The organism is Arthrobacter sp. FW306-1B-G06A (genome assembly GCF_058781765.1).
Genome location: NZ_JBYSXB010000043.1, coordinates 1 through 45,256, shown reverse-complemented (window position 1 = coordinate 45,256; position 45,256 = coordinate 1). Strand labels below are relative to the sequence as shown.

The 45,256-nt window shown below is 63.1% G+C and carries 36 protein-coding genes; 23 read left to right on the top strand and 13 right to left on the bottom strand.

Annotated elements, in window-relative coordinates; all coding sequences use genetic code 11:
* Window positions 1-495: 495 nt before the first annotated feature.
* Both AC3WJM_RS19150 and AC3WJM_RS19145 read right to left on the bottom strand, forming a co-directional pair.
* The gene (locus AC3WJM_RS19150) at window positions 496-1,662 is read right to left on the bottom strand and encodes a M24 family metallopeptidase (protein ID WP_492272682.1); all 1,167 of its coding nucleotides are present in this window, start codon (window positions 1,660-1,662) and stop codon (window positions 496-498) included.
* A gap of 231 nt (window positions 1,663-1,893) precedes the next feature.
* Window positions 1,894-3,210: an MFS transporter gene (locus AC3WJM_RS19145; protein WP_492272681.1), complete on the bottom strand. Its 1,317-nt coding sequence runs from the start codon at window positions 3,208-3,210 to the stop codon at window positions 1,894-1,896.
* Window positions 3,211-3,787: 577 nt separating this feature from the next.
* Between AC3WJM_RS19145 and AC3WJM_RS19140 the strand changes: the two genes are divergently transcribed.
* The 3 genes from AC3WJM_RS19140 (at window position 3,788) to AC3WJM_RS19130 (ending at window position 10,041) form a co-directional block, all read left to right on the top strand.
* Window positions 3,788-6,667, top strand: a complete 2,880-nt coding sequence (locus AC3WJM_RS19140; protein ID WP_492272680.1) for an FAD-binding and (Fe-S)-binding domain-containing protein — start codon at window positions 3,788-3,790, stop codon at window positions 6,665-6,667.
* A 298-nt stretch (window positions 6,668-6,965) separates the two neighbouring features.
* A complete protein-coding gene (locus tag AC3WJM_RS19135; RefSeq protein ID WP_492272679.1) occupies window positions 6,966-8,372 on the top strand; it encodes a GntR family transcriptional regulator in 1,407 nt (468 codons plus the stop codon).
* A gap of 526 nt (window positions 8,373-8,898) precedes the next feature.
* On the top strand, window positions 8,899-10,041 hold the full coding sequence (locus tag AC3WJM_RS19130; protein ID WP_492272678.1) for a glycerate kinase: 1,143 nt from the start codon (window positions 8,899-8,901) through the stop codon (window positions 10,039-10,041).
* 650 nt (window positions 10,042-10,691) lie between these two features.
* Here AC3WJM_RS19130 and AC3WJM_RS19125 read toward each other — a convergent pair.
* The 3 genes from AC3WJM_RS19125 to AC3WJM_RS19115 form a co-directional block, all read right to left on the bottom strand.
* Window positions 10,692-11,837: an MFS transporter gene (locus AC3WJM_RS19125; protein WP_492272677.1), complete on the bottom strand. Its 1,146-nt coding sequence runs from the start codon at window positions 11,835-11,837 to the stop codon at window positions 10,692-10,694.
* A 136-nt stretch (window positions 11,838-11,973) separates the two neighbouring features.
* Entirely contained in the window at window positions 11,974-13,098 is a 1,125-nt protein-coding gene (locus tag AC3WJM_RS19120) for an alpha-D-ribose 1-methylphosphonate 5-triphosphate diphosphatase (protein WP_492272676.1), read from the bottom strand.
* Complete coding sequence (locus AC3WJM_RS19115) at window positions 13,095-13,886, bottom strand: GntR family transcriptional regulator (RefSeq protein ID WP_492272675.1); 792 nt, start codon at window positions 13,884-13,886, stop codon at window positions 13,095-13,097. Before AC3WJM_RS19115 ends, AC3WJM_RS19120 begins: the two co-directional genes overlap by 4 nt.
* Before the next feature lie 227 nt (window positions 13,887-14,113).
* Here AC3WJM_RS19115 and AC3WJM_RS19110 point away from each other — a divergent pair, with 227 nt between their 5' ends.
* The 13 genes from AC3WJM_RS19110 (at window position 14,114) to phnN (ending at window position 25,720) form a co-directional block, all read left to right on the top strand.
* A complete protein-coding gene (locus tag AC3WJM_RS19110; RefSeq protein WP_492272674.1) occupies window positions 14,114-14,527 on the top strand; it encodes a phosphonate C-P lyase system protein PhnG in 414 nt (137 codons plus the stop codon).
* Window positions 14,524-15,117: a phosphonate C-P lyase system protein PhnH gene (locus AC3WJM_RS19105; protein ID WP_492272673.1), complete on the top strand. Its 594-nt coding sequence runs from the start codon at window positions 14,524-14,526 to the stop codon at window positions 15,115-15,117. The genes AC3WJM_RS19110 and AC3WJM_RS19105 overlap by 4 nt, the downstream gene beginning before the upstream one ends.
* Window positions 15,114-16,244 carry a carbon-phosphorus lyase complex subunit PhnI gene (locus AC3WJM_RS19100; protein WP_492272672.1) on the top strand — a complete coding sequence of 377 codons (1,131 nt, stop codon included), beginning with the start codon at window positions 15,114-15,116 and terminating at the stop codon, window positions 16,242-16,244. Before AC3WJM_RS19105 ends, AC3WJM_RS19100 begins: the two co-directional genes overlap by 4 nt.
* Entirely contained in the window at window positions 16,241-17,137 is an 897-nt protein-coding gene (locus AC3WJM_RS19095) for an alpha-D-ribose 1-methylphosphonate 5-phosphate C-P-lyase PhnJ (protein ID WP_492272671.1), read from the top strand. Before AC3WJM_RS19100 ends, AC3WJM_RS19095 begins: the two co-directional genes overlap by 4 nt.
* Window positions 17,134-17,940 carry an ATP-binding cassette domain-containing protein gene (locus AC3WJM_RS19090; protein ID WP_492272670.1) on the top strand — a complete coding sequence of 269 codons (807 nt, stop codon included), beginning with the start codon at window positions 17,134-17,136 and terminating at the stop codon, window positions 17,938-17,940. The genes AC3WJM_RS19095 and AC3WJM_RS19090 overlap by 4 nt, the downstream gene beginning before the upstream one ends.
* Window positions 17,937-18,650 (top strand): ATP-binding cassette domain-containing protein, encoded by a 714-nt coding sequence (locus tag AC3WJM_RS19085; protein WP_492272669.1) that lies wholly within the window; start codon window positions 17,937-17,939, stop codon window positions 18,648-18,650. The genes AC3WJM_RS19090 and AC3WJM_RS19085 overlap by 4 nt, the downstream gene beginning before the upstream one ends.
* 178 nt (window positions 18,651-18,828) lie before the next feature.
* Complete coding sequence (locus AC3WJM_RS19080) at window positions 18,829-19,797, top strand: carbohydrate ABC transporter permease (protein WP_492272668.1); 969 nt, start codon at window positions 18,829-18,831, stop codon at window positions 19,795-19,797.
* The gene (locus tag AC3WJM_RS19075) at window positions 19,794-20,687 is read left to right on the top strand and encodes a carbohydrate ABC transporter permease (RefSeq protein ID WP_492272667.1); all 894 of its coding nucleotides are present in this window, start codon (window positions 19,794-19,796) and stop codon (window positions 20,685-20,687) included. Before AC3WJM_RS19080 ends, AC3WJM_RS19075 begins: the two co-directional genes overlap by 4 nt.
* Window positions 20,688-20,718: 31 nt before the next feature.
* The gene (locus tag AC3WJM_RS19070) at window positions 20,719-22,035 is read left to right on the top strand and encodes an ABC transporter substrate-binding protein (RefSeq protein WP_492272666.1); all 1,317 of its coding nucleotides are present in this window, start codon (window positions 20,719-20,721) and stop codon (window positions 22,033-22,035) included.
* A complete protein-coding gene (locus AC3WJM_RS19065; RefSeq protein ID WP_492272665.1) occupies window positions 22,032-23,102 on the top strand; it encodes an ABC transporter ATP-binding protein in 1,071 nt (356 codons plus the stop codon). Before AC3WJM_RS19070 ends, AC3WJM_RS19065 begins: the two co-directional genes overlap by 4 nt.
* Window positions 23,103-23,178: 76 nt before the next feature.
* Window positions 23,179-24,111 (top strand): endonuclease/exonuclease/phosphatase family protein, encoded by a 933-nt coding sequence (locus AC3WJM_RS19060; RefSeq protein WP_492272664.1) that lies wholly within the window; start codon window positions 23,179-23,181, stop codon window positions 24,109-24,111.
* 272 nt (window positions 24,112-24,383) lie between these two features.
* The gene (locus tag AC3WJM_RS19055; protein ID WP_492272663.1) at window positions 24,384-25,058 is read left to right on the top strand and encodes a DUF1045 domain-containing protein; all 675 of its coding nucleotides are present in this window, start codon (window positions 24,384-24,386) and stop codon (window positions 25,056-25,058) included.
* On the top strand, window positions 25,058-25,720 hold the full coding sequence (gene phnN / locus AC3WJM_RS19050) for a phosphonate metabolism protein/1,5-bisphosphokinase (PRPP-forming) PhnN (RefSeq protein ID WP_492272662.1): 663 nt from the start codon (window positions 25,058-25,060) through the stop codon (window positions 25,718-25,720). Before AC3WJM_RS19055 ends, phnN begins: the two co-directional genes overlap by 1 nt.
* A gap of 450 nt (window positions 25,721-26,170) precedes the next feature.
* On the opposite strand, the gene AC3WJM_RS19045 is transcribed toward phnN, so the two are convergent.
* From AC3WJM_RS19045 to AC3WJM_RS19010, 8 genes are all read right to left on the bottom strand, one after another.
* Window positions 26,171-26,305 carry a hypothetical protein gene (locus tag AC3WJM_RS19045; RefSeq protein ID WP_492272661.1) on the bottom strand — a complete coding sequence of 45 codons (135 nt, stop codon included), beginning with the start codon at window positions 26,303-26,305 and terminating at the stop codon, window positions 26,171-26,173.
* A 213-nt stretch (window positions 26,306-26,518) separates the two neighbouring features.
* Window positions 26,519-29,044, bottom strand: coding sequence for a CehA/McbA family metallohydrolase (locus AC3WJM_RS19040; RefSeq protein ID WP_492272660.1), 2,526 nt, complete (start codon window positions 29,042-29,044; stop codon window positions 26,519-26,521).
* A gap of 99 nt (window positions 29,045-29,143) precedes the next feature.
* Window positions 29,144-30,190: a HoxN/HupN/NixA family nickel/cobalt transporter gene (locus AC3WJM_RS19035; protein WP_492272659.1), complete on the bottom strand. Its 1,047-nt coding sequence runs from the start codon at window positions 30,188-30,190 to the stop codon at window positions 29,144-29,146.
* Window positions 30,191-30,553: 363 nt separating this feature from the next.
* Window positions 30,554-30,982: a cupin domain-containing protein gene (locus AC3WJM_RS19030; RefSeq protein ID WP_492260654.1), complete on the bottom strand. Its 429-nt coding sequence runs from the start codon at window positions 30,980-30,982 to the stop codon at window positions 30,554-30,556.
* 47 nt (window positions 30,983-31,029) lie between these two features.
* Window positions 31,030-32,004 (bottom strand): D-2-hydroxyacid dehydrogenase, encoded by a 975-nt coding sequence (locus AC3WJM_RS19025; RefSeq protein WP_492260655.1) that lies wholly within the window; start codon window positions 32,002-32,004, stop codon window positions 31,030-31,032.
* A 136-nt stretch (window positions 32,005-32,140) separates the two neighbouring features.
* Window positions 32,141-33,298, bottom strand: coding sequence for an aromatic ring-hydroxylating oxygenase subunit alpha (locus tag AC3WJM_RS19020; protein ID WP_492272658.1), 1,158 nt, complete (start codon window positions 33,296-33,298; stop codon window positions 32,141-32,143).
* Window positions 33,299-33,424: 126 nt separating this feature from the next.
* Window positions 33,425-33,862 carry a cupin domain-containing protein gene (locus AC3WJM_RS19015; RefSeq protein ID WP_492272657.1) on the bottom strand — a complete coding sequence of 146 codons (438 nt, stop codon included), beginning with the start codon at window positions 33,860-33,862 and terminating at the stop codon, window positions 33,425-33,427.
* Between the two features lie 8 nt (window positions 33,863-33,870).
* Complete coding sequence (locus AC3WJM_RS19010; protein ID WP_492260658.1) at window positions 33,871-34,860, bottom strand: PDR/VanB family oxidoreductase; 990 nt, start codon at window positions 34,858-34,860, stop codon at window positions 33,871-33,873.
* Window positions 34,861-35,176: 316 nt separating this feature from the next.
* On the opposite strand from AC3WJM_RS19010, the gene AC3WJM_RS19005 reads away from it, so the two are divergent.
* From AC3WJM_RS19005 to AC3WJM_RS18975, 7 genes are all read left to right on the top strand, one after another.
* On the top strand, window positions 35,177-36,595 hold the full coding sequence (locus AC3WJM_RS19005; protein ID WP_492272656.1) for an MFS transporter: 1,419 nt from the start codon (window positions 35,177-35,179) through the stop codon (window positions 36,593-36,595).
* 386 nt (window positions 36,596-36,981) lie between these two features.
* Window positions 36,982-38,316, top strand: a complete 1,335-nt coding sequence (locus AC3WJM_RS19000; RefSeq protein ID WP_492272655.1) for an MFS transporter — start codon at window positions 36,982-36,984, stop codon at window positions 38,314-38,316.
* A 312-nt stretch (window positions 38,317-38,628) separates the two neighbouring features.
* The gene (locus AC3WJM_RS18995; protein WP_492272654.1) at window positions 38,629-39,888 is read left to right on the top strand and encodes a four-carbon acid sugar kinase family protein; all 1,260 of its coding nucleotides are present in this window, start codon (window positions 38,629-38,631) and stop codon (window positions 39,886-39,888) included.
* A 418-nt stretch (window positions 39,889-40,306) separates the two neighbouring features.
* Window positions 40,307-41,377, top strand: a complete 1,071-nt coding sequence (locus tag AC3WJM_RS18990; protein WP_492272653.1) for a hypothetical protein — start codon at window positions 40,307-40,309, stop codon at window positions 41,375-41,377.
* A gap of 304 nt (window positions 41,378-41,681) precedes the next feature.
* The gene (locus tag AC3WJM_RS18985; RefSeq protein WP_492272652.1) at window positions 41,682-42,881 is read left to right on the top strand and encodes a pyridoxal phosphate-dependent aminotransferase; all 1,200 of its coding nucleotides are present in this window, start codon (window positions 41,682-41,684) and stop codon (window positions 42,879-42,881) included.
* Complete coding sequence (locus AC3WJM_RS18980) at window positions 42,878-43,837, top strand: 2-hydroxyacid dehydrogenase (protein WP_492272651.1); 960 nt, start codon at window positions 42,878-42,880, stop codon at window positions 43,835-43,837. Before AC3WJM_RS18985 ends, AC3WJM_RS18980 begins: the two co-directional genes overlap by 4 nt.
* A gap of 253 nt (window positions 43,838-44,090) precedes the next feature.
* The coding region (locus tag AC3WJM_RS18975; RefSeq protein WP_492272650.1) for an AMP-binding protein at window positions 44,091-45,256 on the top strand (1,166 nt) is incomplete at its 3' end.

Sequence of the window (45,256 nt, the reverse complement as noted above, 5' to 3'; positions counted from 1 at the left end):
TGAGGAAGGCGCATCAGCGGCGATGAAGACACTCCTTGAAAACACCCAGCGGGCCGTCCACGACTACCTCGCCGTCACCATCGGGAAGGCAGGGAGCTTTTCAGCGCTGCCGCCAACAGCCGCGGCGTCCGCGTAGTCGCGAACCCTTTCCTCCCGTGGCGGCGTAGAGGTCGAAGGAGCGTCGGCTCCATCGACCCCTGCCACGTCAACGTTCGATTGGCGTTCCCACTCAACTGCCGAAAGGCATGTGCCAGCAGTTTGCTGAGTGAGTCCTCTTCCCGGGTATCGGGAAACACGCGGGGCCCGAACGCATCATGCTCCCGGGGATCGACCGCGACCCCAATGACGTCGTGATCCCCCGGGGTGCGGCACGTCATCATGGCTCGTCGGTCTTGGGTGCCTTCCAACACCCTCCCCGTTCGCGCGAGGGTGCGTGCTCCTACAGTAGCCGGGCCAAAGCGCATCAGTTGGCGGACCGGGTCAGGCCGCCATCGCCTAATGGGTGATGATGGGCTCCCGGGGGACGGTGGTAACGAGTTCCGGGAGCCCTTCGGTGACAATTACCTGTTCTCCCAGGGACATGGTCAGGCCGGCCTGCTGGTCAACCAGCATCATGTGCGTGAAGAAGGTCATGTTCGGCTCAATCACGACAGGGTTGTGGGCATAGATCATGGGCTGCTCCATCCACGTGGGCGGCCACACGGCGCCCATCGTGTAGCCGCACGCGGCAAGGGCGCTGTCCTCGAATCCATGCTTGGCAAGGGTCGCGCGATGCGTCTCGTAAACATCCCCGAGCGTATATCCAGGTCGAAGCTTGCCCTGAACAGCCTCCAGGGCATCCCGGCAGGCCTCGTGCATTCTTAGATGGCGTGGGTCGATGTCGGGTCCTGTCAGCACGACGAACATGTCCACGGCGTGATAGTGGCGGTATCCGGCTCCGAGTTCGAACGTCACCTGGTCGTTTTGGCCGATCTTTTTCCGGCCTGTCGTGTAGCGGCCGTTCAGTGCGGACGCGCCGGCGCCGATCGGGCTCCGGTGCGCCGGCGGGTCACCGTCTTCTGAAAAGACTTTGCCCCACAGCTTGCCCATGAGATCGCCTTCGAAGACGCCGGGGCGCACCCCGGCGATCGCTATATCCCTGCAGGAATCGACGATCTGTCCCGCCCGACGGATGTAGTCCAGCTCCCTGGCGCTTTTCACCAATCGAAGCTGCTGGACCAGGCCTGAGGCGTTGACGAGCTGGCACCAACCATCAAGCTCAGCTTCGATTTGCTGGTGCAGCTTCGGCGTCAGACCCATGGTGTCCAGCTGTATCCCTACACGTTTTCCCGCCATGCCGTGGCTCGCCAGCGTATCTTTGATTACTTTGCTGACCGGGTTGTTCTCGTCATCGCGCCACACCCGGACATCCTCGCAAATGGAGGAGTAACGCACATTCGCCAGGTCCACGACCCGACTGATATGAGTCAGGCGTCCGTCCCGGTTCAAGAACATGGCGTGGAAAATGCAAAAACCGTCGGTGTCCAAGCCACAGAGCCAGTACATGTCTTCGATCTTGAACAACAAAATTCCGTCAAGGTCCGACTCTGCCAGTGCCGCCACTGCGGCCGCCTGGCGGCGGCTGAACTCCTCAAGGCTGAAATGTTGGTTATGAGGTGCCATATGAATCCTCCATTTGCTAATGCGAGCGTAGGGTCAAACAAGTTTGATCGGGTGGTGGCCACCATGAGCGCCGCGAGAGAGCCGTACACCGGGATCTCAGGGACGTTCCGACGGTCTGTCGAAGCTCGAGCTGGACGACGATGTCGGTTATAAACAATGTCGCTGACAAAGGGTGTGCAAGTGTCCGATGAGGTGCGCCGCCCCGACGGGGCCGCCTCAGACGGTTAATGATTAAGCGCTGGCCCCTTCGACTTTTTCGGTGAATCCGTGTTCCTGTTCCTTCACCAAAAAATCGTACGAGCGGCTGCCAATGCCCACGACGGCAGCAACGACGCCTATCACGCACATCACTGCAAGGTAGATGGCCGGTGCGATGAGGCTCCCGCTAGCGGTGAGCCAGGTTGCCAGCAGGGGCGCGGTGCCGCCGAAGATGCCGTAGGCCACGTTGTAGGACAGCGCCCCGGCCGTGCCGCGGACCCGTGCAGGGAACAACTGCACACACGCCAGGCCAGTGATGACTGCATTGGCTCCAAGGCACACAGCGAAGACGGCGACAATGAGGCAGGCAAGGACAAAGTCGACGCTCTGGAACAAGAGGAACGCGGGGATAGCCCAGATAGCCATGACGGCCATGGAGGTGACGGCGACCCGCTTCATTCCGAGCCGGTCGATGACGGGTCCGGCCAGGAGGTTCACCACCAACGCAACCATTGAGGTCACCACGCCTGTGAGGAGCGATTGGGTCGGAGTGAAGTGCCGCGAGCTGGTCAGGAAGGAGATCAGGAAGGTGACGCTGAGGAAGTAGCCGAGCGAGCACGCCGTGGCCCATCCAACCATGATCAGCATGCTCTTCTTCGCGATCCTGAAAGCCTGCCTCAGCGGTGCCGGCTCGACTTCACCGGCGCTGAGCATCGCCGCAAAAACAGGGGAGTCCTCGACCCGAAGACGAAGATAGAGGCCGATCACCGCCAACGGTGCCGCCGCGAGGAAAGGTATCCGCCAGCCCCACGACAGCAGCTGATCTGACGTCGTCGTTGAAGTCATCAAAATGCACACCAGGGACCCCAGTGCGAATCCTGCATACGATCCTGCTACCGCAACGCCTGAGTAGCGTCCTCGCTTTTCAAGCGGCGCGTGTTCAACAACATAGGTCAGCGCCGAAGTGTACTCACCGCCTGCAGCCAGACCCTGGACGAGCCGGCACAGCAGAAGCAGCGCCGGCGCCACGATACCCACTGCGCCGTATCCGGGCAGCACGCCCATGGCGATGGTTGCGGCGCTGATGAGGCCGACCGAGGCGATGAGCGACTTCCTGCGCCCGATCTTGTCTGTCAGGCGGCCGAAGACAATGGCGCCTACCGGCCTGGAGAGGAAGCCCACGGCGAATACCGCGAACGTCGAAAGCAGGGCGGCGGTGGGGTCGGTTTTGGGGAAAAACAGTGCGGCGATCGTGGTGGCGAAGTAGCCGTACAACACGAAGTCGTACCACTCCACAACATTGCCGATGGTACCGGCGAACAACGCCTGCCCTCGTGTGCGGGCATCCATGGGTCCTCCTGTAAGCAAAGGGACGGTTCGAGCCTCTGTTCAGGCGATGGTCACGAGCTGAGTACCTATCTGCCGCTCTCCTCTGATTGATGAGTCATGGCGGCTTCCAAAGCCCAGAGATCGCAAAGCACCGAACCACCCATGCAGGGATGTGTTGCGGGCGCACTGATCCAGACGGACTTCTTTTCACATCTTGCCGCACCTGTTTATGGGCACCCGTGAAAGGCCTGGGTGGTGAAATCGCAACCCGTTCCAATGTGGTCTGAGGCACAGTAGTATTTTACAACACAAGCTAGAATACTAGGTGGCACATGTCAAGGATGTGTGCCATCCTTGGCTCAGCAGGCCACGATATTTCCGTCCAAGGCTCCTGATCAATGGTCAACGCGGTTCAGCCCGAAGAAGACCAGCGGATCTCGGGGGTGACGGCGTGAAACGGACGGGTCTGCTTCTTGGCGGGGAGGTTTGCTGAACCGGATCTCCGTGGTCCGGGCGAGGTGCATTGCTTTTCCTACCCGGAGGCAATCTTGAAATTGACTGCAATGCGGCGTCGTTGCAAGTTTGGGAAAGGATTCTGATGTCCCGTAGAACGATGGGTGTCTCTGCCCACCGCCCGCCGGCCTCCGCGCCGGGGCAGGCGTCCGGAGAAGAGAACCTCGCGCGCGACCTCGCCGCTGTTTTGGGCAACGAGGCCGTGACCACACGGCCGCTGGACCTATACGCAAACGCCCACGACGCTTCACCGTATCTTCTGATCCCGAGCGTTGTCGCCTCGCCTGGCTCCGCGGACGACGTCGCAGCCATGCTCGGCGTCTGTGCACGCCACGAAACGCCTCTGACGTTCCGCTCCGGAGGGACAAGTTTGTCCGGGCAAGCAGTGTCCTCGGGTGTCCTGGCCGATACGCGCCGAAAATTTGGGGCGATTGACGTAATGGACAACGGAGCGTCGGTGCGTGTTCAACCTGGAGCGACCGTCCGTGCGGTCAACCAGAGGCTTGCGCGCTACCGCCGCGCGCTCGGCCCCGACCCGGCGAGTGAAATCGCCTGCACGATCGGCGGAGTCATCGCCAATAATTCATCAGGCATGCACTGCGGCACCGAGGCCAACACGTACCGGACCCTGCGGTCCATACGGTTCGTCCTGCCCTCCGGGACAATCATCGACACGGGGGTTCCGGGCGCCTCGGCTGAATTCTCCGCCCGTGAGCCGGCTCTCTATCAGGGCCTGCTGCGCCTGCGACGCCGTATCCATGCCTCAACGGTCTCCGTGGAACGCATCCGCCAACAGTTCTCAATGAAGAACACCATGGGCTACGGCCTGAATGCCTTCCTTGACTACGAGGATCCCCTCGATATCTTTATGCATCTCTTGGTAGGTTCCGAGGGCACCTTGGCCTTCGTCGCCGAAGCCGTCTTTGACACGGTTGAAGTGAAGCCCCAAATCTCCACAGGACTTCTGGTCTTTTCCAGCGTGCACGCAGCAGCAACTGCGGTGCCCGAACTTGTGAAAGCCGGTGCTTTGACGGCTGAGCTCATGGACGCCACATCCCTTCGGGTTGCATCCGGCTTGTCCGGATGCCCCGAACAGATCCGGACCCTGGACCTGCCTGACCCGGCGGCGCTGCTCGTGGAATTCGCCGCAAACAAACCTGAGGAACTCAACGGCACGGTTCACGAGGCGGAGAAACTCTTCGCGGAGCTGGGACTGGCCCTGCCGGTAGCGATGACTCAGGATTCGCGCGAGAGGGCAGCCCTATGGAAGGTACGCAAGGGCCTGTACTCGGCAGTGGCCAGCGCCAGGCCCTCGGGCACCAGCCAACTGCTCGAAGACATTGCCGTTCCCGTCCCAGCCCTGGCCAGCACATGCAAGGACCTGGCCCGGCTCCTCGCCGAGCACGGATACCGGGATTCAGTGATTTTCGGCCACGCGAAGGACGGAAATCTTCACTTCATGCTGAATGAGGCCTTTGGCGGTGACCAGGATACCCGTCGCTGGGAAAACTTTACCGAAGACCTCGTTGACCTGGTCCTGGGAGCAGCGGGAACGCTCAAAGCCGAGCACGGAACCGGGCGCATCATGGCCCCCTACGTGAGCCGCCAGTATGGGCCCGAACTCTACGGAATCATGTGTGAACTCAAGGATCTCGCTGACCCGCAAGGGATTCTGAACCCTGGAGCCGTTCTGTCTGACGACCCACGGTCCTACCTGAAGAACCTCAAAGAGACCGCAACTGTCGAGGAAGAGGTCGACCGGTGCGTGGAGTGCGGCTACTGCGAACCCGTGTGCCCCTCGCGGAAGCTCACACTCACCCCCCGGCAACGCATCACCCTGCGCCGCGATGCCGAAGTCGCCAAATCCAAAGGCGACCACGAGCTGGCACGCCGGATTCTCGAAGGCTATGACTACGACGGCGTATCAACCTGTGCCGTCGACGGCATGTGCGGAACCGCCTGCCCGGTTGGCATCAACACCGGCGACTTGGTCCGGAGGCTACGGGCAGAAACGGCAGGGAAGGCCGAGTCCGCAGCCTGGTCCGGTGCAGCACATGCATGGGATCCCGCGTCCCGTATCGGGGGAGTGGCGATGACTGTCGCCAAGGCCCTCCCCGGCCCATCTGAAGCAATTACCAACGTGGCCCGGAAATTCATCGGTCATGCTTTTCCCGCCTACGATTCTTCCCTTCCGGCCGGCGGATCCAAGCGGCCCGTACGTCGCGACACGGACGCCGACGCTGTGCTTTTCGCGGCCTGCATCGGAACCATGTTCGGCCCGGAAGACCGCCAAGGATCAGCAGGCGTATCGCACGCTTTCGTCGAAATCTGCGACCGTGCCGGAATCGGCCTCCGTACACCGGAGAAGCTCGCTTCGATGTGCTGTGGCACTCCCTGGAAGTCAAAAGGAATGACTGCCGGCTGGGAACACATGCGGGGCATCGTCGTACCTGCGCTGCTGGAGGCCAGCGAAGGCGGCCGGCTGCCAATCATCGTAGATGCCTCATCCTGCGCCGAAGGCCTGGAAGTCATGCTGCGATCGGCTGCTGAAAAGTCAGACCTCCGGGTTATCGACGCCATCGAATTCACCGTGGACCTCCTGCCAAAGCTGCAAGTACAGCAGCGCATCTCCTCAGTCGCGCTCCACCCGACCTGCTCCAGCACCATCGCCGGAACAGCCAACCATCTGGTCACGATCGCAGAGCACTTCTCTGACGAGGTGTTCACCCCGATCGAAGCTGGCTGCTGCGCCTTCGCCGGAGACCGCGGACTGCTGCATCCGGAACTTACAGCCTCGGCCACGGCGCCGGAGGCTGCCGGCATCGCACAAGCCGAACAGGCCCGCGGCGACCGATTTGCCGGGTACGCCTCCTCAAACCGGACCTGTGAAATAGGGCTGACCCGCGCAACCGGCCGACCGTACCAACACATCCTGGAACTGCTGGCTGCAGCCACCCGGCCGTAAGGGCCCGGCGGCACCGGAGGTAACGGGGTCAATGCAGCCAGGAATCGCGGGACTATTCGGGGGCCTTGGGTGCAGGCCATGGACGAGTCCGTTCCCGCTCCTCACGATGTTCGTGAACAAGCTTCAGGATTTTCATCATGCCCACCTCCCGGGCTTCTTCTGCGAGGGATACCCGATCCCGTTGATCCCCAATTGATCCCTACTTTCCCTAAAGCTGAAAACCTATGAGATCACATGTCAAGGTTTGTAGGATAGGATGGGAGAATGCGGAGGCCCGGGGACGATCAGGAGGACGGCAATGAGTAGCTGGAGGGAACAACTGGCGTTCGGCCGATTGGAAATCGCCGAACGTGGGGAAGAAATCGGCGATCGGCTTCGCCATGCGATCGAGCTGGGATTGCTCGAAGACGGCGAACAACTGCCCAGTGAAAGTGATCTGGCAGCCATGATGGGTGTCTCCACACAGACGCTTCGCACCGCTTTGGCTGATCTTCGACATCAGGGGTTCATTGAGACACGTCGCGGCCGGGGAGGGGGAAGCTTCGTCAAGGCAAACGGCAGGAACCCGCAACGCGCCCACAGGGAAAGGCTCCATTCCTATTCCCTTGAGGATCTACGCGATCTGCGTGAGTATCGCGCCGCATTGACAGGCGCAGCGGCCGCCGCCGCGGCTACCAGAGCCCGGCAAATACCCTTGGAGAGACTAGCTGCCCTGGCTGGGATAGTCGAGGAAGTAGTCGAGCCGGCCGACGTAACGAGAGCAGACAGCCGCTTCCACATTGAACTCGCATCTGCGTCAAGCTCAGTACGCCTCACCCGTCAGGAGGTCGCCCTCCAGGCCGAAGTCGGGGCGCTGTTGTGGTCACCTTCGACAAGCGCTGGTCATCTGGTCGCTCAAGAACACGTCGCGATCGTCGAAGCCATACGCGTCGGCGATGCCGGCAGGGCCCGCATCCTAGCCGAAGAGCACGTTCGCCATGACATGAATCGGCTCATCGATCAACGGATGGCTCTTGACCTTGCAGGTCCGATTGCTGCTACCGAAACGGATCGGGCCATTCAAAGCATCGACGCGCTGACAGAGAGAATAACGGTCACCGCCAGCTCGGCTCTCCAGGTTGTTCAGGACACCGTTTCCGATCTTCTGGACGAGCCAGGCGCCGGGTCCGATGCCCTTGGCGAACTGGATAGTGTCCTGCGCCGGACCCTGGGGGAGGCCTCGCATACCTTGAACGGTTTAGGCATCTTTTTGACCGATCCATCGTTTTTCGGAGAGGCAGGCTTCGTTTGGTACTACAAGCCGCTCGGTATGGAAACGCCCCAGCGCGTGTACCAGGATCTGCAGTACTACGATTTCCGCGCAACCGCATGGTGGCCCGAGGATGAAAGTACCGGTCTCCACACAAGCCATGCATATGTCGACGCCAACGGCCACGCCTACATCATCGATTTCACCAAACGAGTAACAACTCCCGACGGCCGGCTGATCGGCGTAGCGGGTGCAGATGTCTTGGTAAGCCACTTGCAAACGGCCTTTGCACCGCTGCTGGCACCGCTCCCACAGGGATCATCGATCATTGACCGGAACGGCGTCGTCATCGCCACCAACTCCGGCCGCATGGTCGGCGGGGCATATCCCCCGGCCGAGTCAGCAGACGACAAATCCGGACCCACTCCGGCTCCGTGGCGCCTGCATCTTGTCTAACATGCGCCGGTGACATTCGAAGCCGGGGGCGATGCAAAGCCATTGCCGCGGCTTGCCCGGCACGGGATTACACTCGTCCGCAATTGGTCCACCCTTACTGGATGCGGCCGAAGTCATCGACGCTACCTGGATAGGTCTCAGTCTCATCGAAGTAAAGCCCCGCCCATGGACTGCAGCTCCACGGACCCCGGCTCAAGCCGTCCTCGAACGGAAGCGGCCGCCGTCGCCGAGGTGGAGGCACCAGCAAAGGATCCATGCGATGACCAAAAACGCCGGCGAGAAGCAGGCTGTACGCAGTGCTCATCATGTCCGTCCTTAAGAAATGCACGCGGGGGATCCTGGCTGGACCCACCGAAGCCGCTACAATCTCCTTCTAAGTTTAAACATATGAAACCGAATGTCAATGGTATTGTTGTGTGAGATTGAGCTTCGGCCTCTTGGACGCCTCCGTCAATCGGCGGCTGCTCGGCATGGCCGCCAAAGCGGCACTGGCAAAAGTTCAGTCAGTACAGAGAGAAGAATGCCCATGAGAATTGTCATTGCACCGGACTCGTTTAAAGGCACGGTCGCGGCCCACGATGTTGCCTTGGCGATCCGTGACGGCTGGTGGGAGGTCCGTCCGGGAGATTCCATGGATCTGATTCCCTTCGCAGATGGAGGGGAGGGCACGCTGACGGCGCTTGCGGGCGCAGAACCGCGGGCGATCTTCCATAACGTGACGCTCCGCGGACCGGCAGACCGGGAGGTACACGCCAACTGGGTCGAGCTTCCCGGCAAACGCGGGGTGGTGGAGCTCGCCAACACCAGCGGCATCGAATTGCTCGACGCTTTGCGGCCAGGGAACGCGCACACTTGGGGTTTCGGCCAAGCCATAGCGGATGCACTGGACCATGGAATGGAGTCGCTCACCCTGGCCATTGGGAGCAGTTGCTCCACGGATGCCGGGACCGGGATGCTGCGCGCGCTGGGTGCGGGCCTGTTTAACGCGTCGGGAGAACCCTTGCCCCTGGGCGGGGCTGCACTCACCGATCTGTCATCTTTAGACCTTGGTAGTCTGTCTCCGCTGCCGCCCGGGGGTGTAATGGTTTGTTGTGACGTCGATGCACCTCTGCTTGGTCCCCGTGGAGCGGCAGCAGTGTTCGGACCACAGAAGGGAATCCGTGCGTCAGAGGTGGAAAGCTACGAGTCTGCCTTGGCGCACTTTGCCTCGTTCCTTCCAACCGTCGATATGGAGGCAGCGGGATCCGGAGCTGCGGGAGGAACGGGCTTCGGCCTGCTCGTTTGGGGTGCAGCGCTCGTCCCCGGTGCGGTTGCGGTCGCCGAGGCTCTCAACGCCGATGAACGCATTCGCGCAGCAGACCTTGTGATTACCGGTGAAGGCCGGTACGACGGACAGTCCGATATGGGCAAAGCGCCGGCGCTCGTGCACACCATTGCGGGCCGGCACCGCAGACCAACCGCTTTGGTCGCCGGGACCATAGCATCCGTACCGGACCGCTGGGGGCATGCTCTATCGCTTGCGGATCTGGCCGGCTCCGTCGATTCCGCGATGACGCAACCATCTCACTGGCTCCGCGAAGCGGGACGACAGTTGGCTACCGCCATCACAATGTCATCAGTCTCGTCGGACACGGACACGGCGTTGAACCGGTCGGAAGGCGGGGAGTAGGAAGCAGCGCCAGAGCGGCGCCGTTGGAATAAAAAGGGCATCGAGAGAGACTTCGGGGTCCAGTCGCCGGGCACTGCCCCGCCGCACGGCGCGTCCCCTGAATGTTCTGCTCTCCGGCACCGGCCGCAGGCAGCCTCGATTCAGGTTCAACGCTTTGGGTGGCAGGGTGCTGGGCGGGCTTAAGGCCAGGAAGTTCCAGACCGTGACTGCCGTCCCGCAGGTGCGATAGGCCTGATTCCGGATCACAACGAAGCCGAGGACCACTGGGACACCGGAGGCATCCGGTGGTGCTCCGCACTTATGAGGTCCAGTGCTCCTATAGCTGTCCTGAGCCGCCGAGTTTGCAGGGTAAAGGATTGTTCATGCGATTATGGCTCGCGGACTGGCCGCAAAGGGCGCGGCATTCAGTACTAGCGACGGGTTGCAAACCAGGTTGGGCGTCCCACAAGGGCCCAGTACTCCTATAGCTGTCCCGAGCCGCCAAGTTTGCAGGGTAAAGGATTGTTCATGCGATTGTGGCTTACGGACTCCCGCGAAAGGCCTGGCGTTTGGTTACTCGCGATGGGGTCGCCGACCGGGTTGGGGGTCTCGCCGGTCTTGGTTTGCCACACATACGGCCGAGCTGCTGTGGCAGATTGGGGAGGGTTGGTTTAGGACTTGGCTGCCGGGTAGGCGGCCATCAGCCCGGCTGACGCAATCCAGGCCAAGCCAAGGCCGGCAATGGTGAGGGTGCCGCCGAGGCCGGTGGCAGCCCCGGCCAGGGCTGCGCCGGCGGCTGCTGCCGTGACTCGGAGTCCGGCGCCGACAGTGAAAACCTGGGACCTCAGCCCGGTCGGGCTGTGGTGACTGCGGAGGAACAGCATCGCGGCGGCTGTTGAAGCTGTGAAGACCCCTGACAGGCCAACGACCGCAACCGTCCATAGCAGTCCAAGATCGACCGCAGCGGCGATCGTGAGCATTCCCGTCGCGAAAAAGCCTGTCATCATGACGATGTGCGGCCGGGCGCGGGTTGGTCGGATTGTCTCGCAGAGGGCGCCGAGCAGGCTGCCGGCTGCGAAGGCCGTGACTAAAACTGCGCCGTCCCGTGGCGATCCGATCCGCTCGATCGACAATGCAACCGCCGCTACGGCAAGCCCGCCCTGGCCGAGCTGGCTGAGCGTTGACGCAGCCGTGACCACGGCGATGGGGCGGTGACCGAGCAGATGGCGGAGGCCGGCGGCGATTGACTGCCACACCGAGACTCCAGCGACTGTGTGTGGGGGAAGCTGGTTGACCAGTGTGCTCACCGCGCCCAAGGCTGAAACCGCGGAGAGTGCCCAAAGAGTCACGTTAGCTGGGAAGATCGTTGACGAAACTGCTACCGATGCGGGTCCGGCGACGGCGGAGACGTTGTAGGACAGGGCGTCGTAGGCGAAAGCACGCCGTCCGCCGGGGATCGCATCAGCCACAAAGCTGGACAGCCCGCCCACGTAGAAGGGTGACGCAGCTCCGGCGATGGCCAGAGAAACGAAGACGGCCGGAAGTGGCACTTGACCAAGGAACCCGGCCATGGCGAGGGCTCCGGCTGTCAGCAACCCGGAAACGGCGATAAGGAAACTCGGGCGGCGGACTCGGTCCAGGGCAACGCCGGCAATGGGTGCACCGAGCACGCTCGGGCCCAGGAAAGCAGCAATCAACGCGCCTCCAACGGCCACATCGTTCATTTGCTGCACGGCCAGAATCGGCAAAGCCACAGCGGCGCCGGCCGAGGCCAGGCGTGGAGGCACTGACGCCCAAAGGTATCCGATCCTGCTCATTGCCGGGTAGGGACTACCTTTCGATCGTGGACCTACTTCTGGAATCGGCGTTCAGTTTCAGAGCCGCCTCGGTCGTTGCGATGCGCTCCACCGCGCGGTCTGCCCATCCGGGCCCGCCGTCTCGGTCAACGCGATGTCAGTGATTGCGCGGGATCGAGGTAACCAGGCGGCCGCCGACGACGGTGTGGGTGACGCTGGGAACGTCATGGACGGGGTGGACGAGGATGAGGTCGGCCAGGGACCCGGGAGTAATTGTTCCGCGGTCGGTCAGTCCGAGAATGCCGGCGGGGTTCGTTGTCATGAGCGCGACCGCCGTTGGCAGGGTACATATCCCGCGCTCGACCAAGGTGAAGGCGGCGCGCAGAAGCGCCGCGGGCGCGTAATCGGAGCACACCACCGACGCCGTGCCCGTGCGGATGGCGTCGGCGGCGGCGAGACGATCGACATGTGAGCCGCCACGCAGGATGTTGGGGGCGCCAACGATAGCCGCAAGTCCGAGTGCTTGCACGGCGGTGGCCGCCTCAAGCGTGACGGGAAACTCGAAGATGCCCGCGCCAAGGCGCGCCATGGCGTGTACGGATTCCGCGGTGGGGTCGTCGTGGGAGGCCACAGGAACGGCGCGGATGGCCGCCTGTCGCGCCAACTGTTGAACCCCCGCGCCGGTTTTAGCGCGCGAGACTCCGCCCTCGCCGGCGACGGTCGCCTCAGGGGTGTGGTCCATGAAGGAGATCAGGTCGACGTCGCCCTCGTGCAGCAAACGGTGCGCTGATTCCAGGGAGCGCGGTTGGGTGACTTCGGCTCGCAGGTGGAGCGCGTGGCGGACAAGGGCATTCGGCCGCAGTCCCCGGATGGTCGCCCATTGACGGTGTGCGCGCTCGATCGAGCGGGATCCTTCGAGTTCGATGAAGGCCACTCCGTGTACGGCTGTGGTGATGCCGGAGAGTGCGAAGAGTCTGTCGGTTTCCACGAAGGCCAGATCGCCATCGAACTCGGCTGTCGGTCTGGGCTGCCATTGGCGCTCGATGGCGTCCGAGTGCAGGTCGATGAGTCCGGGGAGGACGTAGCCTCCTTCGGCGTCAAGGCGGTTGCCGTCAGTACGGAGGCCGGTCGTAATGGAGGAGATGAGACCGTTGTCGATCTCGATCGAGCCGTTGATTACCCGATCGCCCAGGACGATCCTGGCGTTGTCGATGCCCGTAAGGGTTTGGTTCCGGGCAGGGTGGGTGTCGGCAGGTTGGGTGGAGTCGAAGAGCTGTTTCATTGCTGTCCTTCACGTTGGTGGATGGCACCGAATTCGAAGCAGTAGCGGATGATGTCCGGTCGGCTCCAGCTCACTCCGTATTCGATCTTGCGTTGTGTGGCGGCGTCGATGACGCATCCTTCGCTGCGCCAGACAGGCGGCCGGCCTTCAACCTTGAGCAGCGCGGCGACCTCGCCGGAAGGTATCTCCAGCGTTGCCGCGTTCCAGAGGCGGGTCGGCGTGCATCCGAGGGCGCGCAAGGTTTCATAGAGCGATCCGCCGAAGGCGACCCGGTCGTAAAGATCGGGTGCGATGATGGCCGGTATGTGCGTGGTGGTCAACGCGGCCACCAGTCCGTCGACGTAGCCAAGGCGCACGAGCCGGATGACCTTGGACGCAACGGACAGGCCAAGGTGTGCGCGGACATCGGCGGGCGCTCTGATGGCCTCCAGGCTGAGGATCCTGGTTTCCGGGACGCCGCCGGCCCTGCGGATGGTTGCGCTCCAACTGGGCGGGCTTTCCCCGTTGAGGATGAAGTCGATTTGCCGGGAAACGAAGGTTCCGGCGCCGCGTACACGTCGCACCAGGTGGCGACGTTCAAGCTCCTGAAGGGCGGCCCGCGCGGTGACCCTGCTGATCCCGTGCTGTTCAGCGAGCTCGTGTTCGGACGGTAGCCGGTCCCCGGGCGGGACGCCGGCAATGAGTTCCTGCAGTTCGTCGGCGACGGCCACGTACGTCGCCAACGTGCCCTTTCCGGTCTCGGTCGGGTCGGAGTAGGCCTGGTGATGCGGAGCGTCGGATGTGGTCACAAGTTCCAACACTAGCCCAATCCCGGTTAACGGAAGGTGGACAATCGGGAAATGATTTCCTCAGTTGTTAAGACAACCCTGGAACCCATTCATGCGTTCAAATAGCAAGAGAAATGGCTTATTTATCGGCTTTTCTGGCTCTCAACAGTCCGCTCGCCGATGAACCCCGGGTGAATTAAGTTCTGAGAACTTGATAAGACATCTCGTCGGCTGGTTGGCTTTGAGTCATGAATCGAGAACGCCGCTGTGAGATGTTGTCTGTTGCGCCCCGGGATGCGCTGGTATCGCTGGCCGAGCGATGTTTGGCCGCCCACAAGACGATCGCGACACCGCGCCCGACCCGTTCGGGTCTGGTGCAGCTTCAGCTTCGGGACCCCCTCACCGGTGAGCCGTTTTACCTCGGCGAGGTACTGGCCTCGGAAGCATGGGCGAACCTTGACGGCGTTGATGGTTGGGCAATGCGGCTGGGCGCGGACCGGCTCGCAGCGCTGGCCGCCGCGGTCTGCGACGCCGAAGCCGAAGCCTCTGGGCCGCTCGGTGAAGAGGTTGCCCGGCTGTGCACCGGCACTGCAGCTGACCTTGTCAAACAGGACGCGGCCCTGGAAGCACAGCTCCAGCTCACGGACATCCGATCCTCATGACCATCTACCCTCCCCCCGCCGTGCCGCCATGTCTTCAGGACGATGCGCTGACCGGCGAGATTTTCCGGGTACTTTTATCGGCGCTGGCTGAACCGGGCGAGCTTCTCGCCCTTCCTCCGGCAACGACGAACTCGCCGGAAGATCCGGCCTTCGTCGCGGCCCTGTCACTGGCCCATCACGAGACGGCCGTCGCAGTCCTCGGAGCCTCGGGCGTCCTCGATGCTTCCAGTGCCGACATCGTGGTCTGCGGCACAGGCACCCCGCCAGGTGTGCTGGCCACCGTGCGCACCGGCACGCCCACCGCGCCTGAGGGGGCGGCCAAGGTCTTCGCCGGGTGCGCTCGGCTGGATGCCCCGGCTGAACCGCCGGCCGTGATGGATGGTCTCTGCTTGACTCTGACCGGCCCTGGCATCCAGGGCGAGCGACGGCTCGTCGTCGGCGGCTGGACCCGGGAGAACCTCGAAGTCCGGAATGTGGCCTGCGGGAACCCGCCGACGGGCTTCGATCTGTGGCTGGTCGATGCGGCCGGGCGGGTCTGCGGCATCCCTCGCTCGACCAAGGTGACAGTACACGAAAGCAGGACCCCATGACCGCCGGCGGATTCCCCGGAGAAAATGGCGACGCCGCGCAGCCGAGCCTGCGCGCGATCGCGGAAGCCGAGCAACTACAGCGGCGATCGCTCGCCGACTCCCCGGCTCCGGCTCTCGGACTGGACCAGATCACCGACCGCTTGCGGCGGGCCGTCGATCGTGCGATCAGCGAGGGAAGCCTGTGGGCACCTGAACTGGCGGCCCGGGCCATCCGGCAGACTGAGGGCGACAGCGTGGAGGCCGCTCAGTTGCTGCGAACCCACCGGCTAAGCCTGCCGCGCCTGGCCGAAAGCCTGCCCGCGGACACCGACCGGATGCGGCTGCTGCGCCGGATCGTACCGGCGCAGCAGTACCCCGTCGGCGGCTTCGAGCGGCTCGGCGCGTCAACGGACTACACCGCGCACCTGCTGGAGCTTGCAGACCGCGACGAGACGGCCGACTCCGGCAGAGCAACGGCAAGGAACGCGCCGGACGAATCAGGCCGTCCAGGCGGCGCCGGTGATGCCCCGGCGCGGCTGACCGCGCTGTTGCGGCATGAGCAGTTGCTCGACGGGCCCACCCGATCCGACAGACCACGGCCACATGACCTCGACCGCGAACCCCGGTCCGCGACGTTGCCCCGGTCCGGACGACTCGCAGCCCTGGCACGTGCGGATACGACCGCGGCCGCCTGCCTTGCCTATACGAGCACCTACTCGGAGGATCACGCCGCACACTATCCAACACTGGTCGAACTACGCCACGGTGTCCTGCCTGTGACCCTCACCCACCCGTTGACCGGGCAACCGGTGAACGTCGGATCGGTGCGGGTGACCGAAGCCGAGGTCGTCGGCGAGACCACGCGACCCGGGGCGCGGGGGGCGTTCGACGCCGGCTACGGGGCCTGCTTCGGGCACAACGAACCAAAGGCCATTGCGATGGCCCTGCTCGACCTGGCGGTCGAGCGGGAAGGCCCGGCCAGCGCCGTCGCGCGAGCCGTGACCGGCGGCCTTGACGGACTGGAGGCCGTGGGCCTTCTGGCGAGCCTGAAGCTGCCGCGCCATGTGAGCTTCGAGGCCAAGATGGCCCGTGCCGCCTCCCTCAGACGGCCCCCTGCCGCCCACCAAGATCAGGAGAGTGAATCATGACCGGTCCGATTCCTGAACTCAGCCGCATGCTGACCCAGGCCTTCCCCGGCCCCGGGAGCGCCTCGCCCGGCTTTGCGTTCCTCGACGAGGAGACAAAGCGCCGGCTGCGGTGCGCTCTGCTTACCGCGGTCGCCGTTCCGGGCTACCAGGTGCCGTTCGGATCCTCCGAAATGCCCGTACCCCGGGGGTGGGGCACCGGCGGCCTCCAGGTCAGCCTGGCGTCGCTGGTCGCCACCGACATCATCAAAGTCATCGACCAGGGCGACGACGAGTCGGTGAACGCGACCAGCCTGCGCCGGTTCATCGCCGACGTCACCGACATCAAGACCACCACCGATACCAGGCAGGCCACCGTCATCCAATCCCGCCATCGCATCCCGGAGACCCGGTTGCGCCCGGATCAGCTGCTCATCCTTCAGGTTCCCGAGCCCGAACCGCTACGGGCAGTTACCGGCGATCCTGAGGAACGTACGCGCATGCACGCCGAGTCTGACTACACGGACGCGTGGGTGAGCCTGTACGAGGACCAGATTCGAGACGGCCAGGTCAGCCGGGCGGTCGGTCATCCCTGCGTGGTTGCCGGCCGCTACGTCATCGCCCCCTCGCCCATCCCGCGCTGGGACATCCCCAAGCTGGACCGCTCGGATCATCTCACCCTGTTCGGCGCCGGCCGGGAAGGGCGGGTGTACGCCATCCCTCCCCACACCACGGTCGAGCCGCTGACCTTCGAGGATCGATCCTTCGACTCCAGCCAACCTCCTGGACGCGTCTGTAGACGTTGCGGCTCGACCGAATCGCTGCAAGTCGGCGGTCCGGTCATCGCCGGAGAGCAATCCTGGCAATGCAGCGATATCGACTGGTGCTCGACCCGCCGGACGGGAGGCCACCGATGAAACAGTGGAGCCTGCGGGTCGAACAGTTGGGCAAGAGCTATCCGCTGCCCCTTGATGCGGCACACCCCGGGGGACCGCGTGAACTCGCCGCCGCCCGCGACGTCAGCTTCGACCTCAGCGAAGGAGAGGCCCTCGGACTCGTCGGTGCTTCCGGGTCGGGTAAATCCAGCGTGATGCGCTGCCTGGCCGGTGACCAGCCCGCGAGCAGCGGGACGGCCTACCTCAGCAGCTTCGACGAAGGCCGCAGGGACATCCTCGGCCTGGACCCGGCTGCACGCCGCGGTCTGCGCCGCGGGCACCTCGCCGTCGTCTACCAGAACCCGGCCGACGGGCTCAATATGTCCCTCACCGCTGGAGCGAACATCGCCCGGCCACTGCTGGCCGCAGGCGAACGCAACTTCGACAGTCTCCGCCGCCAGGTCCGCTCCCTGCTGGCCCGCGTCGACATCGCACCGGACCGTGCCGACGATCCGACCAGCTCGTTCTCGGGGGGCATGCGCCAGCGCGTCCAGTTGGCGGCCGCGCTGGCCAGCGCCCCACGGGTCCTGCTGCTGGACGAACCGACGACCGGACTCGATGCGGCCTCGGCCGCGTCGGTGCTGGATCTGATCCGGGATCTGCTCGACGAGCTCGCGGTGTCCAGCGTCGTGGTGTCCCATGACTTCGCCGTGATCGAGCTGCTGTGCACGCGCACGCTCGTACTCAAGGAAGGTCGCATCATCGAACAAGCATTGACCGATCAGCTGCTGGAAGACCCGCAGGACCCGTACAGCCAAGACCTCGTTGCGGCGGCCCGCGCATGACCGGGCTCGGCCTGCGTATCAGGCATCTGGATAAGTCCTTCACCGTGCACCGGGCCGGACGCACCGTCACCGGGCTGCGTGACGTGTCCCTTGACGTGGGCCCGGGCGAGCACGTGACGCTGCTTGGCCCCAGCGGCTGCGGCAAGTCCACCCTGCTGCGCTGCATCTACGGGACCTACCGGCCGAGTGGGGGCTCGATCCTGCTCGACGATGCGCGCGGACACACCAAAGACCTCGGCGCACTGAGTCCAACACAGCTGGCCGATCTGCGTACCACCGAGCTCGGTTACGTCTCACAGTTCCTCGCCCCCGAGCCGCGCCGCACTCCCTTGGGCATCGTCATCCGCGCCGCGCAATCCCGGGGCGCGACAGCCGCGGAGGCAGCGGACGCCGCCCGGGAGATCCTGGCCCGGCTCGCACTTGACCCAACGATGTGGGAGCTGCCCGCCAGCCTCATCTCGGGCGGAGAAAAGCAACGGGTCAATATCGCCCGCTGCCTGGTGGTTCCCCCGAGGCTGCTTCTCCTGGACGAACCGACAGCATCACTCGACCCGGAAAACACTGCCCGGGTGATGAGCCACATCCGGGGCCTGAGCCGGGCCGGCAGCACCGTCATCTCCGTGCTGCACGACGCGGAACTGGCCTCCGCGGTCGCCGACCGAACCGTCACCCTCCACCGACCCAAGCCAGCAGAAGAGGTCCCCTCATGAGAAGTACCCGAGCAGCTGAGCTGCAGGGGCAGCCCCGCCCGGCCTTAACCGCGGCAGCCGGCATCCCCGGCGCCCCGGGAAGGTATCAGGTGAACGTGTCGTCTGAACAAGGTGCTTTCACCGACCATCCGATCGCGATCGATACCGATCCCATCCAATCCGGCACGGCGGCAGCATCATGAAACCGGGCAGCACGACAACCCTGGCCCACCACCGTCCCAATGACGGCCAACCCGATGGAACGCGGGCAGCGCGCCTGTTGGGCAGGCTGCACCCCCCGGCGCGGTTCGTCCCGGCGCTGCTCGTCAGCCCGGCGGCGCTGTTGCTGGTCGTCTTCGTCGCAGCCCCTGTCCTGATCGTTGTTGTCCTGTCGCTGTTCAACTATGACCTGCTCTCGGGCACCAACAACTTCGCCGGGCTCGGCAACTACATCCGGTTGCTCGCAGATGGCCAACTCCAGGCCGGAATCGCGCACGCCGCGCTGTACTGGCTGATGACTGTTCCCACCATCGTCGTCGTCGGCCTGGCCGCTGCCATCGGGATCAACGGGGTCACTCGCGGAGGTTCCCTCTGGCGCACGGTCTATTTCATGCCCGCCGCCTCAACCCTTGCCGCAATGTCAGTGGTTTGGAGCTGGATGTTCTACCCAAGCACCGGCCTCATCGACGCCACGATCGGACGTCTCACCGGTTGGAACGACTGGCTGGGTTCCACCACCCTCTCGCTCCCGGCGGTGGCCGTGGTCGGCAGCTGGCAGGGCATCGGCTCCTCGATGGTCATGTTTCTTGCCGGCCTGAACAACGTGAACCCCGATCTGCTCGAAGCAGCACGCCTGGACCGTGCCGGAGCCTGGTCGCAGTTCTGGCACGTCACAGTGCCGGCGCTGGGTCCCTCGTTGGTGTTCGCGATCGTCGTCGCGACCCGTAATTCGCTCAGCGTGTTCGACCAGATCCAGGTCATGACGCAAGGCGGACCCGTCCGCTCCAGCACAACCTTGTCGTATCTGATGTGGGAGCGCGCAATTACCTTTGGCGACATCGGAGGGGGCTCCGCAATCAGCCTGGCGTTGCTCGTCATCGTCCTGATCGCGACCTTCGCACAGCTGCGCACCTTTGGTCGTCGCTGGGAAGCAGCAGGCAGCCGATGAGCGCCACGACCACAACCCCGCACCGGCCGGCAACCCTCCACGCCCGAGCAGGAGCAGGCACACCGGCGGCCCGCGGCCATGTGCCGCGACAGATCGCCAGACACGCTTTTCTGGGACTTGGTGCGGTCATCATGCTCGCCCCGTACTACGTCATGCTGCGCTCGGCCTTCACTCCGGAACCCTACATCCTCGACGGCAGCCTCGACCTGTCGCATCTGACCTTCGATAACTTCGACCGCGCATGGGCCGCGGCGCCGTGGGGAGGATACTACCTCTCCAGCATCCTCAGCACCGGACTCATTTTCGCACTACAGGTCCTCACCAGCGTGCCCGCCGGCTATGCCTTGGCCAGACTGCGGTTCACCGGCCGGACCACGGCATTCTGGCTCGTGCTCGCGTGCTTCATCGTGCCAAGCCAGGTCATCGCCATCCCCAACTATGTCGTGCTCTCCCACATCGGGTTGGGCGACACCCTTGCCGGTCTCGTCGTGCCGTTCGCCGTCAGCGCCTTCGGCATATACCTGATGCGCCAATTCATCCTCTCCATACCCCAGAGCCTGTTCGACGCCGCCCGCCTTGACCGTGTCGGCCCGATCGCCATGGTTTGGCGGGTCGTTTTGCCCAACGTCAAACCAGCCATCCTCGCCCTCGGCGTGTTCAGCATCATCGCTCACTGGAACGACCTGTTCTGGCCCAGCGTTATCCTGCGCACCACCACATACGCCACCGTCCCCTACGGCGTCTCCCAGTTCGCTTCCCAGGAATCGGGCTCCGACTTCGGCGCCCAGATGGCGGCCGCGACCCTGGCGACCGCGCCACTGATTGTGGGTTTCCTGTTCTGCCAACGCCACTTCGTCCGCGGTCTTGCCCTCAGCCGTGGGCTTGACTGACCACCCGTCACCACATCGAAAGCGATTAGCCATGAACCTCTTCACTATGCCCATGACGCGGCGCGCCGCCCTCGGCGGCATCGGAGCCGGCAGCCTCGCCGTGTTCCTCGCCGCTTGCAGCACCACCACAACCGGGACTTCCACCGGGGACAGCGGCAAGAACATCGAGCTGATCTCGATCAACTTCCCTCCATACCTGGACTCCATCGCCGCCCAGCTGGGCCCCTCTTACACCAGCCGGACCGGAACCACCGTCAAGGTCGTCAACACCGGTGGCAAGGGATACGACTCCGTCGACACGCGCGTGAAATCCGACTCCGCCGCCGGTCACACCGCTGCGATTGCCATGATCGGGATGAGCGCGATCAGCAACTACATCGACGCCAACCGGGCCGTTCCGCTCGAAGGCCTCATCAATGACGCCCATTTCGACACCGGTCAGCTGTACCCTTCGCTGTTGGGCGTGGGCCAATCGGCCGGGCACACCTACGCGATCCCGTATTCGGCCTCCACCCTGGTTGCCTTCTACAACGCCGACGCTTTCCGCAAGGCCGGCCTGGACCCCGACAAGCCACCCACAACTTTCTCCGAACTCCGCAGCTACGCCCAACAACTCGTCTCCTCCAAGGCCGTGAAGTACGGCGCGACCTACGGCAACGATCACAGCGGCAACTGGGGATTCCAGAACTTCCTGTTCAGCAACGGCGGCTCCATGCTCAGCGCCGACGGCAAGACCCCGCAGTTCAACCAGCAGCCCGGTGTTGAGGTCATCGATTTCTGGGCCAAATTCTTCGGCGACGGACTCGGGCAAACCATGACCACCACCGAGGAGGCAGCCGCGTTCGGGCGGGGGGACCTGGGCATCATGCTCAACAGCAGCTCCAACATCCAGACTGTGGCTGCAGGCGCCAAATTCGAAGTCCGTACAGCGGCTCTGCCCATACCCGACGGCGGCACCCTGCGGTGCGCTGCAGGCGGCGCAGCCCTGGTCGTGCTGACCAAGGACCCACAAGCCCAGAAGGCTGCAATGGATGCAATTGCCGAGCTGGTCAACCCCCAGGGCATCACAACACTGGTCAAGGCCACCGGCTACTCTCCGGTCAACAAGACCGCCGCGACGGGAGCCCAGTACCTTGGTGACTTCCTTGCCAAGAACCCCCTGTACACGCCCGCCACGAAACAGATGAACAACCTTGTCGGCTGGTTTGCCTGGCCCGGAAAGAACTCGGCCGAAATCGCCAGCAACCTCGACCAGGAAATCGTCCTCGCACTGCGCGGGAGCAAACCAGCGCGCACGGCACTGGACGATGCCGCCCAACGAGCCAAGTCCTTGCTGGAGTCTTCATGACCACCGAAACCCTTCAGACCACACCGAAGACCCTCACCAGCGCGATCACGCCACGCGGGGTGGAATGCCTCTCCCTGACAAAAACCTTCGACCGCACGGCACACCCGGCCCTCAACGGCATCGACCTGGATGTCAAACCCGGCACCATCACCGTGCTGCTCGGGCCCAGCGGTTGCGGCAAAACGACTCTGCTGCGCTGCATCAGCGGCCTGGAAACCCCGGGCGGAGGACACATCAGGATCGGCGGCCACGACGTCACCACCACCCCGGCCGAAGATCGCGGCATCGCCATGGTCTTCCAGAACTATGCCCTCTACCCCGACAAAACCGTCCTTGGAAACCTCGAATTCCCGCTGCGGATGACCCGGACTCCCCGCCCCATCCGACGAGCCAAAGCATTGGAGATCGCGGACCTGCTACAGCTCGGCGGGCTCCTGCACCGCAAGCCGGGCGAACTCTCAGGCGGGCAGCGTCAACGGGTCGGCATCGGCAGGGCTCTTATCCGCGATCCCGCCGTCCTGCTCATGGACGAACCCTTCTCCAACCTCGACGCCGAGCTGCGCGCCACCATGCGCAGCGAACTGCTCGCCCTGCAACGGCGACTCCATATGACCATAGTGTTCGTCACGCACGACCAGACCGAAGCCCTCGCCCTCGCCGACCAACTTGTCGTCATGCGGCACGGACGCATAGACCATGCCGGCGCCGCAGCGGACGTGTTCGACTGGCCCGGAACCAGTTTCGTCGCCTCGTTCCTCAGCGGCATGACCATCCTGCCCATCAGCGCACCCTTCACCGGCGTGAACCAGCCGCACGCCGTGACTTTCGGGGTCAGACCCGAGGAGGTCCGGCCCGGCGAGGGAACAGGCAACGACCTTCAACTCACTGCCACTCTCCTCATGAGCGAGCTCCACGGCCGCGACCGGCTCGTGCATCTGGACGTTGATGGACACCGGTTACAGATGCGGATCCCCGCCCGCACCATCCTGACCGATCGGATGAGGATCCATATCCGCCTGGCCGACATACATTACTTCGACGCTGACGGTGCCCGTGTCGGGGCCTGAACCTGCCTCGACGACCGGCCACCGCCTCTTCACCCGAGCATTTCGACACCGACACCAGAAATAGGAGAACCCCACAATGGGCACAACCGTAGCCCCCGCTGAAAAGACCGAACGGCTCCGGATCATGAGCTGGAACCTTTGGAGCAAGTACGGCGACTGGGCCGCCAGGCGCGACGCCATCGCCACGACCATTGCAGACCTCGACGTCGATGTGTGCGGCCTTCAGGAAGTATGGCAGGACGGCGACTCAAACCTGGCCGGGGAACTAGCAGAGCTGCTGGGCATGCACTGGACCTGGGTACCGGCACTCGACGGTCTCGGGCAGCAAATACGCATCGGCAATGCCGTGCTAAGCCGGTGGCCCATTGGCGAAACGGAAACCCTCCCACTACCGGCCCCAGCCGACCGCGCCGAGGGCCGCGTCATCCTCTACGCGGGCATAGACACCCCCAACGGTCGCATCCCTTTCTTCACGACCCACACCAACGCCCCGTTCGCTCAGTCAGCGATCCGGGTCTCGCAGATCGTCGCGATGACCGAATTCATCAACCGCAAATCGACCGTCGACTATCCGCCGGTCATCACCGGAGACTTTAACGCAGAGCCGGACTCCGACGAAATACGACTACTTCTTGGCAAGACCAGCGCTCCCGGCATGCCGGAACGCTCTTTCTTCGACGCATGGTCCTTCGCCGACGGCACCTCACGCCCTTGGACCTGGGACAACACGAACCCACTTGTCGGAAAACGAGGACAACCCAGCACCCGCATCGACTACATCTTCGTGGGCACCACCCCCACCGACATCCACCGCCCAGCTGGCCCCGGCCAAGGGCACGTCACCGCGGCCCAGGTTGCCGGGAACCATGCAGATCAAAACGGCGTCTGGCCATCGGACCATTTCGCTGTCGTTGCCGACCTCACCCTCCCGGACCCCGCGCCTGACCACCAAACAACCGAACCCGAGCGACGAAACAACGAGTCTGACCTTCTTCCCGTCGAAGGGTGACAGAAGGATATGGGAAAGGTGCGAGCGGCGTGGCCTGACCGAACCGAGCGGTTATGGCCGGACCGCCGAGATCATCGCCCCCGGCGCCCCGGCGAGCCGCTCTCACGTCTGGGTGTTCCCGGGCGATTGTGGGCGCTCCCTCGGGCATTCTCGGGCGGTGAGCGTCACCGCGTGAACACCGTGGGAGGCAACGACTTTGACGTGCGGGAGGCCGTCGTGGACGCCACCGTTGACGTGGAGTCCTTCTCGCCTGCGCATCCGGTTGGCGTCGCATGACGCGCTACGCGGTGTACGCCATACCGGGCGGGGAGGGCCGGAACGCGCCGGGTCCTGCCAGGCGCCTGTATGACACCGCGGCGCGCTGGTACGCCCGGGAGGACATGCAGGACATCACGGTGAACCCGCGAAGCTATGGCTTCCACGCGACCCTGAAGGCACCGTTCCTGCTCGCCACGGGCGTGACCGAAACTGAGCTGCAGGCATTCACCACCAAGTTCGCTGCAGAGCGTGCCCCGGTGGTGATTCCGTCACCGAAACCGGCCGCCCTGGGAAAGTTCCGCGCCCTGATCCCAACGGGAGACCAGACCGGGATCAACGAACTCGCCGCGGACGTTGTTCAAAGGTTCGACGAGATCCGCGCTCCCCTGACCGAGCAGGAATACCAGCGCCGCAGACCCGGGGAACTCACTTCCCGTCAGCGCGCCCTGCTGGACCAGTGGGGCTACCCCTTCGTGCTCGAGGAGTTCGTGTTTCACATGACGCTCACCGATCCTCTCCACTTGGAGCGCACCGAGGAGGTCGACCGGGAGATCGCCACCCACTTCGCCGACGTGGCCGGCGTCGATGTGCCGCTCACCTCGCTGGCGATCTGCGTCCAACCCGCCCCGGACAAGCCCTTCGAGCTTCTCTCATTTCACCCGTTCAGCAACTGTAAGGAGACCCTCTGATGCCCCACGAGGCCGTTCTCTGCAACGCCGGCATCGTTCTCGAAGAAGACGTCGCGCGCAATTTCATGGCGAGCGAGGGATCGTCTCGGATGGCCGGTGCTTTTGTCAGTGTGATCGGCCCCAGCGGAGCCGGCAAAGACGCCGTGCTCGACTACGCACGCAACCACTTTGCCGGCTCCACCCGAAAGCCCCTGTTCGTCACCCGGACGATAACCCGCCCCGCGGGTGCGGGCGAGGAACACACCCCGGTCAGCGAAGAAGAGTTCGCCCTCGCGCACGCCCGCGGGGAATTCGCGGCCAGCTGGCACGCCCACGGTCTGCGGTACGGCATCCCGACCCGGTACGCCCAGGCAGTGCTGGCCGGTGCCGTGGTGATCGGAAACGTCTCCCGGACCGTCCTTAACGAATTACCGCAACGCTTCGCACCGGTCCGGGTCATCCGCATCACCGTTTCAGATGACGTGCGCCGGGCGCGCCTGGCGGCCCGCGGCCGTGAACACCCCGCAGATGCAGCCGCCCGTATCCTGCGCCCCGACCCGGCCCCCGACCACCCCGTCGACCTCGAAATCGTCAACGACGGTAGCCTCAAAGCGACCGGCGATACCTTCATCGCTTTCGTAGAGGAGCTACTGAGAAACGGCCCTACAACTTCGGACAGATGAAAGATTGGGCCGCGGCGGTCAGGTTGACAGACGACCAGACCCAGCGAGCCACATAATCACGGTGTAGACCGGTTCTACAGCGGTTATCTGAATATTTCCGCGGTTATCTCGAAAATCGGATAAAGCCAGGGGGCTGAATGCCTTCGCTAGGTGCTGGGGCGCTGCCTGGGCATTCGACCGGCTTTGCCGGTCCGTAGGGAAGTGACACGAATGATGGAAACCGAAGGATTTAACCGCGACCAAAGCCGCGGGTTGGAGTCGGGCCCCGAGGACAAGCTGCGGGAGAACCCACAAGTGACAGGGCCTATGTGGACTCTGGTTGGGCGCAATTTTGACCTTCTGGGTCAGAAGTCTGGCTCCGCGCTAGGGTTTCGCGTTGTTGCTGACGTTTTTCGAGAATGAGGCCAGATTTCCGAACTGGGCTGATGAGTTTGACCACGCCGTTGTGGATTATGTTTCCGAGCAAGTGGGAGTCAAGGCCCTGACTCTCGCGGCACGGTTCCCGCTTGGCCGAGCATCGCCGAGAGCTTCTTCCTGAACTATTGGTCCCCGGGCGGGGTTGATGCGGATCGCGCCGGTCTTCATCTTGGCTAGGAAGTGTCATCAAGCAGATGGCGTGTGCCCTTCGTCAGTGGAAGATACGGTATCTGGCAGAGGAATGGAAGCTGTCCACCCTCGTGAACGGCCCCACGGATCCCTGAAGGGCATGACGCCGGAACGCTACCGGGAAACCCGGACGCGATAAAGGAAATAAGCTACCGCATGGACGGTGGACTGATAACGGTGCCCCAATCAGTGTCAACCGGCGTGTATTCCGAGACGCCTCTCAACATCTTGTCTGGCCTGATCGAAGGGACGGACGAGGAACTCCCTGTGGTCGCCGCCGTGATGGTGAAGGACGTCTGGTTCGGACGATGACCCGTGACGATGAAGCACGTAGGACCGCGCGCGTTCGACCAGCGCACCAATGTGTTCCAGCGCCTGGCTATCCGCGGCTGATTCGCGATCGCCACAGGCTAGGTACACAGGAGACGTGTGCGCCATTATTGATCGTTTCCATTCGTCGCGATGCCGCGTCAGATGCTCGGGGCCACCACCACCTACGCGCGCGGACATCCAGCCAGGGGCATTAACGTCGATATCCTCTTCGAGCTCCAGTTGGAAGGCTCCGGATTCGTTCTCGGTGCTTGCCACTACTTGTCCGGAATGCACAATCTCAAGCCGATACATGGGCAAGATACTGCGGGCTCTGGCCCGCACTGTGACTCGATCGCCACGCTCGGGCAAGCGGAGCGTATCGCCTATCGCAGCGCCGTCGACGTAAAAGTCCAAGATCGGTCCGCTGGTCATGTAACTGCGACCAGCCTTGAGTGCGTTGCACCATGACTCGTATCCGAAGTCATCGTTGGCCTTCAGGCGCACGTAGGTCCGGGAAAGTCCAATCGGCACATCATTGGACATCTTGTCGGTTCCGCCCACGATCGGCACACGGTAGCCGGCATTCAGGTAGCGGTAGTAGTGGGCGAAACCGGGATCGGAATCGGTAGCCACGGATTCGATCGCGTCGATGCGGTTCGTGGCGATCAGCGCTGCCTGTTCCCCTAGTGGCACCGAGAAATGCGGCAGCACGACCGTGCCGCCCTGTGCGTGGCAGCGGTCGGCCCAATCAGAGAGCGTGGCTTCCAGGCTGCCGCCCATGACCGCTTCGTTGGGTCCGTCGGTGGACCATGGCATCACAGGGTCAGTGAGTCCCAGCAGGCTCAGATGCCCCAGGAAGTGTTGGCGGTTCTCTTGAGAGGTGAATAGTATCGTCGAGCCGTCGTCGCTGCACACGGGACGGCCGAGGAAGTCTTCTATGTTGCTGAAATGGCTGCCCCACTGCGTCTGCAGCAGGTGCACGACCGAGACTCCTTCGGCGGACGCTTCCTTAAGGGCTCCGAAGCTGGACGCGAAGTGAACATGGGTGTCTCCGCTGTACCAGCGGTCCTTGTTCGGATCAAACCGACGTTTCAACCGGAAAGTTAGTTCACGCGTATCGTGGTCGACGGTGATTGTCTCGTCAAGCGCCGCGTATTCGAAACCGCGAGCTGCCCGGACCCGGACCTTTCCTCTGGGCAACCAACCTTCACAACGGCCCTCGACGTAGGCGTAGGTAGTGCGTCCAAGACGGACGTCAGCCCCCACGTCGATGTTCCAGCTGGAGAGGTCGCTGTTAACGTGCTGATGGTGTCCATGCGGCTGATACGGAACACCATCGGGCGTACTGAAGTTGACGCGACAGGGGATCGGGGTGCCGCTTGCGTCGTCAACAATTTGTGTCCGCACCCAGTTACGGCCCAGCTCAGTGATCCGCAGGGGTGAATCGGCTTCGACGTTGCGTCGGAGCTGTCCCCAGCTTGCCTGTGACACGGTTTCTGTGCCCGCGCCCAGCCGTACCGTCCCGGACCCAACCGAGGAGACCCTCGCATATGCGCCTACCACCGCCGAACCTGCCCTGTCTCCCCATGCCGAGAATGGATCATCAGGCTCCGGCTGGGCCAGGAGAGGTGTGGTGTAGCTGCTGGTTCCGCGGTCAACGCTGATGGCGAGATCGGAACCGTCGCCAAGGTAGCCGCCAGGCACGTCCGCCACGACGGCGCGCTCACGATCGGGGCGCAAGGGATGCTCGTCCACGAACCCGATGCACAGGGCGCCGAGCTCAAGTGCCCCGTGGACGGCTTCGATCCGGATTTCGGCCAGGTGGCTGTCGTGGTGGGGGTTCTCCCACGTCCATAGCCAGTAGCGCCACCCTCCTCCTACATTTGCGCAGTGGTCGGCCCAACGACCTGCGCCTACTACTTCGGTCTGCCGCAAGCCGGCCAGTCGAAAAGGGCCGTTGTCCCGGTCGGGCAGGGTATCGTCCTGGTCGGGTACTGCGAGGCTTGGGAGAACTGCACGGCTGTGGTAGACCTCACCCAACCAGGGCATGCCAATTTCAAAACCTTCGCGGATCGGGACACGAACCACTTGTCCGTCCGTGAACGTGAACGTGTACATGCCATTCTCACGCCCGACGGGGCGATCTACCCAGGTAAGGTCGTCCCGGACCCTGTGGGCGAAAGTGAGCGTCTTCGGTTCCCGGTCAGCCGACGTCAAGGACAGTACCACGGAACCACCGGCATCTACCCTGAGGGCGCGTCCGCTGTCATTTGCTTCAGCGAAGAGGAACGGTAGTCCGTGGAGCAATGATGGCCCGCGTCGGATCGCAACTCCTGGGGCATCGACGTCATCATCGACGTTGACGTACTTTGTCAGGTCGAATGCCCGGTAGTTTTCCTGTGGCATGACAGTCCTTTCGTTGTTGGGCGCCTCGTCGTCATTCCGGTCCGAAGGGCAGACTTCCTGGACAGCGCATATTCAAGGGCGTTGGGCGACATCGCCTCCTCAGGCTGTTCCCTTGCGCCCCCTCCGGCTCCGCGATGCTGAGACTGCCCAGACCAGCAGCAGCAGGGCGACAAGAATCAGGCCGGCGTCGCCGAGTTCGATTTCGCCGAGCCAGGTCGTGACGGGGTCTTCCAGGTCGAAGGCTGCGTTCATGAATCCGCCGAGCGTGATCACGGAAATGAACAGTGCCGAGATCGCGGAGATGCCCGTGATCACGACGTTGAACCCAAGCTTGCGCTGCGGGTTGTGGATGGCCGATTTGTACATCTTCATCATGGCTACGCCGTTGGCCGAGTCGCACAGGGTCATCGCGGCGGTGAACGCAAGGGGCAGCGCCATCAAGGCCAGGGGCGAGACTCCGGCGAAGGACGCCGTCGCGGTGATGACCAGCAGCCCGATGGTTGTGGCGGTGTCGAACCCCAGGCCGAACAGGAAGCCGATCACGTAGATCGTCCGTGGCCGCTCCACCTTGGACAGCGCCTTGGAAAGGAGCCTTGCCACGAATCCCTTTACCTCGAGGTCTTCGTCGCGCAGGCTTCCGCCTGCCTGGACCGTGCGGTAAACCTGCGCCGCACGTACGAACGCCGATCCGTTGAACAACCCCATCGCGAGCAGGAACAAGCCCGATACGCCGCTGCCGATCAAGCCCAGGATCTTGTTGCCGGTGCTGCCGTCCTCCATGAACTGCCCGATCATCGTCGTACCAGCCACCACGAGCAAACCGGCCAGCACCACCACGGAACTGTGTCCCAGGCTGAAGGCAAACCCCACGCTCACCGGATCCTTGCGCTGCGCAACGAACTTCCGGGTGGAATTGTCGATCGCGGCAAGATGGTCCCAGTCGTAGCTGTGCTTGATACCCGCAACGTACGCCGTGACCACCAGGCCAAGAGCCAATGGCGCGCTTCCCGCCGCACCCAGCAGCAAAAGCACGACGGCGGCGGCATGCAAAGCGACCACGGCACCTAACGTGATGAGCAGCCGGGTTCGGAAGGACAGTGTGTCGCGCTCCCGGTACATAGCGGCGAACTCGGTCAACGTCGTCATCAATAGTTCCTTAGGTTCAAGAGTTCCTGCCCGAACCATAGCTTCCCGGAAGGCCAATGCAGGGGCCCGGCAATTCGTTGATTTCCTGGGTGCATTGACCCCGGATCCCACACACATTTCAGGGCGGCACCCGCCGTCGGTTGTTATGTAAACCGGTGAAGCGTGATGCAATGCGTCTGTCCGATTGGATCCGGACCTCAACGATGCTTGCCCCTGGCAGCAATCGCTGACAGGGGCAAGCTTGCTCGGATCACTCGAATCTGACAAGACACTTCGTGCATCCGTTTGGGGGATGACGCGGGCCATCTTGTGCGGGACCGGATATTCCGGAGTGATCGGTTTCCAGTAACCCAGCTGTGGCGCTTATACCCGGGAGAACTCGCGGGGACCCTTCACCAGGGGGATCAGCTGGCTTGGGCCGTATCCGACGATCTCAATTACTGTTTCTTCGTCCTTCGATCCGTCCCAGTGCACTGCACCTGCCGGGTGGAACATGTAGCTTCCGGGGGCCATGGCGACGGCGGTGTCGGGGTCGAAGGTTTCGCTGGTTCCTGCGTACCAGGTCCCGGAGAGTACGGTGATGTGCCGGTCTTCAGGGTGGTGGTGTGGCAGGCTCATCACGTTCGGGGGCCACTTGATCCGGATCACGTAGAGACCGGGTTCGTGGGGGTCGCCGTGGACGTTCATGACGTTGATGCCGTATTCGTAGGCAGGTGTCCACTCCTCCGTTCCGGGTTGAAGGGTGACGAACTCGCATTTGCCGCTGACGGCGTGGTTGGTTTCACCGCACATGGTATCTCCTGGTCCTTCGTAGGGTTGAATGGGTGCTGCGGGGCACATTAGTAGCCAATGGTCGGATCGGACTGGAACAGAAGTGGTTCGCCGTCGATGTAGCGGCGCATGTTCCGGAAGAGGATGTCCAGGCACTGGATCATGTACTGGTCATCGTCCTGGGTCCCGGTGTGCTGCGTTATGACGAGATTTGGCGTGTCCCACAGTGGAGATGATTCCGGGAGCGGTTCCTGAGGCAAGCCGTTGACTACTGCGCCGCTGAGGTGCCCGTTCGTCAGTTGCTCGCGGAGCGCATCCCAGTCGATAACGTCTCCGCGGGCGTAGGAGACCAGGCCGGCGCCGGGCTTCATCAGTTGCAGTTCGCGCTGGCCGAGCAGGCCACGGGTCTGGTCGGTGGAGGCCACTCCCAGGACGATGTAGTCCGAACGCTGCAGTACCGTGTCGATTCCGTCCGGGCCGAACATTTCGTTAATGTTCGGGTGGCTTTCTCCGGTGCGGCGGACACCGAGGGTCGTCATGCCGTGCTGTTGTGCCAGCCCGGCGATGGCAGCACCGATGTGGCCGACTCCGATAACACCGAGGGTCTTGCCCTGAAGTGGTGTGGCGAAATACCGCTCCCACTTGTGCTCACGCTGGTTGCTTGTGTAGGCGGGCACAAACGTGTTGAGCATGAGAAGGCCCATGAGTCCGTACTCGGCGGCGATGGGCATGTGCGCACCGGAGCTCTTGGTGAGAACGGCACCCTCAGGTAGCCAGTCAAGAGGGAGGAGGTGATCGATTCCAGCGCCGATGTAGTTGACCCATTTCAGGTTGGGTGCTTTGGCCAGCAGATCACGGGGCAGTTCCCGGCCCATCAGGGAGCCGTAAAGTACCTCGGTGTCTTGCAGGACTTCCTCGAAGTCCGAATCAGTGCCGATCCTGATGTCCAGGTGGTCGGCGAGATCACCGTATGGCTCCAGCGCGGTCTTGACGCGTTCCGGCGTGATGTCGTAGACCTCCCGCAAAGAGCCGACGTTCTCCATATGAATTTTTATGCGACGCATCCGTTGTTTCCTGTCTTGGTTGCTCAGCGGGGGTGGCTGAGGGAGAGAAATGTTGTCAGTGTGGTTGATGATCGAGCGATCGATTGCTTCATGGCACTGTTCTGCAGGGTTTGCATCAGTGGGTGTTGTCGGTTCCGTCCCATTCATGGCCGGCGAAGGCCCGGTACATGGATTGCTGGGCCCAGATCAGACCGCGCTCCTTGTCCTTCAACAGGGGAGCCCCGCCGAAGAAGCCGGCAGGCATGGTGCTCTGCACGGACTCTCCGCCCTCGTAGTCTTGCTCCAGAGCGAGGTTGATGCTTGCCTTACGGGCCGCAATGGTCTCCTCGCTCGTGCCAGGAAGGGCCAGTGCCTGGATTTCCTTCAGCGTGGTCGTGGTGCTCAGAGGGATGTTCCTCACGATGTTCATGATGGGGCCCTGGATGAAGAACTGCGTGTGCGGCCACAGGTGGTAGATGAAGTTCGCGTCTTTGAGGTTGTCGAGTTGCCCCTTGGGCGGGCTGATGTGGAGCTGCCAGTCCTTGAACAGATCGATCCGGTAATTTTCGCCGGTCTCGTAGTTGCTGGCATACTCCGGGTGTACTGACGCACAGTGGTAGCACTCGACGCTGATGTCCAGGATCAGTTTCCAGTTGGCCTGGACCGTGTGGTCCCAGCGGTCCGTCAGCTGGAAAGCGCTGAAGTCATGGTTCAACCACTCCGAATTTTCGGTAATTTGACCGAAGGTCGGCGAAGCGCTGAAGGGCTCAGGGTTCTCACCAAAGTTCACGAAGATGAACGGACCGAAGGTCTCGATGGCGCCTCGGAATAACGGGAAGTTCGCCTTGTCAAAGCCGGCTTCCGGGTCGTACTTGGGCGCGCCGCGTAGTTCCCCGTCGAGGGTCCAGGTCCAGGCGTGGAAGTGGCATTGCAGCGTGCGTTCGTTGCCCTCCCCTTGGGCTACTTCGTGGCCGCGGTGCCGGCAGACGTTGACGTAGGCGTTTAGTCGTCCATCCTTGCCTCGGACGATCAGCACCGGGATGCGACCGACCCGTGTTGTGAAGTAGTCCCCGGGGTTCGGGATCCGGTCGGTGTGTCCAACGTAGTGCCATTCCCGGTGGAAGATGAGTTCCATCTCGAGGTCAAAGATCGACGGGTCAGTGTAGAACTCGGGGGTCAGAGGCGTGCGGCTCTCCAGCGTGCGCCCGAGAGCTTCTGTCACGGCTGCGCGTCGTGATTCGTCGATTTGATTGGTCCGGGGCTGGAAGCCGGCTGCTGTGGGTGTGCAAGTCATCTGACATTCCTCCTAATGAGTCTCCGCAGCGGAAGACATGAAATCGGTTGGTGAAGGCTGAGGGCGCAGACGGGACGATGCGGGTCTCGCGCCGAAGGGATTCCGGGGTCTGGACGCCGGGAATTACTACGGGAAATCATCGGTCGGTCCGTAGCCGGCAATCTGGATGACGGCCTCTGCGTTTTTGGATCCGTCCCAATGCACGGCTCCTGCGGGCTGAATCATGTAGCTGCCAGGTCCCAGCGCGCGGCTTTTGGCCGGATCGAAATCGTCATCGGCACCGACAAACCAGGTTCCGGAAAGAACGGTGACGTGCCGGTCATCGGGGTGGCTGTGCGGCAGGCTCATCACGTGTGGTGGCCATTTGATACGGATTACATAGATGCCCGGTCGGGTGGGATCGCCGTGGACGTTCGTGACCTGCAGACCGAGTTTGCCTTGAGGCTTCCATTCTTCGGTTTCCGGGGGTAACCACGCGAACTCTGTTTCTCCGCTTACTCCGGGGCGGGATGGCGCTGTTTCCGGCATGGTGCCCTCTCCGTTGACTTGCTTCTTTTCGTACACCCGGTGTCCTAGAGATCCAGGACAAGGCAGGAGGACCGCGATCGGCTGACGCAGATCATCATCGAGGTGCCGGCCGCACGCTCGTCCTCTTCGAGGTAGTCATCGCGGTGATCGGGTTCACCGCGGAGCACCTTTGTTTCGCAGGTGCCGCAATAGCCTTCCCCGCAGGACGACAGCACCCCGGGAAGTACTTCGCGGACGACTTCCAGGATGGTGCGTTCGGGAGGAACGGTAAGGGTCTTTCCGGACCTGGCGAGTTCGACTTCGAACTGACCGTTGTTCGCCGGATCCTCAGGAAGGGCCGTCGTCGGCTGCGCTCCGAACCGTTCCACATGCAAGTCACGGGGCGGGTTCGAGGCGGCGCAAGCGGCTTCGGCTGCTGCGATCATCGGTTCAGGGCCACAGCAGTAGTATTGGGCGCCGTCCGGGCCGGCCGCAGTAATCGCGGCAAGATCGATGATGCCGTGGACGTCCTGTGGCACAACGTGTACATTCTTCGGGTCGAGCTGGGCCAGTTCGTCCAGGAAGGCCATGTGCTCGAGGGTCCGTGCACCGTAATACAGCGTCCACGGTGTGCCGCTGGCGATGGCCGCGTGGATCATCGGCAGGATCGGCGTGATACCGATTCCGCCCGCGAGGAACACGTAGGCCGGCGCAGGGTGAAGAGCGAAGTTGTTGCGGGGCCCGAGGATGTCAATGGTCTTGCCCTCAAGGGCTGAGTCGTGAACCTCGACTGATCCGCCCCGGCCGGTGTCCACGCGGAGTACCGCCACACGGTAGCTGTGTGGATCTTCAAGGGAGCCACACAGGGAGTATTGGCGGACCTGGCCGCTGGGCAGGATCAGATCGATGTGATCTCCAGGGGCCCATGCAGGGAGTTCGGAACCGTCCGGGTCCACCAGGGTCAGGCTCAGGACTGCGCTGGCTTCCTGGGCCGTCTTCTCGACGAGGAGCGTCCGGCGGCCGGTCTTCTTTTCGATAGCCGCTACTGCCGCCATTTGACGACCGCCTTAGCTGTGCAGTGTTTCGAGAATTTCATGGTCTTGGCCTTCGGTTGGTTTCTGAGTTGGGGGTGCGGTCCAACAAGGCTGGTAGGCCCCCGCGCCGCAATCCGTGCCGGGGATGCAGCCTGCGTGTAGCTGGATCCCGGTTCCGATTGGATGAAATTAACTATAAACCTGTGAGATCACATGTCAAGGGCTAAGATGAGGGAAGGTTTATCCAACAAGATTTGCTGCTGGCGCCACGATGAGGCATGTGCTTTGCAGGTGGTTCCCGGGGCGTCGCGACCGTCAACGAAATGATGTGGACTACATGGCCTTGCCAACCGAACCGCAACAGCCCGGTTCCGTCACTGGGCGGAGCGGAATGTTCATCGCATTGAGCTCGCGGAATTTCCGCCTTTTGGCGCTGGGTTTTCTGTTGGCCAATACCGGCTGGTGGATGCTCTTCACCACGCAGAGCTGGCTGGTGCTCAACCTGACCGGCAGTGCCGCGAGCGTCGGGCTGACCGGCGCGCTGGTATATGTGCCGTCGGTGTTTTTCGGAGTGGCCGGGGGAGTGATGGCCGACCGCTATCCAAAACGCCGGATTTTGCTTTCCTACTTTGTTGGGTGGGTGTTGAGTACCGCCCTCCTCGCAGGTCTTGCACTGTCCGGCACGGTGCTGGTGTGGCAAGTGCAGCTGATCATGGCAGGAATCGGTATTGTCATGGCCTTCGGGTTCCCGGCGTTCCACCCCTTGGTGGCCGAGACTGTCGAACCTGCGCATGTCCGCGGAGCCATTAGCCTGACGTTTTCGTGCGCGCAGCTCGCGGCACTGATCGGCCCGGCAACGGCGGGGCTGCTGATCACTTCGATTGGCCCCGGCGACACCCTTCTCGCTGCCACGGCCTGCTATGCGGTGCCGCTTGTCACCCTGGTCCGCCTGCGCACCGGCGAGCTACGCAGCCCGCTGCCAAGCGGCCACGAACGCGGGCGGCTGAATGCAGGTCTGCGGTACGCAATGAGGCGGCCGGATGTCCTCTGGCCGACAATCCTCATTGGCCTGTTCGGCATGTTTACCACCAATCTGCCGGTAACCCTGGCCGTCTATGCCAGATCTGTTTTCGAATCGGGCCCAGGCGGCTACGGCCTTCTTACTACCATCGTGGCCGTCGGCGCGCTGGGAGGAACGCTTATTTCGGCCAAGCAATCCCACACGCGGTTGCGAAGGCTCGCCTTGTTCGGGGGACTGCTGTCGGTGCTTTACATCGTCTCGGCCGTCGTACCGGATCTGCCCCTCTTTTGCATACTCCTGCTGGGCGTCGGGGCGTTCACTTTGCTGCTGCAAGCCTCATGCAACTCCACCGTGCTGATGGCCGCCCATGGCAGCATTCGGGGGCGGGTCATGAGCATCTACATGACGGTCTGGTTCCTGGGTATTGCTATCGGTGGACCGGTGCTGGGAACGATCGATCAACATTTCGGTCCTCAATCGGGGATGCTGCTGGCCGGCCTCCTTCCGGGAAGTGCCACCTTGCTGGTCGCAACCTGGCTGGCCTTTCGCCTGCGCACGGTACGGCGCTCAATCCATCGATGGCGGGATCCGGCCCCTCAGCAGTGCCCGGCGAGTCCGGGATTGCCAGGGGATCCATGGGGAGGCCCGGGAAGGCTCGTTTCCGCACCCTGGGCAGGCCTGCACGTCGAGGATGAAATTGAGCCCAATCCGCACGATCTTCACGGTTCTGCCTAGATGAATAGGATCCGAGCGTTGATCTCCTGGTGCCCGCCCAAATAGTGCGGGTACCAGGAGTTTGAACAAAAACCTTGACACATTCCACCTAGTATTCTAGCTTGTGTTGTACGCAACAAAGCTGTGTTGCAGACCACACAATCGGGAGAAGACCGATTTGAAGACTCTTCCGAGGACCACATTCAGGTCCAATCAGCAATGAAGTGACAGTGCCCGCACTACCGCCGACCGCAGAAGTGTCAGCGCGTGGCTCTGGTTCAGATTGATCAGAATCCTGATCTCTTCCACTCGTTATTGATCCGGACCCCGTTCGTAACCAATCACCCGTGACTGCCGGTTCCCCTCGAAGGGGAGGTGGGATCGTCACATCCGCTTCAGGAGGACCCATGGATGCCCGCACCCGACGGCAGGCTTTGTTTGCCGGTACCATCGGCAATGTTGTGGAATGGTACGACTTCGTGTTGTACGGCTATTTCGCCACCACGATCGCCGCACTGTTTTTCCCCAAGACCGACCCCGCCGCAGCCCTGCTTTCGACGTTCGCGGTCTTCGCCGTGGGCTTCCTCTCGCGGCCGCTGGGCGCCATTGTCTTCGGCCGTTTCACTGACAAGATCGGCCGGAGGAAGTCACTGATCGCCTCGGTCGGCCTCATCAGCGCCGCGACCATCGCCATGGGCGTGCTGCCCGGGTACGGCGCTGTCGGTGTTCTGGCGCCTGCGCTGCTTCTCGTGTGCCGGCTCGTTCAGGGCATCGCTGCCGGCGGTGAATACACCTCTGCACTGACGTACGTTGTCGAACACGCCCCTGCTGGAAAGCGAGCCCGATTCGCCGGCATTGCCGTGGCCGGATCCTACGGAGGGTTTGTCCTCGGGTCCCTGGTGTGCATCCTGATGACCTCGGTCACCACATCCGGGCAGCTGCTTGAATGGGGCTGGCGCATACCGTTCCTCGCGGCCGCCCCGCTCGCCATCCTCGGCCTGTACCTGCGCCTTCGCGTTGAAGACTCACCTGTTTTCGCTGCGATGCTCCAAGCCGGTGAAGTCGAACCCGCTCCGCTGAGGCAGACCTTCAAGATCGCGAAGAAGAACATGCTGATCATGATTGGCTGGGCCACGGCCTGCTCGATCGGCTATTCCCTCAGTGTCACCTTCCTGATCTCCTATCTCACCAGCACACGGCATTTCACTCCAACCCAGTCGCTGCTGACCGGCGTGGTCACCTCAGTGGTGGCCCTGACCGTGAACCTGATCGCCGGACCCATCATCGACAAGATCGGCATGAAGCGGGTGGCGGTGACCTCAATGGCCGTCATGGGCATCTGGGCGATCCCCGCGTTCCTGCTGTTCCAGCAGGTCGACGTCGTGGCTGCCTGCTTCATCGTTGCGGTCTTCGCCGTATGCCTGGGCGCCAACGCCGTCATGACCGGCCTGGCGTGTGTGCAGTTGTTCCCTGCGAAGGTCCGCGGCACGGCCGGGGCGCTGTCCTACAACATCGCCTACGGGATCTTCGGCGGCACCGCACCGTTCATCGCGACCTGGATCAGCTCGACATCAGGAGGAAGCCTCCTGGTCACCGGCATCTACTTCGCCGTCATCTGCGTCGGCGGAATCGCAGCCGCCTTCGGAATCGGCAGTAAGTCGTTCGACTTCCTTGCAAAGGAAGACAAGACCCTGCTCCCGGTCCTCGACACACGGGACGACGTGCTGGAAGCCAACGCCTGAGCAGACGAGGAGCTGGTTCCTTTACCACCCCTCGGCTCAGCACGGACTAACGGCAGTCACGTACCACCTGGCCCGGATCAACCCGGCGGCCATCAGTGCAACGACTCACTGATGGCCGCCGGGTTCCCGCGTCAACACCCGAGAAAAAGAAGAATCCACCGGGAAACCTTTCCCGCCAACGCAGGCCAAGACTCATCATAAGTTTCGGCCACTGCGGACCGGATTCAGAGCCGCTGACGGAGGTCCGCGATGCGTAGCCCCGCAAAAGAGCTCTTGTGCCCCGAAACACCGCAATGGCTGACAAGGAAGAACATGAAGACCATCGTTCTTGACGACGACCCCACAGGGACCCAGTCCGCAACCGGGGTCACCGTCCTTTTCGACAGCACAACCGACCTGCTCACAAAGGCCCTTCAGGCGGCGCCGTCCGTCTACGTTCAAACCAATAGCCGCGCACTCTCCGAAAAAGAAGCCGTTGCCCTCGCACGCAAGATCAAAAACGACGGAGAATCCGCTGCCGAGCGTCTCGGGGAGCAAGTCCGGTTTGTCCTGCGAGGGGATTCGACCCTTCGGGGCCACGTCTTTCCTGAGACCGAGGTCTTCCTCAGCGACGATGCCGTCATACTTTTCGTGCCCGCTTTTCCCGAAGGCGGCCGTACAACGCGTGACGGCATCCACTACGTCCGTATCGAAGACAAGGACATTCCCGCCCACGAGACCGAATACTCCCAAGACCCGGTCTTTGCGTTCTCGAGTGGAATCCTTGCCGAATACGTCGCAGAAAAATCCTCGCGCACCCCGGTCCTCGTCACTGCCGATCAGGTTCGAAACGGCGAACTCACGCAAATAATCGCTGAGGCTCCTGCGGGTTCCGTCATCGTCCCGGACGCTGCTAACGCAGGGGATATTTCCGACATCGCAAAAGCCGTCGATGCCGTGACCGCGATGGGTCGACATGTTGTAGTCCGATCCGCGGCCCCACTTGCAGCAGAGCTGGCCGGCGTTGCCAGTACACGGTTGCTCCCGACCCCGATTGTGGACTTCGCCGAACGCGTTCTCATAGTCTGCGGTTCCCACACTCAAGGTGCCACCTCCCAGCTGAAGCCAATCGAAGCCTCGTGGGGAAATCCTGCCGTCATCCACACTGCGACTGCCCTCGATGCTCCCTCTGTCGCCGGCCTGGAATCCGCCGAGGCCACGAGGCTTGCCTTCGATGGGAAGCCTGTCGCAATCCTCACCACGGAAAGGCAACGCTTCCCCGAGCACAACACCCTCATTCACGGCGAAAACGTTATGACTGCCCTTACGACGGCGGTTCGGTCGCTGTTGCCGGGTTTCAATATTGTCGTCGCCAAAGGCGGCATCACCTCCGCCGAAGTCGCCCGCACCGGCATCGGATCCAAATCAGCCCTCGTCCTTGGCCAGGTCCTCCCCGGCATCTCCGTGTGGCAAATGACGGACCGGGCAGGTCGCGAGATTCTCTATGTTGTGGTGCCCGGAAATGTCGGCGGACCGGACACGCTGGTAGGGGTCCTCAAGGCGTTGAACATCTTGGTCCCTGATCCGGTGTGATGGGGTCATGGGCGGAGCAACTCCGTTTCCGTGAGGGCCGATATGTTGTCCGCAGAGCGGTAAACATATGGCGCAATGCCAGCCAGTTTTGGATCCGCTGCGTGCTGTCGCACGCGGCATGGGCAAACGCGTATTCTCGGGCTGGCACAGACCTGCCATTGACAGATGCCAGCTAGTATTCTAGCTTTCATAGTAGTTGATGAGGGTCCGTCAACTACCACATGCACTTCGAGGCCCGACCGGCTCGCACCTCAAACGAACTTGACTTCGCCCGTGAATGTTCCAGCCAGGTGTCCTTCCTCGCCGGTGGTCGGCTGTTGGAAGCTTGGAACCCCACGGATTCAGTGGACCGGGCAATTCATCGCCACAGCGACAACCGAATCAACCGCCTCAAAACCGATATGGACGAAACACGAACATGGGATTCAACGAAAACTTCGGTAAGTCAGGGCTGCTGGACACGCTCAGGGACGTGTATCACAAGCAGTCGGTCTTCTACCGCAACCTGCGTGAGACTGCAGAGCGCGAGCTTGGCCCCGAGGCCACCGCCGCGATCAAGTCCGGTCTGGTCGAGTACGGCCGCTGGCGGGCCATGACGAACAGGACTCAGTCCGCCGTTGTCGTCGCCGGCGATACGCCGACGTCGTGGCTCGCCAATTGGGAGTGTGCGGACTTTCTCATGTTCAGCGTTGATGCCGGATTCTGCGTCGACCACAGTTCGAACAGGGTGTCTGCGACGATGTCCGCGCCACCGGAGCTGTCCTACTTCGAGCAGCACGAACAAGGCGATTGGTTGTCCGACTTCTGGGAATGGACCCTGCAGGGCGTGTCTGAGGAATTCGGCGGGTTGACGGCGCACGCCGGCCGGGAGGGGGACGGGACCTGGACGGTCGCATTCGAGGGTGAGGAGATCGAGGACGCGGCAGCCTCGCTGAGTGACGCTGAAGCCGGCTTCGCGACTCCGGCTCGCGCAATCGAGCTTATTCGTCAGTCCTCCATTCATAACGGTGCTCTCTACTTCTTCCTGGCTCGTTCCATCTTCGCCGCCTACGACGCCTCGGGAGAGATGAGTGTCCGCAGCGCGGTACGCGCCATTGGGCGGGAACGCGGTGCTGCTCTTCGAGCCGATCATCTGGGACGGGGGCTTCCGCTGAACATCAAGACCGAGATGGACAACTGGGATGGACCCCTTGTGTCCGTATGGCAGTGGAAGAAAGAGGGCACGCTGACGCCGAATACCTGGAAGCAGGAGTGCACGTGGTGCCCGTACGCTGCAGCGTGGAGCCAGTTCGGAGCTGAGGGCCAGAAGTTCGGCTACCTCTACGATGTCGAGCTACACACCACGCTGTATAACACGTACCTGCCCGGCACGGTGGTGCGCTGGGAGACGCTGAAGACACGCGGCGACGCAACCTGCGGCTTCCGGATCGAGGTTTCCGACGAGGCAATCGCGGCTGCGGCAGCGGCCGAAACACCGAGCCTTGCATGAGGACTATCCGATCCCGGGAACGGATTCTTTGATCCCCGCTGGATCGGGACGGACATACTCAAGCCAACTGAAGACGGCCAAGGCCCTCTCTGATTCGGGAAGCGATGGCCAAGCAGAACGCTGGCTCCTTCGCAACCCGGAATGACCGTGCGAGGTCCTTTGGGTGATGGAAGGTTCAATTTCTCGCCCACACGACCACGGACGCCGATGTTGCCGGTCCCACTGGGACCGGGGATCCGCGGCACCCAGTTCCCGGCTTGATTCTTACTTATATCTTTTTCCAACTCAACGAGGAGTGAACAGCATGCAGCAACTCGCGCACCGGCTCGAACGCCTGGGCACCGAAACCGCCTTCAGCGTCGCCCAGGCCGCGGCCGCCTGGAAGGCGAAGGGGAACCGTGTGTTCCCCTTCCATCTTGGTGACATCAACATCCCCACGGCCGGGAACATCGTGGAAGCAATGAACCGGGCCATCGTGGACGGCTACACGGGCTACTGCCCCGGCCCCGGCATCCCGCAGCTGCGCGAAGCGCTGGCCGGGGACATTGGCTCGCGCCGTGGCATCGACTTTTCCCGGGACAACGTCGTTGTGATGACGGGCGGCAAGCCCGTCATCACGAAGTTCCTGCAGGCGGTCATGAACCCCGGCCAGGACGTGCTGTACCCGAACCCCGGCTTCCCGATCTACGAATCGCAGATCGAGTACCTTGGCGGCACGGCCGTGCCGTACCGTTACGTGCCCACGAGCACGGGCTTCGCGATCGACCTCGACCAGATCCGCGCGTCAATCACTCCGAACACGGTCGCCATCATCTACAACGACCTGCAGAACCCCATCTCGGCGGAGTCGACGGCGGGCGAGCGGGAGGCCATCGCGCAGCTCGCCCAGGAGCACGACCTGTGGGTGCTCTCCGACGAGGCCTACTTCGAGACCCGCTACGAGGGCGTTTCCAGCTCGATCGCATCTCTTCCGGGCATGGCCGAGCGCACCGTCATCCTGTACACATTCAGCAAGAAGTTCGCGATGACCGGCTCGCGTCTCGGTTGCGCCGTTGCACCGCTCGAGATCGCCAGGGTGCTCAGCACGCTCAACACCAACGACGAGTCGTGCACGACGCACTACGTGCAGTGGGCCGGCGTCGAAGCGCTCCGCGGCCCCCAGGAATCCGTGCAGCAGATGCTTGACGTCCTGCAGAAGCGTCGGGACACTGCCTGCGAGCTCGTGAACTCCATCCCGGGCGTGCGCGTCGCCGTGCCGCAATCGACGTTCTACCTGTTCCCCGATGTCACCGAGGCGATGGAGCGCATGGGATACACGGCCGTCGGAGACTTTGCCACCGATGCCCTGTACAAGACCGGCGTCTCCTTCTGCACGCGTGAGCACTTCGGCCGCCGCCTGCCCGGTGAGCAGCGGCAGTACATACGACTCGCCTACTCGGGCATCGAGGTGCCGGATATCAGCGAAGGCCTGGGCCTCCTGCGCGAGTGGATCGAGACGGCATGAACCGGGTAGTCGTCACGGGACGCATACCCGAAACCGCAATCGAGAAGCTTCGCGCCGAGCACGAGGTCGATGCATGGACGGGTTCGGAGTCGATCGGCCGTAAGGAGCTCCTGCACCGGGTGGCCGGGGCAGACGCCGTGGTGAGCCTGCTCACCGAACGCATCGACGCCGAGCTGCTCGACGCCGCCGGCCCGCAGCTCAAGGTCGTCGCGAACGTGGCCGTGGGGTATGACAACATCGACGTCCCCGCCTGTACGGAACGGGGCATCGTGGCCACCAACACGCCAGGGGTGCTTACGGAGGCAACCGCCGACATCGCCATGGGCCTCGTCCTCATGGCGACCCGCCGGCTGGGTGAGGGGGAGAGGCTTATCCGCTCCGGCCAGGCCTGGAAGTGGGGGATGTTCTTCCTGCTCGGGTCCAGCCTGCAGGGCAAGACCCTCGGCGTCGTCGGCATGGGCGGCATCGGGCAGGCGACCGCGCGCCGGGCCAAGGCCTTCGGCGTGGACATCGTCTACCAGTCGCGCAGTGAGCTCGATCCGGTGATCGCCGCCGAGCTGGGCGCACGGCGGGTCGACCTCGAGGAGTTGCTGACGGTGTCCGACGTCGTCTCGCTGCACTGCCCGTACGGGCCCGCCACGCATCATCTGATCGGCGCCGAACAACTCGCGGCGATGAAGAGCTCGGCGTTCCTCGTCAACACCGCGCGCGGACCGATCGTCGACGAAGCGGCCCTCGCGTCCGCGCTCCGCGAGGGCGTCATCGCCGGTGCCGGGCTGGACGTCTTCGAGCGTGAGCCCCAGGTCCATCCCGCATTGCTTGACCTGGAGAACGTGGTGCTCGTGCCGCACCTGGGCTCCGCGACAGTGGAGACGCGTACCGCAATGGCGATGCTCGCCGCCGACAACGCCCTCGCCGTGCTCAGCGGCGAACAACCACCCGCACCGATCAACTAGCAGCAATGAAAGGCCAACCGGCCGACCGTGTCGCACTTTTGGCGAGCTTGCTGAGTCTGCAGCCAGTCCTTCATCCCGCCGCGAAGGAGGTCGCAGGCCCCTAGGCTCCACGTCAACGTCGACACATCGTCCGCGCAGAATGCACCTGGGCAGGCCGCCCGTGTATCTGAGGGGCGGACGCCAGGCTGGGCTCTTGCTCCACCTTCACGCTTTTGGATTCAGTTTTTTTAGATCGATGAATGATGAGGTTCACATGTCCCAGGACGCCAATGGATCGACGACCACCGCTGCACCCGGATCCGACGGGGCAGGCAACGGCGACGCCCTCGAAAACCTTCTTCACGAAAACCGGAAGTTCGCGCCCACCCCTGAGTTCGCGGCCAACGCGGTAGTCGGCGCCGAAGTCTATGCGGAAGCCAATGCGGACCGTCCCGCGTTCTGGGCCAGGCAGGCCCGGGAACTGCTGGACTGGGACACGGACTTCACCGAGGCCCTGGACTGGTCCAACCCGCCGTTCGCGAAGTGGTTCGTCGGCGGGCAAGTCAATGCCGCGTACAACGCCTTGGACCGGCACGTGGAGAACGGGCTCGGGGACCGGGTGGCCATCCATTTCGAGGGCGAACCGGGCGACACCCGCTCCTACACCTACGCGCAGCTGACCGACGAGGTGAAGAAGGCCGCCAACGCGTTCGAGTCGCTCGGTGTGGCGAAGGGTGACCGGGTGGCCGTGTACCTGCCTATGATTCCCGAGGCCGTGATCACGATGCTGGCCTGTGCCCGGATCGGGGCCGTGCATTCGGTGGTGTTCGGCGGCTTCTCCGCCGACGCCCTGCGCTCGAGGATCGATGACGCCGAGGCCAAGCTCGTGGTCACCGCCGACGGCACGTACCGGCGCGGCAAGCCCAGCCCGCTCAAGCCGGCCGTGGACCAGGCCCTGTCCAAGGAAGGCCATTCGGTCCGGAACGTCGTGGTGGTCAAGCGCAACGGCGAACCGGTGGACTGGCACGAGGGCCGGGACCAGTGGTGGGAGGACACGGTCGGCGCCGCCTCCGGCGAGCACACCGCCGTCGGGCATGACGCCGAACACCCTTTGTTCATCCTGTACACCTCCGGGACCACGGGCAAGCCCAAGGGCATCCTGCACACCACCGGCGGGTACCTGACCCAGACCGCGTACACGCACAAGGCGGTCTTCGACCTGCACCCCGAGACGGATGTGTTCTGGTGCACCGCCGACGTCGGATGGGTCACCGGCCACTCGTACGTCGCCTACGCCCCGCTGGTCAACGGCGCCACCCAGGTCATGTACGAGGGCACCCCGGATTCCCCGCACCAGGGCCGCTGGTGGGAAATCGTGGAGAAGTACAAGGTCTCCATCCTGTACACCGCCCCGACGGCGATCCGGACGTTCATGAAGTG

Excerpts from the sequence above, each read along its gene's own strand:
- AC3WJM_RS19140 (WP_492272680.1), top strand. The coding sequence starts at position 3,788 with ATGTCCCGTAGAACGATGGGTGTCTCTGCCCACCGCCCGCCGGCCTCC.
- AC3WJM_RS19120 (WP_492272676.1), bottom strand. The coding sequence starts at position 13,098 with ATGAAACAGCTCTTCGACTCCACCCAACCTGCCGACACCCACCCTGCC.
- AC3WJM_RS19145 (WP_492272681.1), bottom strand. The coding sequence starts at position 3,210 with ATGGATGCCCGCACACGAGGGCAGGCGTTGTTCGCCGGTACCATCGGC.
- AC3WJM_RS19045 (WP_492272661.1), bottom strand. The coding sequence starts at position 26,305 with ATGAAGACCGGCGCGATCCGCATCAACCCCGCCCGGGGACCAATAGTT.
- AC3WJM_RS19060 (WP_492272664.1), top strand. The coding sequence starts at position 23,179 with ATGGGCACAACCGTAGCCCCCGCTGAAAAGACCGAACGGCTCCGGATC.
- AC3WJM_RS19000 (WP_492272655.1), top strand. The coding sequence starts at position 36,982 with ATGGATGCCCGCACCCGACGGCAGGCTTTGTTTGCCGGTACCATCGGC.
- AC3WJM_RS19065 (WP_492272665.1), top strand. The coding sequence starts at position 22,032 with ATGACCACCGAAACCCTTCAGACCACACCGAAGACCCTCACCAGCGCG.
- AC3WJM_RS19025 (WP_492260655.1), bottom strand. The coding sequence starts at position 32,004 with ATGGAGAACGTCGGCTCTTTGCGGGAGGTCTACGACATCACGCCGGAA.
- AC3WJM_RS18995 (WP_492272654.1), top strand. The coding sequence starts at position 38,629 with ATGAAGACCATCGTTCTTGACGACGACCCCACAGGGACCCAGTCCGCA.
- AC3WJM_RS19075 (WP_492272667.1), top strand. The coding sequence starts at position 19,794 with ATGAGCGCCACGACCACAACCCCGCACCGGCCGGCAACCCTCCACGCC.
- AC3WJM_RS19020 (WP_492272658.1), bottom strand. The coding sequence starts at position 33,298 with ATGACTTGCACACCCACAGCAGCCGGCTTCCAGCCCCGGACCAATCAA.
- AC3WJM_RS19005 (WP_492272656.1), top strand. The coding sequence starts at position 35,177 with ATGGCCTTGCCAACCGAACCGCAACAGCCCGGTTCCGTCACTGGGCGG.
- AC3WJM_RS19130 (WP_492272678.1), top strand. The coding sequence starts at position 8,899 with ATGAGAATTGTCATTGCACCGGACTCGTTTAAAGGCACGGTCGCGGCC.
- AC3WJM_RS19055 (WP_492272663.1), top strand. The coding sequence starts at position 24,384 with ATGACGCGCTACGCGGTGTACGCCATACCGGGCGGGGAGGGCCGGAAC.
- AC3WJM_RS19135 (WP_492272679.1), top strand. The coding sequence starts at position 6,966 with ATGAGTAGCTGGAGGGAACAACTGGCGTTCGGCCGATTGGAAATCGCC.
- AC3WJM_RS19095 (WP_492272671.1), top strand. The coding sequence starts at position 16,241 with ATGACCGGTCCGATTCCTGAACTCAGCCGCATGCTGACCCAGGCCTTC.
- AC3WJM_RS19125 (WP_492272677.1), bottom strand. The coding sequence starts at position 11,837 with ATGAGCAGGATCGGATACCTTTGGGCGTCAGTGCCTCCACGCCTGGCC.
- AC3WJM_RS19110 (WP_492272674.1), top strand. The coding sequence starts at position 14,114 with ATGAATCGAGAACGCCGCTGTGAGATGTTGTCTGTTGCGCCCCGGGAT.
- AC3WJM_RS18990 (WP_492272653.1), top strand. The coding sequence starts at position 40,307 with ATGGGATTCAACGAAAACTTCGGTAAGTCAGGGCTGCTGGACACGCTC.
- AC3WJM_RS19030 (WP_492260654.1), bottom strand. The coding sequence starts at position 30,982 with ATGTGCGGTGAAACCAACCACGCCGTCAGCGGCAAATGCGAGTTCGTC.
- AC3WJM_RS19035 (WP_492272659.1), bottom strand. The coding sequence starts at position 30,190 with ATGACGACGTTGACCGAGTTCGCCGCTATGTACCGGGAGCGCGACACA.
- AC3WJM_RS19105 (WP_492272673.1), top strand. The coding sequence starts at position 14,524 with ATGACCATCTACCCTCCCCCCGCCGTGCCGCCATGTCTTCAGGACGAT.
- AC3WJM_RS19080 (WP_492272668.1), top strand. The coding sequence starts at position 18,829 with ATGAAACCGGGCAGCACGACAACCCTGGCCCACCACCGTCCCAATGAC.
- AC3WJM_RS19040 (WP_492272660.1), bottom strand. The coding sequence starts at position 29,044 with ATGCCACAGGAAAACTACCGGGCATTCGACCTGACAAAGTACGTCAAC.
- AC3WJM_RS18985 (WP_492272652.1), top strand. The coding sequence starts at position 41,682 with ATGCAGCAACTCGCGCACCGGCTCGAACGCCTGGGCACCGAAACCGCC.
- AC3WJM_RS19010 (WP_492260658.1), bottom strand. The coding sequence starts at position 34,860 with ATGGCGGCAGTAGCGGCTATCGAAAAGAAGACCGGCCGCCGGACGCTC.
- AC3WJM_RS19100 (WP_492272672.1), top strand. The coding sequence starts at position 15,114 with ATGACCGCCGGCGGATTCCCCGGAGAAAATGGCGACGCCGCGCAGCCG.
- AC3WJM_RS18980 (WP_492272651.1), top strand. The coding sequence starts at position 42,878 with ATGAACCGGGTAGTCGTCACGGGACGCATACCCGAAACCGCAATCGAG.
- AC3WJM_RS19090 (WP_492272670.1), top strand. The coding sequence starts at position 17,134 with ATGAAACAGTGGAGCCTGCGGGTCGAACAGTTGGGCAAGAGCTATCCG.
- AC3WJM_RS19070 (WP_492272666.1), top strand. The coding sequence starts at position 20,719 with ATGAACCTCTTCACTATGCCCATGACGCGGCGCGCCGCCCTCGGCGGC.
- phnN (WP_492272662.1), top strand. The coding sequence starts at position 25,058 with ATGCCCCACGAGGCCGTTCTCTGCAACGCCGGCATCGTTCTCGAAGAA.
- AC3WJM_RS19085 (WP_492272669.1), top strand. The coding sequence starts at position 17,937 with ATGACCGGGCTCGGCCTGCGTATCAGGCATCTGGATAAGTCCTTCACC.
- AC3WJM_RS19150 (WP_492272682.1), bottom strand. The coding sequence starts at position 1,662 with ATGGCACCTCATAACCAACATTTCAGCCTTGAGGAGTTCAGCCGCCGC.